Genomic DNA, 57,671 nt, shown 5'->3' on the forward strand with positions numbered 1-57,671 from the left:
TTCCTTTGAACGAGATGCCCACATGACTCCATCCCGACTCAAGCCCCTCACTGCCCTGGCGCTGACCGCCCTGTGCGGCGCGCTGTTGCCAGGCCTGGCCCAGGCCGCCACCGCGCAACCGGGCAAGGTATTCAAAGACTGCAAGGACTGCCCGGAAATGGTCGTGCTGCCGGCCGGCACCTTTACCATGGGTACCCCGGAAGACGAAGTCGGCCGCGAGCCCGACGAAGGCCCGATGCATGAGGTGACCTTCGCCAAACCCTTCGCCATGAGCCGTTTCCATATCACCGCCGGTGAATGGGACAGCTATATCCGCCAGACCGGCGTCAAGATCGCCGACGGCGACACCCGCCCTGGGCGCGAATGCATCGCCAGCAAGCCACGCTACCCACAAGGGCCGCGCCAGCCGGCGGTGTGCATGGACATGGACGACATCAAGAACTATGTGGCCTGGCTGTCGAAAAAGACCGGGCAGACGTACCAGATGGTCAGCGAAGCGCAGCGCGAATATGCGGCGCGTGCCGGCACCGCCGGACCGTTTCCGTTTCCTTTCGATGAGGGCAAGGGTTACAGCATCGCCGAACATGCCAACACCTACGGCCCGGCGGATGGCTACAGCTACTCTTCGCCGGTCGGCAGCTACCCGCCGAATGCGTTTGGCATGTACGACATGCATGGCAATGTCTATGAGCGGGTCGCCGACTGCGAGCACCCCAACTACATCGGCGCCCCCACCGACGGCAGCGCCTGGGTGGAACCTAACTGCGAGAGCTACCAGATTCGCGGCAACGACTGGGGCGAAGCGCCCGTGTTTTCGCGCTCGGGCAACCGCAACAACATCTACCCGCAAACCCGCGGCGACTGGATTGGCTTTCGGGTAGTGCGCGAGCTTTAGGCGCGGCACCGTTCAAATGTGGGAGCTGGCTTGCCTGCGATAGCGGTGTGTCAGTCACCCCTGTATCGACAGGGCCGCCACCTTCGCGGGCAAGCCCGCTCCCACATTTGACTTGCGTACATCAGGTAAAAATTCGCGGGAATGGCTGGGAGCGGATGGGCTTAGGGCCGTGCATGAATACCAAGACCGCCACCGCTCAAATGTGGGAGCTGGCTTGCCTGCGATAGCGGTGTGTCAGTCACCCCTGTATCAACAGGGCCACCGCCTTCGCGGGCAAGCCCGCTCCCACATTTTGACTTGCGTACATCAGGTGAAATTCGCGGGAATGGCTGGGAGCGGATGGGCTTAGGGCCGTGCATGAATACCAAGACTGCCACCGTTCAAATGTGGGAGCTGGCTTGCCTGCGATAGCGGTCTGTCAGTCACCCCTGTATCAACAGGGCCGCCGCCTTCGCGGGCAAGCCCGCTCACATTTTGATGCTGTATGTACCAATAGGGCTGTGTTCAGGCCTGTTTGGCCAACAACTCCAAGCCTTCGTGCAACGCCGGGAACAGGCTGTTGTTAAAGTTGTTCCAGCGCAGTTCGAGGATGGTGTCCTCGGGCGAGATCTCGGTTTTCAGCACGTCGTGAAACACTTCACCCGAATCGATGCCGTTATCCACGTAGTGGAAGGAAGCGCCGGTGAGGTACAGCGGCTCGGACGGCGTGGTGGCCTTGGTCGCCCAATCCACCACGGTTTGCCCACGCGCACCGTACAAGGCATTCCAGGTGGCGTATGCACCGCGGCGTTCGTAAGGCGATTCGATTCGGGTAATGCCTGGGTGAATGTTCATGATGCGCCGTGCAAACGGTGCACCTGGGCGCACCAGCTCATCCAGAATCACCAGCAGACCGTCCAGCACGACGATATCGGCCTTCAATTCCACCAGCGTGTCGTGCAGGCGACGCTCGAAATCCTGCTTGCCGGCAATGTGCTCGGCACTGCCGCGTGGCAGACGGCGGTAGGTGGACGGCACGCTCAATAACAAGTCGTTGACCAGCCGTCCCTGCACCTGCAGATCCGCCGGGTACAGCCACTGGCGACCTGGTTTATAGGCAAAGCCGTAATCGCTGACCAGTTGCTGGTCGCGCGGGTTCTGCTCGTCATCGTCATACACCACGCCAACCAGGTTATAAGCCTCGCCCAACGGCGTGTCGTTCAGCGAACCCACCAGAAACTCCAGCACCGACTTCATATAGCGCTCGTGATCCTTGTAGGCCACCGGCTGCCCGGCCTTGTCGGCGGCGGCATTTCGCAGGGACCACACATACACCAGGTTCTTTTTCGTCATTGTTTCGCTCTCGCTGAATGGACTGCGCGCGGCGTCGATGCACGTGCGCCTACAGCACAAGAACGAACCAGCTGCGCGGCAATTTATGCCGCGCCACCCGCAAAGGGCACGCCGAGCTAAATACTCGCGCCGGCGCTTCGTTTGTCATGGGTAAGGGTCTGTGTGCCCAGCCCCTCTTTTCACTCTCCGGGAAGTACTTATGACCGACCCCAAACGCAGCGCCTTCAAGGGTCTGCTCGCCTTGCTCAGGCCCTTTCGTACCATCGTGACGATCTCCGTCGCACTCGGCATGGTGGGCGGCCTGGCCATTACCTTGCTGCTGGCCACCATCAATAACGCGCTGCATTCGGTCAACGGCATGACCCAAGGCGTGGTCCTGACCTTTGCGGCGCTGTGCGTACTGGCGCTGATCAGCTCGATCATTTCCGACATCGGCACCAACTATGTCGGGCAACGCATCATCGCCGCCTTGCGCAAGGATCTGGGCGAGAAAGTGCTGTCGGCACCCATCGGCCAGATCGAGCGCTACCGCTCGCACCGGCTGATCCCGGTGCTGACCCACGACGTCGACACCATCAGCGATTTTTCTTTCGCCTTCACGCCACTGGCCATCGCCGCCACGGTGACCCTCGGTTGCCTGGGCTACCTAGCCTACCTGTCGGTGCCGATGTTCCTGATGATGGTGGTGGCGATCATCATCGGCAGCGCCGTGCAATTCATTGCCGGCGGCAAAGGCATCCAGGGCTTTGACCTGGCGCGCAGCCATGAAGATGAATTGCAGCGCTACTACAACGCGATCGCTTCCGGCGCCAAGGAACTGCGCATGCACCGCCCACGGCGCTATCGCATGAATACCCATCGCATCCAGGAAACCGCCGACCGCATCAGCGATATCCAAGTGCGTTCGGTCAACATTTATATCCTCGCCAAGACGTTCGGCTCGATGCTGTTCTTCGTGGTAATCGGCCTGGCCCTGGCGATGCAGGCCTACAATCCGAACCCTGACCCGACCGTGATCACCGGCTTCGTGCTGGTGCTGCTCTACATGAAGGGCCCGCTGGAACACCTGCTGGGCTACTTGCCGGTGGTGGGCAAGGCCAAGATCGCCTTTGGCCGGATCAGCGAGCTGTCGGAGCGCTTCTCCTCCCCCGAACCGCACCTGCTGATGGATGACAGCGAAGCGCCAAAACCGGTAGTCAACAGCCTGGAACTGCGCGGCGTGAGCTACAGCCCACCGGCGATTGAAGGCAGCGAACCGTTCCACCTGGGGCCGATCAACCTGAGCATCAAGCAAGGCGATATCGTGTTTATCGTCGGCGAGAACGGCAGCGGCAAGACCACCTTGATCAAACTGCTGCTGGGCTTGTATCCGCCCCAGGCGGGCGAGATTCGCCTGAACGGCGAGGCCGTCACCGACCCCGAGCGCGATGACTATCGCCAACTCTTCACGACGATCTTCTCCGACTACTACCTGTTCGACGACCTGGTGCAGGGCAGCGCCACCCAGTCACTGGACAGCGCCGCCAAATACCTGGAACGCCTGGAAATCGCGCACAAGGTCAGCGTGAAAGACGGCGTATTCAGCACCACCGACCTGTCCACCGGCCAGCGCAAGCGCCTGGCACTGGTCAACGCCTGGCTCGAAGAACGCCCGGTGCTGGTGTTCGACGAATGGGCCGCCGACCAGGACCCGGCTTTCCGCCGGATTTTCTACACCGAGCTGCTGCCGGACCTCAAGCGCCTGGGCAAAACCATCATTGTGATCAGCCACGACGACCGCTATTTCGACATCGCCGACCAATTGGTGCGACTGCGCGCCGGCCAGGTGCTGCACGAAATGGAACCGGCCTGAAATTTATTTTCCGGTTTTTCCAAGTAGGAACGTCTCACTAGTGGTAATGAGAATAATACTCAATAGATACCTATAACTTGCCCACTTAAACATAGAAGAGAAAGCATCCATGCCAGCAAGACTCGGTCTCAGCCCCCTGAGCAAAGCGCTATCCATGCGCCGGGCCCTGAACATCAATCTTCTTCCGAGCGCCTTGGCCCTGGCGATATCGCTGCCGGTTGCAGGTTATGCGCAGGCACAGGAGATCGAGCTGGATATTCCCGCACAGTCGCTGGGGAGCGCCTTGCAGGAATTTGGCCGCCAGACCAATGTGCAAGTGCTGTACAGCCCAAGCGATGTGCAGGGCAAAAGCAGCCGTGCGGTCAAGGGCAAGATGGAGCCGCAGCGGGCCATTGATACGTTGTTGGGCGGAACTCAGACCACTCACAGCTTCAACGGCAACTCGCTGACCGTGACCGCTGCCGGTACATCCGCAGCGCTGGAATTGAGCCCGACCGAGGTAACCGGCAATACCTTGGGCAACATCACCGAGGATTCCGGTTCCTATACGCCGGGCACCATTGCCACGGCAACCCGCTTGACCCTGACGCCACGGCAAACCCCGCAGTCAATCACGGTGATCACCCGCCAGCACATCGAAGACTTCGGCCTCAATAACGTCGACGACGTGATGCGTCACACGCCGGGCATCACCGTGTCAGCCTACGACAGCGACCGCACCAACTACTATTCCCGTGGTTTTTCGGTCAACAGCTTCCAGTACGACGGCATTCCGTCCACCGTGCGCAACGTTGGCTATTCGGCAGGTAACACCCTGAGCGACATGGCGATCTACGACCGCGTCGAAATTCTCAAGGGCGCCACCGGCCTGCTCAACGGTGCCGGTTCCCTGGGCGCGACCATCAACCTGATTCGCAAGAAGCCCACCTCGGAATTCAAAGGCCATGTGCAACTGGGCGCAGGTTCCTGGGACAACTACCGCAGCGAAGTGGACGTCAGCGGTCCGTTGACCGACAGCGGGAATGTCCGTGGTCGCGCAGTGGCGGCGTACCAGGACAAGAATTCCTTCATGGACCACTACTCACGCAAGACCGAAACCTACTACGGCATCACCGAATTCGACCTGTCCCCCGACACCATGCTGACCGTGGGCTTCGACTATCAGGACAGCATTCCACAAGGCACCAGTTGGTCGGGTTCCTTCCCGTTGGTGAAATACGACGGCAGCATCAACAAGATGCCGCGCTCCTACAACAACGGCACTACCTGGAGCTCATGGGAGCAAAACACCCGCACCGCCTTTGCCATGCTCGAGCATGACCTGGGCGACGGCTGGGTCACCAAGTTCCAACTCGATCATAAGATCAACAGCTACCATGCCGACCTCGGTTCGATCCAGTTCGTTGAACCACAAGCCGATGGCACAGCGTCGATCAACGGGCAGAAATACACCGGAGAAACCAAAAGCACCTCGGCCGATCTGTATGCCACCGGGCCATTCAGTCTGTTCGGTCGTGACCATGAACTGGTCGTAGGTGGCTCGATCGGCACCTCGCGCTGGCAGGGCAAAGGCTATTGGTCGCCGGACTGGCCAGGCGGCAACAAAGTGGATTTCTACAACTGGAATGGCAAGCTCGCCAAACCAATCTACGGCCCGGTCCAGCAGTACACCGACGACACCATTCGTCAAACCGGCTACTACGTGACCACACGCTTGAACGTGATGGATGACCTGAACGTGATCCTCGGTGGCCGCGTTGCCAACTACCACGTCACCGGCAACAACCCGTCCTACAAGGAAACCGGACGGTTCATCCCGTACGCGGGTGTGATCTATGACCTGAACGACAATTTCTCGGTGTACACCAGCTATACCGATATTTTCCAACCTCAGGAAAGCACCTATAAAGATCGCAACAAAACGCTGCTGGAGCCGGACGAAGGGCAAAACTACGAGGTGGGCTTGAAGGGCGAGTTCTTTGAAGGCCGTTTGAACACCAGCCTTGCGTATTTCGAGGTGCATGAGACCAATCGCGCTATTCCGGACGATGCCTACAACAACCAATCGCCTTCCCCGGAAAACTATGCGTTCAAGGGCTCCAAGGCCGTCACCAAAGGCTACGAAGCAGAGATCTCCGGTGAGTTGAGCCCAGGCTGGCAACTGCAGGGCGGTTACACCCACAAAATCGTACGCGACGAAGACGGCAAGAAAATCTCCACCTTCGAGCCAGAGCATCAGGTCAACCTGAACACCACCTACAAACTCAAGGGCGCTCTGGACAAGTTCACCGTCGGTGGCGGTGTACGCTGGCAAACCAAGGCCTGGAATGAGATCTGGAACCAGCCGCTCAATAAAAACCAGGACATCACCCAGTCGTCCTATACAGTGGTCGACCTGATGACCCGCTACCAGGTCACCAAGAACCTTTCGGCGACCGTCAACCTCAACAATATCTTCGACACCACCTACTACACTAACGTGGGCTTTTATAACTCGGCAGCCTATGGCGAGCCGCGTAACGTGATGTTCAGCACTCGCTGGGACTTCTGATTAAATGCACTGATCGCCCCAGGCGATCAACCCAACGCCCGATGAAAGCGCCGCTCTCATCGGGCTTTTTTATGCCTGTGTATTAAGGCCATGCTCGGTCAACTGTGGGAGCTGGCTTGCCTGCGATGGCATCGACTGGATGCCTGATACTCCGAGGTGCATGCATCGCAGGCAAGCCGCTCCCACAGAAAGGCATGCCTGCCCGACCTGAAATCCAGCACAAAAAAACCCGGATCAATGATCCGGGTTGATTCGTACGTTGCCCTCCTTACTCCATGGCGGCCACCAGGCTGTTGATGAACGCGGCGCTGTCGATAATGCCGTCATGATCGGTGTCGATCATCACCGAACGCTCGATGCGCCCCTGCCCAATCACCTTCGCCATGTTCTGTTCGATCAGGTTTTTGAACTGCCCCGCGCGGCTCAACGAGGCCCACCAGCAACTGACCGGCGCCTGGACCGGCTTGAAGTCCGCCGCTTCCAGGCGTTCGCTCAACGCACGGTCAACCTCCCAGGAAATCTGCGCCTCGTTGCCACGCAGCAACTCTTCCTTGATGCTGGTAAAACCTTCACCCAAATGTTGCTCTGCCCAAGCCACGAACGCATGCCATTGCCCGTCTTCATCCGCTGCCTGACGCAGGCACTCCTGCCACGCACCCTCAATCTGCTCGGCAAACGCCGGGAACATGACCCCAAGCAACGCCGCACGGCGTTCATTGGCGGATGCCTCGCGCCCCTCCTCGATGATCACCGCGTCCCAATACGGCTTGAGCCACTGCGGCGGCGCCGAATCGATCCAGCCGACAAACTCTACCTCACGCCCTGCTTGCTCCAGCGCGTAGGCGACTTCCATCGCCAGGTTGCCGCCCAGCGACCAACCGGCCAGGCGATAGGCACCCTGTGGCTGTGCTGCCAATAACTGCGCGGCGTAATCGTCAACCATCGCCTGCCACTCAGGCACCGACGCGCCCTCTTCCACCAGCGCACGGCAGATCACCCCGTACACCGGGCGTTGCTCGCGCAGCGCCAGGGCGATCGCGGTGTAGCAATGCACCGAACCAAAGCTTGGGTGGAACATGAACAGCGGCGTACCCTGGGTCTGGCTGTTGAGCTTGACGATCAACTCGCTGCGCGCATCGCCCTGCAGGCAATTAACCTGCCCGCGCACGGTTGGGTTGAGCATCAATTGGCTGACAGACAGGTTGACCCCGCTGACCTGCCGGATGCGTTCCTTGAGCAACAGCACGCGCAAGGAGTGGCCGCCCAACTCGAAGAAGTTGTCATTCAACCCCACCCGCTCAACACCCAGCACCTCGCTCCAGATCGCTGCTACCTGTTGCTCAATCTCGCTGTGCGGCGCCTGGTATTGCTCTGCGCCGTTGGCTTCAGGCTTGGGCAGCGCCTTGCGATCCAGTTTGCCATTCGGGCTCAGCGGCATCTGCTCAAGCACGACCCACTGCGCGGGTACCATGTAGTCCGGCAAGTGCGCAGACAAGTGCGTGCCGACCACGGTTTTCCAATCCTCACTCGGCGCCTGCAATACCACGTAACCCACCAAATGCGTGCCGTCCACGGCCAGCACCGCCGCTTCACGCACGCACTCATGCTCCAGCAGACGCGCCTCGATTTCACCCAACTCGATGCGCAGCCCACGCAGTTTGACCTGATGGTCGATGCGGCCCGCGTACTCGATCACACCGTCGTCGCGATAGCGCGCCAGGTCGCCAGTGCGGTACAGCCGCTCTCCACTGCCGAAGGGGTCAGTCACAAAACGTTCAGCGGTCAACGCCGGCCGACGGTGATAACCCCGCGCCAGGCCAATACCGCCCAGGTACAACTCGCCCAACACGCCCACCGGCGCCGGCTCCAGGTTGCCGTCCAGCACGTAGCAGCCCAGGTTGGCGATGGGCCGGCCAATCGGCACGGCATCACTGCCTTCCTCGACACAGGTCCAGTGGGTCACATCAATCGCGGCTTCCGTCGGCCCGTACAGGTTGTACAACCGGGCAGCGGGCAGCTTGGCAAAAACCTGTTGCTGCGCGTCGACCGGCAATGCTTCGCCGCTGCACACAATGCGTTGCAGGCTCTGGCAAGAGCCGACCGCCGTGTCCTGCAAGAAGGCTTGCAGCATGGACGGCACAAAGTGCAGCGTGGTGACCTGCTCGTCGTTGATCAAGCTGACCAACCGGGCCGGATCGCGATGATCCCCCGGCGCCGCCACCACCAGGCGCGCGCCGGTCATCAGTGGCCAGAAGAACTCCCACACCGACACGTCAAAACTGAACGGGGTTTTCTGCAGCACCGTATCGCCGCCATCCAGGCTGTATGCCTGCTGCATCCAGCAGAGTCGATTGGTCAGTGCCGAATGCCGATTGCCAGCGCCCTTGGGCTGCCCGGTCGAGCCCGAGGTGTAGATCACATACGCCAGGTTCTCGCCATCCACTGCGACATCAGGATTGTGCTCGCTGTAACCTTCAAGCCATGCTTCGCCGGTCTCCAGCACCAGGCTTTGCACGCCTGTCGGGAGCGGCAGTTGCGCCAACAAATGTGCCTGGGTCAGCAGCAGATTCACGCCGCTGTCTTGCAGCATGTAGCTGAGTCGGTCACGCGGGTATTCCGGGTCCAGCGGCACATAGGCGCCGCCGGCCTTGAGCACGGCCAACAGGCCGACGACCAGCTCGATGGAGCGCTCCACCGCCAGCCCCACCAGCACGTCCGGCCCGACACCCGCCGCCACTAAACGATGCGCCAGGCGGTTGGCACGACGGTTAAGTTCGGCGTAGCTCAACTGCTGCCCGGCAAAGGCCAGGGCCGGGGCGTGCGGCGTACGTAGCACCTGGGCCTCAATCAACTGATGCACGCCCTGATGCAGCGGGTAAGTCTGAGCCGTGGCGTTCCAGGCCAGCAACGTCTCACGCTCGGCCTGAGTCACGGACGGCAGTGCGGCCAGGCGTTGGTCGGCATCGACGATCAAGGCGTTCAATAACTGCTGAAAGTGCTCGGCCAAGCGCTGGATATGTGCGGCGCTGAAAGCTTGCCGATCATAGTTGAACTCAAGCCCGAGGCTGTCGCCCATGCCCAGCAGCACGGTCAACGGATAGTGCGTCTGCTCCAGGCTGTGCACCGCACCAAAGCGCAGGCCCGACGGCGCGCCTTGCTCCAACGCCTCGGAAACCGGGTAGTTCTCGAATACCAGGATGCTGTCGAACAGCGCCTCGCCACCCAACCCGGCCCAGCGCTGGATCTCGAACAGCGGCGTTTGTTCCTGCTCGCGCAAGCGCACGTTCTGCGCCTGGATCTGTTGCAGCCACTGGCTGACCGACAGCTGCGCTTCAGGCGTGGCCACCACAGGCAGCGTGTTGATGAACAAACCGACTTGCTGCTCGATACCGCGCAGCTCGGCCGGGCGACCCGCCACGGTAGCGCCGAAGGCCACGGTCGCCTGCCCGGTGTGATGTTGCAGCAGCAATAACCAGGCAGCTTGCACCAAGGTATTGAGGGTAACCTTGTTGCTTTGCGCGAACGCTTTGAGGCGTTCGGTGTGAGCGGCGTCAAAGCTCAGGCGATGTTCACCATTGGCCGCCACCGCAGCAGGCTCATCGCTCGACAGGCCAGGTGCCAGACGCGTAGGCGCCTGCAGATTAACCAGTTGAGCTTTCCAGAAGGCTTCGCTGACGGCCTTGTCCTGCGCCTGCAACCAGGCAATGTAGTCGCGGTAACGCCCGGTCGGTGCAGACAGCGGCTCGCCGGCATAGTGTTGCAACACCTCACCAAACAGCTGCGAACCACTCCAGCCATCCATCAGGATGTGGTGATTGGTGTAGATCAAGTGGTAACTCGACGCACCCGTGCGTACCACCGACAGGTTCAACAGCGGCGCCTGCTCCACTACAAATCCCTGGGCGCGTGCCGATTCGGCCAGGTTGTCGAGTGCCATAGGGCAATCGGCGCGGTCCTGCCAATCAAGCACCTCAAGCGGCATTCGTCGCTGCTTGTAGACCACCTGCAACGGTTGCTCCACATCGGTCTGCCAGAGGAAGCCGCTGCGCAGGATTTCATGCCGGTCAACCGCCGCCTGCCAGGCCTGGCGGAAGCGCGGTACATCCAAACCGTCCACATCGATGCGCATCTGGTTGATGTAATCGCCCGACCCTTCGCCATACAACGACTGGAACAACATACCTTGCTGCATCGGCGACAATGGGTACAGGTCTTCAACCTCAGATACGGCAAGCGGCAACGCATCCAGTTGAACTTGCGACAGGCGCGCCAGCGGGAAGTCCGACGGCGTCACGCCCTGATTGGCCGCAGCACAGCAGTGTTCGATCAAGGCTTTGAGTTCCAACGCGTACTCATCAGCCAGCTGTTGCACGGTTGCTTGGGCGAACATGGCCTGGCTGAAACTCCAGTTCAACTTCAGCTCGCCGCCGTACACCTGGCCATTGATTTCCAACCAGTTGCCCAGCGGCGCATCAAGGCTTTGTTCGGCGCCACTGGCGTCACCGGAAGGCGCGAACAAGCCCTCCTGTTCGCCGCTCTCGAAGCTGGCGTCGAACTGTCCCAGGTAATTGAACGTGATACGCGGGCGCGGCAAGCCCGCCAATGCCTGTTGCGCCTCGGCACTGCCCAGGTAACGCAAGGCGCCAAAGCCCAGGCCTTTGTCCGGTACCGCGCGCAGCTGTTCCTTGATCTGCTTGAGCGAACCCGCCAGGGAGTCGGTCGGTGCCAATTGCAATGGATAAAGGCTGGTAAACCACCCAACGGTGCGAGTCAGGTCGATGTCGTCGAACAGGTCCTCACGGCCGTGGCCTTCCAGGCGGATCAGCATCGACGCATCACCGGTCCAGCGCACAATAACGCGCGCCAAAGCGGTCAGCAGCACGTCATTGATCTGGGTCCGGTAGGCACTTGGAGCGTCTTGCAACAAGCGCCGGGTAAACCCTTGATCCAAGTGCGTCGTCACGCTCAGGGCATGCCGGTTACTGACACTGGTCTGCGGGTCAGCGCCCGGCAAACCAGTGCGGCTGCCCTGCAACTGCGACTGCCACCACGCCAACTCCTCGGCCAGTGCCGCAGTGCCGGCGTACGCTTGCAAACGCTCGGCCCAGGCGCGGGTGGAACTGGTCTTGGCCGGCAGCACCACGCTGACGCCTTCGATCAGTTGGCGGTAAGCGGTTTGCAGGTCTTCCAACAGGATGCGCCAGGACACACCATCCACCACCAAGTGATGGATCACCAACAATAAGCGTTGCGAGCCGTCGGCCATGTCCACCAACACCGCGCGCAGCAGCGGGCCTTGGCTCAGGTCGAGGCTGCGCTGGGCTTCTTCGCCCAGGGCCTCAAGCTCTTCGACGGTGTTCAGCGTGGTCTGCCACAGCACCTGTTCGGCCTGATGCTGCTGTGCAGTTCGATACACCGCATGCCAGCCGTCTGCACCTTGGACAAACCTGGTGCGCAGGGCGTCGTGATGCACGATCAACGCCTCAAGTGCTGCCAACAGCAAAGGCACCTCCAACCGTTGGTGCGGCTGCAGCACCACCGACTGGTTCCAGTGCTCGCGCTGCGGGATGTCATCGGCAAAAAACGCGTGCTGGATCGGCAGCAACAATAACTCGCCGGTCAGCGCCGACTGATCCAGCACCACTGCGCCCTCACCTTCCCGGGCGACGGCCGCCAGGCTCTGCACCGTCTGGTGCTGGAACAGGTCCTTGGGCGTGAAGCGCACACCCGCTTGGCGGGCGCGGCTGACCACCTGGATCGAAATGATCGAGTCGCCGCCCAGTTCGAAGAAGTTGTCATGCAAGCCAACGCGCGGCAGGCGCAGCACGTCGGACCAGATCGCAGCGATTTTCTGCTCCAGGTCACTCTGTGGCGCGACATACACTTGCTGCATCTGGCTCACGTCCGGCAACGGCAAGCCTTTGCGGTCCAGCTTGCCGTTGGGGGTCAGCGGCATGCGTGGCAGGAACATCAGGTGCGTGGGCACCATGTAATCCGGCAGGCGGGTTTTCAAGGCGCGGCGCAGCGCTTCGCGGCCGTTCGATTGCGCCACGGCGTCGTCGATCAGCGCCGGGTCCAACGGCACCACATAGGCGACCAATTGCTTGCCGGATGGGCCCTCCTGAGCCACCACCACGGTTTCACCGACACTGTCCTGCTCGCGCAGACGGGCTTCGATTTCACCCAATTCGATACGGAAACCACGGATCTTCACCTGATGGTCGACACGGCCCAGATAGTCCACCACGCCATCCGGGCGACCACGGGTCAAGTCGCCGCTGCGGTACACACGGCTGCCGGGTTTGCCGAACGGGTCCGGTACGAAACGCTCGGCGGTCAGTGCCGGGCGCTCCAGGTAACCTCGGGCGACGCCTTCGCCGCCGAGGTACAGCTCACCCGCGACGCCGATGGGTTGCAGGTTGAGCTGCGCGTCCAATACGTAACCGCTGCGGTTGCCCAACAACGTACCAATCGGTGCGTAGACGGCGCCGCAAGGGTCACCCCTGCGGGCCTTCCACAGCAGCGGCGTCACCACGGTTTCGGTCGGGCCGTAGCCATTGAACAAGTAGGTTGGTTTCAGCGCACGCCAGGCCAGGTCATAGCTGGCCTGCGCCACCGCGTCACCGCCAAAGCAATAGACGCGCACTGCGGGTGGGTTGCCGTCGCGCTCGGCGTGCTCGGCCAGTTGCTGCAGATAAACGGGCGGGAACACGGCCATCGTCACGTTGTGGCGATGCATTTGGGCGTAGGTGTATTCCGGCAGCCACAGGCTGTCGTCGCGAATCAGTACGCTGGCGCCGTTGATCAGCGGGTGCATCCAGCCTTCGTGGGAACCATCGAAGGCAAACGACATGAAGTGCAGTTCGCAATCCGCCGGGCTGGTTTCGTAGCGCTCGCCGGTCGCAATGATATGCGCCACCAACGGACCGTGGGACACCGCCACGCCCTTCGGCATGCCGGTGGAACCGGAGGTATAAATCACGTAGGCCAGGTTGTCGCCGTCCAGTACAACCTGTGGAGCGCTGTCGTCAGCGTCGGCCCAGGCTTCGGTCTGATCAACGGCAAGTGCTTCCAGGCCTTCGGGAATCGGCAATCGCTGCTGCACCGCCGAATGCGTCAGCAACAGTTTGGCGCGGCTGTCTTGCATCATGTACAACAGGCGATCGCGCGGGTATTCCACGTCCAACGGTACGTAGACGCCACCGGATTTCATCACCGCCAGAAACGCCACCATGATCTCGGCACTGCGCGGCATGGCGATGGCCACGCGCACTTCCGGCCCCACACCTCGGGCGATCAACGCATGCGCCAGGCGGTTGGCCTGGCCATCGAGTTCACCATACGTCAGGGTCTGCAAATCGAATTTCACGGCCACGGCATTCGGGTTTTCCCGCGCACGGTCGGCGACCAATTCGTGTACCAGGCGTTTGGCCGAGAAGCCCGAATCGGCGCAGTTCCACAGGTGCAGAATCTGTTGCTGCTCGGCACTGTCCAACAGCGGCAATTGGCTGAGGCTTTGCTGCGGGTTGGCGACCATGCCCTGCAACAGGTTCTGCCAATGGCGAGCCATACGTTGCACGGTGCCGGCCTCAAACAAATCCTGGGCATACCCCAGTGTGGCCCAGATACCCTCGTTGGATTCCTGAATATCCAGGTCCAGATCGAAGTGCGCGGTCTTGCTCTCCCAGTCGAGTCCTTCTACCCGCAACTGCGGCAGTTGGTGCTGGACCTGGGCCTGGCCGACATCGGTCTGGTGGTTGAACATCACCTGGAACAACGGGTTGTGGCTCAGGCTGCGCTCCGGTTGCAAGGCTTCGACCAGTTGCTCGAACGGCAGGTCCTGATGCGCCTGGGCATCCAGCGCGCGCTGGCGCGTGTGCTGCAATAACTGCTCGACGCTCATCTGGCCATGCAGGTCGGCCTTGAGCACTTGCGTGTTAACGAAGAAGCCAATCAGGCGCTCGGTCTCGCTGCGGTTGCGGTTGGCAATCGGCACGCCGACGCGGATTTCTTCCTGGCCACTGTAGCGGTGCAGCAAAGTCTGGAACGACGCCAGCAACAGCATGAACAGCGTCACACCTTGCTGCTGGGCCAATGCCTTGAGGTCATGGGCCAGTGTCGGCGCCAGCTCGATAGGCAGGCGTGCGCCACGATGGCTCTGCACGGCCGGGCGTGGGTGGTCGAAGGGCAACTCCAGCACACTCTGCTCACCGCCCAGTACCTCGCGCCAGTACGCCAGTTGGCGCGCTTTCTCGCCCGCGTCCATCCAGTTGCGTTGCCATACGGCGTAGTCAGCGTACTGAATCGGCAACGCCGGCAATTGCACGCCCTGCCCTTGGCTGTATGCGGCGTAAAGTTGTACCAGTTCCTCCACCACCCGCTGCATCGACCAACCATCGGACACGATGTGATGCTGAACCAGCACCAGCACATGTTCGTCAGCAGCCAGACGCAGCAGCGTCACGCGCAGCAACGGCCCCTGTTGCAGGTCGAACGGCTGGGCGATTTCAGCTTCTACGCGCGCCTTGAGTTGAGCTTCCTCGACGTCGCCGCACACGATCTGTACCGACGCCAGCGGGTCAATCACCTGCACTGCGCCGTCGTGGGTCTGGCGCACATGCGTGCGCAGGCTTTCATGCCGTGCCAGCAACGTGTCGAAACTGCGCTGCAGCGCCGCCGTGTCCAACTGCCCTTTCAGGCGCAAAGCGCTGGGCACGTGATACGCAGCGCTTTGCGGCTCCAGCTGCCAGAGGAACCACTGGCGCTCCTGGGCATACGATAAAGGCAGCGGCTGATCACGCCCCACCGGCACCAGCGCCGGCGCCTTTGGCGCGTTCGGGGAATGGGCTTCAATAGCGGCGACAAAACCGTCCAGGCGCGGCTGCTCGAACAGAGCCTTGAGCGGCACTTCCAGGTTCAGCGCCTGCCGAAGGCGCGAGACCACCTGCATCGCCAGTAACGAATGCCCGCCCAGCTCGAAGAAGTGCTGAGTCAGCCCGACCCGCTCGGTGCCCAGGATGTCTGCCCAGATCGCCGCAACCTGCTGTTGCAGGGCGGTAACCGGCGCTTGCCAATCGGCTTGCGCCGACGTGGCATCGGGTTTGGGCAAGGCCTGGCGGTCCAGCTTGCCATTGGGGTTCAACGGCATGCGCGCGAGGAAGATCAGGTGCGCCGGCACCATGTAATCCGGCAATTGCTCGCGCAGGCTGGCCTTGAGTTGCTCACCGGCAGCCAACTGTTCTTGCTCGGCCAGCGGTTGCGTCGGCACCACATAGGCCAGCAGTTGATTGTCAGCCGCCAGCAACAGCGTTTCGCGCACGCCGGCCTGGGCCAGCAGCAGCGCTTCGATTTCACCCAACTCGATACGGAAACCACGGATTTTTACTTGATGGTCAACCCGCCCCACGTACTCAATCACCCCATCGGCGCGACAGCGTGCCAGGTCACCGGTGCGGTACAGACGCTGGCCCGAGCGGCCGAATGGGTCGGCCACAAAACGTTCTGCGGTCAGCGCAGGTTGCTGCAGATAAGCACGCGCCAGGCCGCTTTCACTGGCGATATACAGCTCACCCACGGCACCGGCCGGCAGCAGGTTCAAATCGCGATCGAGCACATACAGACCACGCCCCGCCAGCGCGTGGCCGATAGGGCTGGCGCTGGCACCGATCACGGTGGTGGCGTCGCTGCAGTCCAACACACTGGACACTACGGTCGCCTCGGTAGGCCCGTAGGTATTGAGCAGGCGTACATGCCCAAGCCCCGCGTGACGCCACAGCGCCGGGCCATCCAACGGCATGGCTTCGCCGCCGATATGCACCTGGCGCAACGCGCCGTAAGCGCGCGAGCCGGCCACCAGGCAATCCTGCAAGAACAGTTTCCAGTAGGCCGTGGGCAAGTCGGCCAGGGTGATGCCCTGAGCGATAATCTGCCGGTACAGCTCGGCGCCGTCCCACAGCTGCGGGCCACGCAAAACCACGGTGGCTCCGAGGGTCAGCGCCGGGTACAACTGCTCGACGAAACCGTCGAAGTTCAGGGTCGCGAACTGCAATACCCGGTCATCCGGGGTCAGGCACGAGTAGTCGGCGGCCATGCGCGCGAACTCACTCAAGGCGCCATGGTCGATGGCCACGCCCTTGGGTTTACCGGTAGAGCCCGAGGTGTAAATAACGTACGCCAGGCTGCACGGCTCGAAGTCGAGCCCCGGGTTGTACTCGGCGCACTGCGCCAGTTGCGCATCAGCCAAATCGATGTCCAGGGCCAACAACTGCTCAGGCAACGGCAGGCGTTCACGCAGTGACGACTGGGTCAACACCAGGCGTACGCCGCTGTCTTCGAGCATGTGTGCCAGGCGCTCACGCGGGTATTGAGGGTCGAGAGGCACGTAGGCGCCGCCTGCCTTGAGCACCGCCAGCAGGCTCACCACCATGGCAAACGAGCGCTCCACAGCAACGCCCACCAGCACGTCCGGCCCGACGCCCTGGGCGATCAAGTAGTGGGCCAGGCGGTTGGCCTGACGGTTCAATTGGCCATAGCTGATGGCCTGCTCATCCAGCGCCAACGCCTGGCGCTCAGGGTTCTGCTGGGCCTGAGCCTCAAACAACTGATGCACCGCGTGCAGTTCGATACCGGTAGCCGGCGCGTTCCAATCCTCAAGGACCACCGCGTGTTCGGCCGCGCCGAGCATCACGACATCACTGAGGCGGCTGTGAGGTGCACTCACCACCGCGCTCAGCAAGTTCTGCCAGTGCTGAGCCAGACGCTCTATCGTTGCAGCGTTGAACAGGTCGGTGGCGTAGGTCAGTGCCGCCCAAATGCCTTCTGCGGATTCATGGGTGTCCAGGCTCAGGTCGAAGTGCGTGGTCTGGCTGTCCCAGTCCAATTCCGAGACGCGCAGGCCCGGCAATTGCTGCCCCTCGCGCCCGCCCTGGGCGTCGGTCTGGTGGTTGAACATCACCTGGAACAATGGGTTGTGGCTCAGGCTGCGCTCGGGCTGCAAAGCCACCACCAGTTGTTCAAAGGGCAGGTCCTGATGCGCCTGGGCTTCCAGCGAGCGACGCTTGGTCTGCTGCAGCAATTCGACGAAACTCATCTGCCCGTCAAGGTCAGCTTTGAGCACCTGGGTGTTGACGAAAAAGCCGATCAACCGCTCCGTCTCGACACGATTGCGGTTGGCAATCGGCACGCCGACGCGGATATCCGACTGCCCGCTGTAGCGGTAGAGCAAGGTCTGGAACGCAGCCAGCAACAACATGAACGGGGTCGCGCCCTCATGCTGCGCAAGGCGCTTGATACCGCTGACCAATGCCGGTGGCAAATCTACCTGCAAGCTGGCGCCGCGATGGCTTTGTTGCGCCGGTCGCGGGTGGTCGAGGGGCAATTCCAGCACGGGTTGCTCGCCGCCCAGCAGTGCCTGCCAGTAAGCCAATTGACGGGCTTTCTCCCCCGCTTCCATCCAGCCGCGCTGCCACAGGGCGTAGTCAGCATACTGGATCGGCAGGTCCGGCAATTTCAGGGTTAGGCCCTGGCTGCAGGCGGCATAGAGTTGCACGAGCTCATCGACCATGACCTGCATCGACCAGCCATCGGAAATGATGTGGTGCTGCACCATCACCAGCACATGCTCATCGTCGGCCAGTTGCAGCAGCGTCACGCGCAACAACGGTGCCTGGAGCAGATCGAAAGGCCGCGCGACCTCGGCTTCCACCTGCGCCATCACGTGCTGTTCGTCTGTACGCACCTGCACGATTTCGATGCGAGCCTCAGGCATCACGGCCTGCAACAACTGCTCACCGTCCTGCACCAAGCGGGTACGCAGGCTTTCGTGGCGCGCCACCAAACGGTCGAAACTGTGTTGCAGCGCCACCAGGTCCAACTGGCCTTGCAGGCGCAGCGCGCCAGGGATGTGATAGGTGGCGCTGTCAGGGTCCAACTGCCAGAGGAACCACTGGCGTTCCTGAGCGTAAGACAAGGGCAGTGCCTGGACCTCGTGGCGGGTCGGGGCAATCGGCAGTTGCGCGAAGCTCATGCCACGCGCTTGCAGGCGCTGATAAAACTGCTGACGTTGTTCAAGCGGCAGGCGAAGAAAGCGCGAGACCAGATCGATATTAGGGTTGGAAAGCATGGTTCAAATCGCCTCTAGTTCGCTCAAAAAGTCACGAAGATCATCAAAATCTTCCGCGCTGCCGGCGCGGAAGGTGGCGGCGGCCTGCACATAGGCGCGCAGCGTTTCGGTCTGGAACACTTCAACCAGGGGCACTTCCAGGCCCAGCTCGGACTGGACCCGCGATGTGATCTGGATCGCCAGCAAAGAATGGCCGCCGACTTCGAAGAAGTTGTCGTCCAGGCCCACTTGCGGCAGGCGCAACACCTCGGCCCAGATCGCCGCAATCTGCTGTTCCAGTTCGGTTTGCGGGGCCACGTAGCGTTGCTGCATCAGGCTCACATCCGGCGCGGGCAAGCCTTTGCGATCGAGCTTGCCATTGGGGGTCAGCGGCATCTGCGCCAGGCACATGAAATGCGTGGGCACCATGTAATCCGGCAGGCGGGTCTTGAGCGCACGGCGCAAGGCATCGCGGAACTCGGCCTGGTCGATCAGGGCCGGATCGGCGGGTACGACATACGCCACCAGTTGCTTGCCGGTCGGGCCTTGCTGTGCCACCACCACGGTTTCACCGACGCTGTCCTGCTCGCGCAGACGGGCTTCGATTTCACCCAATTCGATGCGGAAACCCCGGATTTTCACCTGATGGTCGACACGGCCCAGGTAATCCACCACGCCGTCCGGGCGACCACGGGTCAAGTCGCCGCTGCGGTACACACGGCTGCCGGGTTTGCCGAACGGGTCGGGCACGAAACGCTCGGCGGTCAGGGCCGGGCGCTCCAGGTAACCACGCGCCACACCCTCGCCGCCCAGGTACAACTCACCCGCGACGCCGATGGGTTGCAGGTTCAACTGCGCGTCCAATACGTAACCGCTGCGGTTGCCCAGCAACGTGCCGATGGGCGCATACACCGCGCCGCACGGGTCGCCCTTACGGGCTTTCCACAGCAGCGGCGTCACCACGGTTTCGGTCGGGCCGTAACCATTGAACAAGTAGGTGGGTTTCAGTGCGCGCCATGCCAGGTCGTAACTCGCCTGGGCTACCGCGTCACCGCCAAAGCAGTAGACGCGCACTGCTGGTGGGTTGCCATCGCGTTCGGCGTGCTCGGCCAGTTGTTGGAGGTAAACCGGTGGGAACACCGCCATCGTCACATTGTGGCGGTGCATTTGGGCATAGGTGTACTCCGGCAGCCACAGGCTGTCGTCGCGGATCAGCACGCTGGCGCCGTTGATCAGCGGGTGCATCCAGCCTTCGTGGGAGCCGTCGAAAGCGAACGACATGAAGTGCAGCTCGCAGTCGGCCGGGCCGGTTTCATAGCGCTCGCCGGTGGCGATGATGTGCGCCACCAACGGGCCGTGGGACACCGCCACGCCCTTGGGCATGCCGGTGGAGCCGGAGGTGTAGATCACATAGGCGAGGTTGTCGCCATCCAGTGCGACCTGCGGTGCGGAGTCGCTATAGTGGGCCCAGTCTTCGGTGCGATCGATTGCCAGCGTGTTCACCCCCTGCGGGACCGGCAATTGCTGCAAGACGCTGGTGTGCGTCAACAGCAACTGTGCGCGGCTGTCGTCCATCATGTAGAGCAGGCGATCACGCGGGTACTCAATGTCCAGCGGCACATACACACCACCGGCTTTGAGCACGGCGAGGAACGCCACCATGATTTCGGCGCTGCGCGGCATGGCGATCGCCACACGCACTTCCGGCCCCACACCACGAGCGCTCAGCGCATGCGCCAGGCGGTTGGCCTGTGCATCAAGCTCGCCGTAAGTCAGGGTCTGCAAATCGAATTTCACCGCCACGGCATCCGGGGTTTCCCGCGCGCGGTCGGCGATCAGTTCGTGCACCAAGCGTGCGGCTGAGAAGCCCGAGCCGGTGCAATCCCACAGGTGCAGAATGTGCTGGTGCTCATCCGGGTTCAGCAGGTTCAACTGCCCGATGGCCTGCTGCTGATCATCGACCATGGCCTGCAACAGGTTCTGCCAATGCCCGGCCATGCGTTCGATGGTCGCGGGGGCAAACAGATCAGTGGCGTAACTCAGGGATGCATGCAGTGCTTCGCGCGACTCTTCCACATCCAACGCCAGGTCGAACTGTGCCACGCCCTCATCCCAACTCAACACCTCGACCTGCAGGCTCGGCAAACGCTGCAAATGGCTGCCCGCCGAGGTCACGCGGTGGTTGAACAGCACTTGGAACAACGGGCTCAGGCTCATGCTGCGCTCGGGCTGCAGCGCCTCCACCAGTTGCTCGAAAGGCAGGTCCTGATGGGCCTGGGCTTCGAGAGAGCGTTGGCGCACCTGATGCAACAGTTGCGCCACGCTCATCTGGCCGTTGACGTCAGCCTTAAGCACTTGGGTGTTGACGAAGAAGCCGATCAGACCCTCCGTTTCAAGGCGGTTGCGGTTGGCGATCGGCACGCCAACGCGCACATCTTCCTGACCGCTGTAGCGGTGCAGCAAGGCCTGATAGGCCGCCAGCAGCACCATCGGCAACGTGACCCCGGCCTGTTTCGCCACACGCCGCAAGCCAGCCAACAGCTGCGGTGCCAATTCAATGCCCAGGCGCGCACCGCGATGGGTCGGCAACGCCGGGCGCTGGTAGTCAAACGGCAACTCCAGTACCGGCTGCTCACCGCCCAACTGTTCACGCCAGTACGTCAACTGGCGCGCTTTCTCGCCGGCCTCCATCCAGTTGCGCTGCCACAGGGCGTAGTCGGCGTATTGAATCGGCAACGCCGGCAGATTCGGCGTGTGGCCGTCGCTGAAGGCGGCGTAGAGTTTCACCAGCTCCTCGACCATTAGCTGCATCGACCAGCCATCGGAGACGATATGGTGCTGCACCAGCACCACCACATGATCGTCCGCGGCCAGGCGCAACAATTTCACGCGCAGCAACGGCCCGCGCAGCAGGTCAAACGGCTGCGCGACCGCCTCGGCCACCTGCTTCTTGAGCCCGGCTTCATCGGTATCGCAACGTTCGATTTCAATCAGGCCCAGGTCTTCAATCACTTGCACCGCGCCGCTCGCATCTTGGCGCAGATGCGTGCGCAGGCTTTCATGGCGCGCCAGCAAGGTGTCGAAACTGCGTTGCAGCGCGGCCACGTCCAACGCGCCTTTCAAGCGCAAGGCGCTGGGGATGTGGTACGCCGAGCTGTTGGGGTCGAGCTGCCAAAGGAACCACTGGCGCTCCTGGGCGTAAGACAGTGGCAACGGCTGCGCGCGGTCGGCCTTATGCAGTGCAGGCGCGGTGACGCCCTCCTCACCCAATGCACGCACAAAGTCACCGAGCACAGGCTGTTCGAACAGGGTCTTGAGCGCGACTTCCAACGCCAATACCTGACGTACTCGCGACACCACGCGCGTGGCCAGCAGCGAATGCCCGCCCAGTTCGAAAAAGTGGTCATCGAGGCCCACCTGCGGCACCTCCAGCACGTCGGCCCAGATCGCCGCGACTTGCTGTTCGCGCGGGCTGACGGGCGCCACATGGGCTTTGAGCAACAGCTCGGCATCCGCCTTGGGCAGCGCCTTGCGGTCGAGCTTGCCGTTGGGAGTCAGCGGCAGGGTTTCAAGGAATATCAGGTGCGCAGGCACCATGTAATCCGGCAAACGCGCGCGCAGATCAGCCTTGTACTGCTCACGCAGGCTCGCCTGTTGCTCGGGAGCACAGGTCACCAGGTAGGCGATCAAACGGTCGTTGTCGGCCAGTACCACGGCTTCACGCACCGCCGCGTTCTCACGCAGGCAGGCTTCGATCTCACCCAGCTCGATACGGAAACCGCGCACCTTGACTTGATGGTCCACGCGACCGATGTACTCCACTACGCCCTCCGGGCGATAGCGCGCCAAATCGCCGGTGCGGTACAGGCGTTCACCGGGTGCGCCATATGGGTTGGGCACGAACCGTTCGGCGGTCAGCGCCGGGCGCGCGTGATAACCGCGCGCCAGACCAGCGCCGCCGATCAGCAATTCACCGGCCGCCCCTTGTGGGCATGGCGTCAGCCCGGCGTTGAGAATGAACAGCGACGTGTTGGCAATCGGGCGACCAACAAAAGGCTGCGCCTGCTCCAAGCGGTGAGCAGCCGACCAGATGGTGGTTTCTGTCGGGCCATAAAGGTTCCACACCGGGCCCTGCAGGTCGAGCAGCCGTTGGGCCAGGTCGACCGGCAGCGCTTCGCCGCCACACAGGCATTTGATGCCCTGCAGCAGCGACGCGCGCGGGCTTTCCAGGAGCATGCGCCAGGTCGAAGGCGTGGCTTGCAGCACATTGGCGCTCTGGTTGTGCACCAGATCGAGAATCGCCTCCGGGTCGAGCGCCAGTTCCTGGCCGCTCAGCAGCACCGTGGCGCCCACGGTCAGTGGCACGTATAGCTCGAGGGCGAAGATGTCGAATGAGAAAGTGGTCAGCGACAAAACCCGCGCATCACTGCCGATCTGCAGGGTGTCGGCCATGCCCCAGGTAAAGCTGCACAGTGCCTGATGCCGCACCATCACGCCCTTGGGCTTGCCGGTGGAACCAGAGGTGTAAATCACGTAGGCCAGGTGCTCCGGCGTGACACGGACCTGCGGGTTGTGTTCGTCCACGCCCGCGTCATCGACCAGCAACACGTGCAGGCCCTGCGGCTGCGCCAGGCGACCATTGAGGTGTGGCTGGGTCAGCAACACCTGCGCTTGGCTGTCTTGGAGCATGAACGCCAGCCGATCCGCCGGGAACTGCGGGTCGAGCGGCACATAGGCGCCGCCGGCCTTGAGGGTCGCCAATAGGCCGACGACCATGTCCAGCGAGCGCTCGACATGCACCGCCACCAGCACGTCAGGGCCGACGCCCGCCGCAATCAGGCGATGGGCCAAGCGGTTGGCGCGGCGGTTGAGTTCGCAGTAACTCAGGGTTTCGCCATTGAATTGCAGTGCGCTTGCGTCCGGTGTTGCCAGTGCTTGCGCTTCGAACAACTGATGCACGCACCGCGTGTGCGGGTACTCGGCGTGGCTGTCGTTCCAGCTGTGCACCGTCTGTTGCCATTGCTGCTCGCTGAGCATCGGCAGTTCATCCAGCACCTGCGACGCGTCATTCACCACAGCGCGCAGCAGGTTTTGCCAATGTTGCGCCAGGCGCGCAAGCGTCTCGGGTTCGAACAGGTCGGTGGCGTAGGTCAGCGAGGCCCACAGGCCGTCGGCAGACTCTTCGGTTTCCAGGCTCAAATCGAATTGCGTGGTGTGGCCGTCCCAATCCAGCGGCTCTAACGCCAGGCCCGGCAGTTGCACCGGGGCGGAGCGCAGGTTGTCCTGGTGATTGAACAGCACCTGGAACAGTGGGTTGTGGCTCAGGCTGCGCGCTGGCTGCAGCGCTTCTACCAACTGTTCGAACGGCAGGTCCTGATGGGCCTGGGCCTCCAGGGCGCGCTGCTTGACCTGACCGAGCAATTGCTCGAAGGCCATCTGCCCGTCAAGGTCGACCTGGATGACTTGGGTGTTGACGAAGAAACCGATCAGCCGCTCGGTTTCGAGGCGGTTGCGGTTGGCGATCGGCACCCCGACACGCAGCCTGTTTTGCCCGCAGTAGCGATGCAGCAAGGTCTGGAACGAGGCCAGCAAGAGCATGAACAGGGTCACGTCTTGGCGCTGGGCCAAGGTTTTCAGGTCGGCCAACAGCGCAGGCTCGAGCTGAACCCGTTGACGCGCGCCACGCAAGCTCTGCACCGCAGGGCGCGGGTGGTCCAGAGGCAGCTCCAGTACTGGATGTTCATCGCCCAGGCACCTTTGCCAGTAATCGAGCTGGCGCTGTTTTTCACCGGCCGCCATCCAGCTGCGCTGCCACGCGGCGTAGTCGGCATATTGGATCGGCAACGCCGACAGCTGAGCTTGGCCCTGATACAGCGCCACCAACTCATCCACCATCACGTGCATCGACCAGCCGTCAGAGATGATGTGGTGTTGGGTGATCACCAGCACATGGTGCTCGGGCGCAATCACCAGCAGCTTGACGCGCATCAACGGGCCGTTGCGCAGGTCGAACGGGCGTTGGATTTCCTGCTCCACACACTGCTGGATTTGCGCAGCCTGCGCCCTCGCCTGCTGTACCGGCATCGCCAGGGTGGGATGGATCACCTGCCAGGTCTGCTCAGCGTCTTCAACAAACGTAGTGCGCAATGGTTCATGGCGCAGCACCAGTGCCTGGAAAGCACGCTCCAGTGCGCCGATGTCGAGTTCACCGCGCAGATGCAGCGCCGTGGGAACGTGGTACGCGGCGCTGGCGGGGTCCAGTTGCCACAAAAACCACTGGCGTTCCTGGGCGAAAGACAGCGCCATCGGCTGCCCACGGCCCAGGGCCAGCAACGGTGGCGCGCTGTGCTCACGCAACCCCAGGCAGGCCGTGGCAAATGCTTGCAACGTCGGCTGCTCAAACAGTGCGCGCAGCGGCACTTCCAGTTTCAAGTCATGGCGCACGCGGGAAATCACTTGGGTGGCCAACAATGAATGCCCGCCCAGCTCGAAAAAGTGATCCGTGAGGCCGACCTGTTCAACCTGCAACACCGCTTGCCAGATCGCCGCCAGCTGTACTTGCAGCGTGCTTTGTGGCGCCACATACGCTTGTTGACGCAGGTTCAGGTCAGGCGCCGGCAGCGCACGGCGGTCAAGCTTGCCGTTGTTGTTCAGTGGCAAAGCGTCAAGTACCAGCCAATGCCCCGGCACCATGTAATCCGGCAGAGACGCGCGCAAGGTGGCCGCCAGGGCTTGCCCGTCCAGGGTTTGACCATGGGCAGGCACCACATAGGCGACCAGTTGCATGCCGACCGCGCTCGGCTGGGCGATCACCGCGGCTTCACGCACCTGCGGCAAGGCTTGCAGGCAGGCCTCGATTTCGCCCATTTCAATGCGGTAGCCGCGAATTTTCACCTGATGGTCGATACGCCCGACGTACTCCAACGCGCCGGCTTCGTTGTAACGCGCCAGGTCGCCACTGCGGTAGAGGCGTGCACCGGGCACCGCGGAAAACGGGTCAGGCAGGAAGCGTTCGGCGGTCAAGGCCGGGCGGTCGAAATAACGCTGGGCCAGGCCTGCTTCGGCGCCAATGCACAGCTCGCCGACGCCGTCAGTGGCCAGCAGTTCGAAACCACTGTCGAGCACATACAGCGACCGGCCGGCAATGGCCCGCCCGATCGGCACGCCAAACGCATCACTGGCATCCGCCAGTTGGCAATCGTGCACGCTGGATACCACCGTCGCCTCAGTCGGCCCGTAGGTGTTGACCAGGCGTACGCCGCCCAGTCCTGCGGCGTGCCAGGCGCGTACGCCTTCTACCGACATGGCCTCGCCGCCCACGTGCACTTGGCGCAGGTTGCCCAAGGTGCGTTGGTCGACGGCACACTCCTTGGCCAGCAAATACCAGTAAGCGGCCGGCAAGTCGGCCAGGGTCACGCCCTGCTCGACGATCTCGCGGGCCAGTTGGCCGGCGTCCCACAGCTCATCGCCGCGCATGATCAATGCCGCGCCCACGCACAGCGGTGGGTAGCACTGCTCGACAAAACCGTCGAAGCTGAAGGTCGCAAATTGCAGTACACGGTCTCGCGCACTCAGCCGGCTGTAGGCCTGCGCGCTGTCGCAGAACTGGCCGAGGGCGGCATGATCGATCGCCACGCCTTTGGGCAAGCCGGTGGAACCGGAGGTGTAGATCACATAGGCCAGGTCGGCCGCCGCCGCTTGGTTGGGTGGATTGGTCGCCGCGAAGGTGTGCAGTTCTTCACCGGATGCGCTGAAGTCCACACGAGTCAAGCCTTGCGGCAACGGCACATCGGCAAGCAACCCGGTTTCGCTGAGCAGCAGGTCCAAACGGCTGTCGGCCAGCATATAGGCCAAGCGTTCGGCCGGGTATTTCGGGTCCAGGGGGACATAGGCAGCGCCGCTTTTGAGCACCGCCAGCAGGCTGACGATCAGCTGCGGGCCACGCCGACTGGCCAGGCCTACACGCTGGCCCGGCCCCACGCCGAGCGCCAACAGGCGATGCGCCAAGCGGTTGGCCCGCGCGTTGAGCTGGGCGTAGCTCAGGCGCTCATCGCCCGCCTGAACTGCCGGCGCATTAGGAGTGGCGTGGGCCTGGGCAGCGATGCGCTCATGTACGCGCTGAGGACGCTGGGCGGCACCGGCAGATTGGCTGAGGGTGAGTACGTCGCGCTGTGCCGTGGCGTCCAGCAACTGCAGGTTACCCAGCGGCACACCGGCGTCCGCCACCAGTTGCGCCAGCAGGTGACGCAAGTTGGCGCCCAGCTGCTTGACCTGTTGCTCGCTGAAATGCGCGCGGTCGTAGCTGAAGTCCAGGCGCAGGCCGGCACCGAGTTCGACGCCCAGGGTCAGCGGGTAGTTGGTGCGCTCGTGGTTATGCATCCGGCCGAAGGTCAGGCCTGCCGGTGCGCCTTGCTTCAATGCTTCAGCCACCGGAAAGTTTTCGAACACCAGCAGGGTGTCGAACAACGCCGCACCTTGCTGGCCGGCCCACGCCTGGATGTCGTAAAGCGGCACGTATTCATGGTCGCGCAAGCTGAGGTTCAAGGCTTGCAGCTCATTGAGCCAGGCGCGGGCCGATTGGGCGGGCGACGCGACACTGATCAACGGCAAGGTGTTGATGAACAAGCCCAACTGCTGCTCAATCCCCGGCAGCGGCGCTGAACGCCCGGCGACGGTCGCGCCGAACACCACGCAAGCCTGGCCGCTGTAGCGTTGCAGCAACAGGCTCCAGGCGCCTTGCAGCACAGTATTGAGCGTGACTTTTTGTTGGCGGGCAAATTCGCTGAGGGCCTGGGTAAAGTCGTCGTCCAGCAGCACTTGGTGGTCAGCCATGCCCACGCCACCAACCGGCGCACGCAGTGCCTGTGCCAGCAAGGTTGGCGCGTGCAAAGGCGCCAGGGCATTTTTCCAGAACGTCTCGCCCGACGGCTGCTGTTGCAGCCAGCCCAGGTAATCGCGGAACTGCCCCAGCGGCGCCGACACCGCCTGGCCTGCGTAATGGGCAAGCACTTCGCCGAGCAACTGCGCGTTACTCCAGCCGTCCATCAAGATGTGGTGACTGGTGAAGATGAAGTGCCAGGCCGACCCTGTGCTGCGCACCAGCATCAGGCGAAACAGCGGAGCGGCATTGAGTTCAAAGCCGCTTGAGCGCTCGGCATCGGCCAGCGCATCGAGGTCGGCATTCATGTCCTCGATCACCTGCAACTGCACGTCGACCTGGCGCCTGATTACCTGATGGGCGCTGTCCAAGCCCAGCCAGTGGAAGCTGCTGCGCAAGATGTCGTGCCGGTCCAGTGCCGCTTGCCAGGCGCGGCCGAAAGTCAGCAGGTCAAGGCCTTCAATGTCCAGGCGCAGTTGGTTGATATAGGCCTGGCCCTCGGGCGCGTACAGGGTGTGGAACAGCATGCCCTGCTGCATCGGCGACAGCGGGTAAAGTTCGGCGATGTCCGGCCCGGCCACGGGCAGCGCATCCAGCTGCTGCTGCGTAATACGCGCCAGCGGGAAGTCCGACGGTGTGACCTGCCCGGCAGGCGTCGCACAGCAATGCTCGATCAACGCCTTGAGTTCCGTGGCGTAGTCATCCGCCAGGCGCTGAATGGTCGCAGCGTTGAACATCTCGCGACTGAAACCCCATTGCAGCGACAGCTCACCGCCATACACCTGCCCTTCCACCGTCAGCCAGTTGGCCAACGGTGCTTCGGGGTCCTGCGCCTGGCCACTGCCTTCGCTGGCCGGGACAAAAAGCGCTGACTCATTGAACTGGCGGTCGAACTGCCCCAAGTAGTTGAAGGTGATACGCGGCGCAGCCAAATCGGCCAGGGCTTCACGCGATTGCGGTTTGCCCAGATAGCGCAGCAGGCCGTAGCCCACGCCCTTTTGCGGAACCGCGCGCAGTTGCTCCTTGATCGACTTGATTGCATCCGACAGTGTGCCTGCGGCCTGCAAACGCACCGGAAACAAGCTGGTGAACCAGCCGACCGTGCGGCTCAGATCGAGGCTGTCGAACAGGTCTTCGCGACCATGGCCCTCCAGCTGGATCAGCGCGGCGGCCTGGCCGCTCCAGCGGCTGATCACGCGCGCCAGCGCCGTCAGCAGCAGGTCGTTGACCTGGGTGCGATAAGCCGCTGGCGCGTCTTGCAGCAGTTGCCGGGTGTGTTCGGCGTCAAGGCGGGTTTCAAGCGTGGCGCCCAGGCGATTGTGCAGGCCGCCCTGCGGGTTATCGCATGGCAGCTCGGCATCGCCGGACTGCGCCAGCCAGAAAGGCAGTTGCTCATCCAGCGTGTGCGCGTGCGCCTGCAGCTGCTGCGCCCACTGTTGATAGCTGCTGGTTTTGGCGGGCAATGCGGCCTGGCGGTAAGCCTTTTGCAGATCCTCCAGCAGGACGCGCCACGACACACCATCGACCACCAGGTGATGGACCACCAACAGCAGTCGCTGGGCGCCATCAGCCAGGGTGACCAACGCCGCGCGCAGCATCGGGCCTTGTTCCAGGTTCAGGCTGCGCTGAGCCTCATCGCACAACGCGGCCAATTCAGCCTTGGTGTCGACGCTCGATTGCCACAGCACAGATTCAGCGGCCGGTGCGGCGTGGGCTTGCTGCCAGCCTTCGGCCTGCCGGGTGAATCTCAGGCGCAGGGCGTCATGGTGGTTGATCAACTGTGTGAGCGCGGCGTCCAGCAACGCCGGTTCCAGCGTTTCGCGCGGGGTCAGCAACAGTGACTGGTTCCAGTGGTGGCGCGCAGCAATTGCCTGGCTGAAAAAGGCCTGCTGCACCGGGGTCAGAATCACCTCACCGGCGACCGGCCCCTGATCGACAACCACTGCGTGCTCGAAGCTCGCCACCAGCGCCAGGCTGCGCACGCTCTGGTACTGGAACACGTCGCGCGGGCTCAGGCGAATGCCTGCCTGACGGGCACGGCTGACCACCTGGATGGAGATGATCGAATCGCCGCCCAGCTCGAAAAAGTTGTCGTCCACACCCACGTGTGGAACGCCGAGTACATCACTCCAGATCGCCGCGAGGGCTTTTTGCAGGTCGCTCGAAGGCGCGATGAATGCCTGTTGCGACGCAGCCTCCGGCAGTGGCAAGGCTTTGCGATCGAGCTTGCCGTTGGCGGTGACCGGTAACTGGGTCAGCACGATGAAATGGGTCGGCACCATGTATTCCGGCAAACTGCTGAGCAGCCAGGCCTTGAGGTCCGCTGGCTCCTCGCTGTCGAGCACCAGGTAGGCAACCAACTGCTTGCCACCCTGCACCAGCACCACTGCCTCACGTACCGAAGGGTGTTGGAGCAGGCGCGTTTCGATTTCGCCCAGCTCAATGCGCAAGCCGCGCAACTTTACCTGATGGTCAAGACGGCCGAGGTATTCGATCACGCCGTCAGTGCGCTGGCGCACGCGGTCGCCGGTGCGATAAAGGCGCTCGCCGTTGACGAACGGGCTCGGCACAAAACGCTCGGCAGTCAGCGCCGGGCGCCGGTGATAACTGCGCGCCAGGCCGGTACCGCCCAGGTACAGCTCGCCGGACACACCGGCCGGCACCGGGTTGAGCTGAGCGTCGAGCACGTAGGTGGCGAGGTTAGCGATGGGCCGGCCGATGGGCACGCTGTCGCCGCCTTCATCGATGCAGGTCCAGTGGGTCACGTCGATGGCCGCTTCAGTCGGGCCGTAGAGGTTGAACAACCCGGCTGCTGGCAGCTTGGCAAAGACCTGCCGTTGCGCATCCAGCGGCAAGGCTTCACCGCTGCAGACGATGCGCTTGAGGCTGGCACAGCCTTGCACGCCGGGCTCATGGATAAACGCCTGCAACATCGACGGCACGAAGTGCAAAGTGGTGATGGCGTGGCGGTCAATGGTTTCGATCAGCCGGGCCGGCTCGCGGTGTTCGCCAGGGGCTGCGACCACCAGGCGCGCGCCGGTCATCAGCGGCCAGAAAAATTCCCACACCGACACGTCAAAACTGAACGGGGTTTTCTGCAGCACCGCATCACTGGCCGTCAATTCGTAGGCTTGCTGCATCCAGCACAAGCGGTTGACCAAGGCGCGATGGCTGTTGCCTGCGCCCTTGGGCTTGCCGGTCGAACCGGAGGTGTAAATCACGTAGGCCAGGTTGAGTGCGTGGACGCCACTGTCGGGCGATGCACTGCTGTAGCGTTCCAGCCAACTGGCCGGCTGGTCGAGGGCAATCACCTGAATACGCTCGACCGGCAAGGCGGCGAGCAGGCTTTGCTGGCTGAGCAGCAGCGTGATGCCACTGTCTTCGATCATGTAGCTCAGACGTTCCTGCGGGTATTCCGGGTCCAGCGGCACGTAAGCGCCACCGGCCTTGAGGATGGCCAGCAGGCCCACCACCATTTCGACGGAGCGCTCGACGCACAGCCCCACCAGCACGTCCGGGCCCACGCCCTGCTCGCGCAAAGCATGGGCCAGTTGGTTGGCGCGGGCATTGAGTTGGGCGTAGGTCAAGGTGGTTGCGCCAAACACTAAGGCTGGCGCGTCCGGTGTGCGCTGCACCTGGTCTTCGATCAGTGGGTGGATGCCGCGCTCGGTCGGGTACGCCTCGCCGGTCTGGTTCCACGCATGGACCAGTACGTGCTGCTCATCGTCAGCCAGCATCGGCAATTCACCCACGCGCTGCTCGCCGTCGGCCACCATCGCCTGTAGCAGGCTGATCCAGTGTTGGGCCATGCGCGCAATGGAAGGCGCCTCGAACAGGTCATTGGCGTAGGTCAGCGCAGCATGCAGGGTGCCGGACTTCTCATAGGTATCGAGGGTCAGGTCGAATTGGGTGGTGCGCCCTTGCCATTCCACCAGCGAAAGCTCAAGGCCTGAAGCGGTGTTGACGCTGGCAATGTCGGCCACTACCGGCTGGTGGTTGTACATCACCTGAAACAGCGGCGTATGGCTCAGGCTGCGCTCGACCTTGAGGGCCTCCACCAGGCGCTCAAAGGGCAATTCCTGATGAGCCTGGGCGCCCAGCGCGTGCTCCTTGATGCCTTGCAGCAGTTCGCCAACGCGGGTTTGCCCGGTCAGTTCGGTGCGCAGGACTTGAGTGTTGACGAAAAAGCCGATCAGCCCTTCGACTTCGGTACGGTTGCGATTGGCGATCGGCACGCCGACGCGAATGTCTGCCTGCCCGGTGTAACGGTGCAGCAGCACATTGAAAGCACCCAGCAACAGCATGAACAGCGTGACGTTGTGTTTTTGCGCGCAGGCGCGCAGTTGCGCAGCCAGGCCTGGGTCGATCGCGAAATTATGGCGAGTGCCCTGGTAACTCGGCATCGCCGGACGCGGGTGGTCGGTTGGCAGTTCCAGCACTGGATGCTCGTCGCCCAGACGCGCCTGCCAATACTCGAGCTGACGTGCCTGCTCCCCCGCTTCCAACCAGCGGCGCTGCCACAGGGCGTAGTCGCTGTACTGGATCGGCAATGCCGGCAATTGCGGCGCCTCATTGCGCTCGTGGGCGTCGTAGCAGCGGATGAACTCGTCGATCAGCACGTTCATCGACCAGCCGTCGGAGACGATGTGGTGCAGGGTCAGCAGCAACACATGCTCCTGCGTATCGAGCTTGAGCAATTGCACGCGCAGCAACGGGCCGTGTTCCAGATCGAACGGCAGCAGCGATTGACGCGTCGCCGCGTCGTTGACGGCCTGCTCCTGCTCAACGGCGGCCATGGCGCTGAAGTCCAGGTGCTCGACGACAAGCGAGGGCTCTATCGAAACCTGGGTCAGACGTTCATCGGCCTGGCGTTGGAAGACCGTGCGCAAGGTTTCATGCCGCGCCACCAGGCTGGCGAAGGCTTGCTCCAGCGCACGCAGGCTGAGCGCACCCTTGAGTCGCACGGCGCCGGGCAGATTGTAGGCGCCACTGGCCGGGTCCAATTGCCACAGAAACCACATACGCTGCTGCGCGTACGAGAGCGCCTGGCGATCCTCTGCCTCCACGCTTGCCGGAATCGGAAACCGGGAAAAATCCACGCCCTCTTTCTGCAACGCCTGCAGGAATACTTGGCGTTTTTCCAGGGGTAACCCGATAAACCGGCGAGCAAGTTTCAAGGAGTCTTCAGCATTCATTTCTTGGAGTCCGGAGCAATAGGCAGGAAGCACAAAGGCACGTCGTCCCTATAAAACGAACCGGGCGGGGAAAAATTAGCGGGGGGATGAGAGGCTTGGAGCGAGGTGTCATCAAGGGTTACATCAATCTCAGCCAAGACACACGAAGCCGGGCTAGCATTGACGAACACCACTTTTTGCAACTACATTTAGTTACACGCAGGGAACGCCGTGTCCAAAAATGAAAAGCTGCTCGCCAAACTGCTCAACGAGCGCATGGCCTTTACCTGGCCAGAGCTCGAAACGCTACTCAAGCGTCTTGGCTACACACAGATTGAAGGGGCTGGAAGCCGCGTCAAATTCCACATCGGCGACCCCAGTGCAATGATCACCTTGCACAGGCCTCACCCCGGCAACGAACTGAAACACTACATTCGGCGCCAGATCATCGAACAATTGAAATCAGGAGACCTGATTCAGTGAACAACCAACTGAAACACAACGGCTACATCGGCTCTATCGAAGCCAGCCTCGAAGACAATTGCCTGTTTGGCAAAGTGCTGTTTATCAAGGCGCTGGTCAGCTATGAGGGCAAAACCGTCGCGGAGCTGGACAGCGCTTTTCGGGAAGCCGTGGATGACTATCTCGCTACGTGCCTGCGCCTGGGGCAAACGCCGGAAAAGCCGTGCAAGGGTTCATTCAACGTGCGGGTCGGCCATGACCTGCATTTAGCGGCAGCCCTGGCGGCGACCCGTAAGAAGGTGACGCTCAACGACCTGACTCGCCAAGCATTGAATGAGTTTTTGCAACATCACTGTTCAGAACCTTTACCGGCAATCGGCTGATCAGCCCAACCGCCGATAACCCAGCACAGCCGACCCCAACACCACTGCGCCCGCCGCCAACGCCACCCAAAAGCCGCTGGTAGCGCCGAAATGGTCAATCATCCAACCGGAGCTGGCGGCGCCGATGGCCACGCCGATGCTCAGGCCAGTGATCAACCAGGTCATGCCTTCGGTCAGGCGGCTGGGCGGGACGATTTGCTCCACCAACGCCATGGACACAATCAGCGTCGGAGCAAAAAACAGGCCGGAGATAAAGACCGCGACGGCCAATCCGGGAATGTGGGTTACCAGCAGCAACGGCAAGGTGGTCAACGCCGTCGCCACACCGCAGAACAGGAACTGGCGCGGCAACGGCGCCTTGAGCTTGAGCGTGCCAAAGGCCAACCCCGCCAGGCAGGAGCCGATGGCATACACCGAGAGCACAATGCTCGCAGCCGCCGGTTGGCCCTGATGCTGGGCGAATGCGACGCTGACTACATCCACCACGCCGACGATCACGCCCATGGCCAGCAACAGGATCATCAGGATCAGTACCGACGGTGAGGCGATCAGCCAACCGCCGTGATGGTTCTCGTGTTCATGTACCGGTGGCTCAGTTGCGCGTTGCAGCACGAAGGTGGTCACCCCCACCGCCAGCAGCAGCGCTGCCACCAAGGGCCCTGCTTGCGGAAACAGCACCACACTCAGGCCAACCGAGATCGGCGGGCCGATGATGAAACACACCTCGTCGAGCACCGACTCAAGGGCAAATGCGGTCTGCAACTTGGGCTGGCCGCGGTACAACTCGGTCCAGCGCGCCCGCACCATGGCCGACATATTGGGCATGCAACCGGCCAGGGCGGCGAACACAAACAACGTCCAGCTTGGCGCCTGCAACCCAGTGCACAGCAGCAACAGCAACAACGCCCCACCGCCAATCAGCGCCGCGATCGGCAGCACCCTGCCCTGGCTGTAGCGGTCCACTAACCGCGAAACCTGCGGTGCACAAAACGCCGTGGCCAGGGCGAACACCGCCGCCACCGCGCCCGCCAGACCAAAGCCGCCGTGCACTTGCGACAGCATGGTGATCAGGCCGATACCGGTCATCGATATCGGCATGCGCGCAAGCATGCCGGCCAGCACAAATGCCTTGCTGCCAGGAGCGTGGAACAACTCGGCGTAGGGATTTGCCATCCTGCTTGTCCTCATCCTCAAGACCTTGAAGCTTGCTATCGGCAGTCATCAAGGCAAAATACATACGGTGCGTATGTGGCAAATCATGCGTAACATACGCAGCGTATGTCAATCTCTCAAACACCTTCGCGAGCCCTACCCATGAGCCGAGCCCGTGCCGAAATGATCGAAGAAACCCGCGCCCGCCTGATCGCCAGCGCCCGCCAAGCCTTCGCCACACAGGGCTATGCCAACACGTCGATGGACGACTTCACTGCACGCGCCGGCCTGACCCGTGGTGCGTTGTACCATCACTTTGGTGACAAGAAAGGCCTATTGGCCGCCGTGGTCGCCCAACTCGACAGCGAAATGGACGCGCGACTGCAGCACATCACCGATCAGGCCCAGGACCCGTGGGAAGGGTTTCGCGAACGCTGCCGAACGTATTTGCGCATGGCCCAGGACGACGAAATCCAACGCATCGTATTGCAGGATGCGCCGGCCGTGCTTGGCGATACCGGGTCGCAGCATCACTGCGTCGCGTCGCTGGGCCAGTTGCTTGAGGACTTGATGCAGGCCGGAGCCATCGAACAAGGCCCCAGCGTCGCACTGGCGCAGTTGATCAATGGCAGCCTGGTCAACACCGCGCTGTGGATCGCCCGCGATGAACACCCGGGCGATCGCTTGGAGCAAGGTTTGCAAGGTCTGGAATTACTGCTGCGCGGGTTGAAGCAACAAGCCCGCGCTACACCAGCCGCTTGATCTGCTTGTGCCGCCACACCAGCCGGTAATACGCAGTCTGCAGCGCCAGCATCGCCAGGTAGGTCACCGGAAACGCCATCCACACCCCTTCCAGGCCGAAGTGCGCATTGAGCAAATACGCCATCGGCAGCTCAACGCACAGTACGCAGAAAATCGAGATGGCGACCGGCATCAGCACCACGCCGCTGGCGCGCATGATCCCGCCCACTACCGCCTGGAAGCCGAAGACCAAAACGCTCCAGAGCATAATGTGCAGCAAGTGCTCGGCATTGAGCCGCGCCGCGTCGTCGGTGATGAACAGCCCCAACAGCCAGTGCGACAACAGGTAACCGAGCACAATCAATCCACCCGTCAGGCAGGTGTTGATCAGCAGGCCGGTGCGCAGGATCGGCCCGATTCGCTCCAGGCGCCCGGCACCGATCGCCTGGGCCCCGAGGATCGAGGCGGTGATTGCAATCGACAGCGCCGGGAACTGCACGTAATTGACGATCTGCGTCACCGCGCCGTACGCCGCTGTGGCCTGGGAGCCGTGGCTGTTGACCAGCGCCAGGATGACCAATTCGGACAGCGACAGCACCACCATCTGCAAGCCCGTCGGCAAGCCGATGCGCAGCACTTTGCCGAGGATCGCCCGGTCCAGGCGCAACGCAGCCAGCAACTCACGGTCCGGCGCCATCACATGGTTTTTGTGGCGCAGGCGCAAGATCAAGAACAGCATCGCCAAGGCGTTACCGACCAGGCCCGCGTACACCGCGCTCTGGATGCCCATGGGCGGCAGGCCGATCCAGCCGCGAATCAGCGCCGGCGTCAGCAACAGGCCGACCAGGGTCGAGACCATCAGCGCCAGCAGCGGCGAGACCGTGTCACTCACGCCGCGCAGCAACTGGGTGTAGAGGATGAAGACCAACAGTAACGGCATGATCAGCATCATCGCCTGGGCATAACCCACGGCATCGTCGAGCACATCCACCGGGGTGCCCAACCCCTGCAACGCCGGGCGCGCGAACAGGCTGCCGAGCACCGCCGCGATCAGGCCGACCAGCGCGCCAAGGGTCAGCGTCGCACCGGTGATCACCTTCACCATCCCGGTTTCCTGCGCGCCCCAGGCCTGGCCGATCAGCACCGAAGCGCCCGCCCCCAGGCCGATCACCAGGGCAATAAAGAAAAACACGATGGGAAACATCCCCGACACCGCCGCCAGTGCCTGGGTGCCGAGCATTTGCCCGACATAGATGCCATTGAGGGTGCCGGAAAAGCTTTGCAGAAAATTGGACAGCACCATCGGTGCCAAAAAAATCAGGTAGATCTGCCACAACGGCCGTTGCTGAGTGACTTCCATGGTCGTTCGAGTCCCGGAATTATTGTTAGACGGGGAAAGCATTGCGCGACAGCCAGGCCAGGTACGTCTGCACATCCTTTGGCCAGTGCCCGATCTTGCTGGCGAAGGCCGCCGCATCTTCAGCGAACAATGCCCGCGAAGCGTCTTCAAACCCAGGCAGGTCGCCGCCGATGGCGCTCATGAAACGATAGCTGGCTTCCTTGGCCTGGCGCGCCTGATCACGGCCAGCGCTGGCATTTCGCGCTTCATCCACCAACCGGCGCAAGGCCGCCGAGGCGCCGCCGGGTTGTTGGCCCAGCCATTCCCAATGGCGCGGCAGCAGCGTGACTTCCCGCGCGACCACACCCAGCTTCGGGCGGCCCACCGTAGGGGCTGCCCGAAGCTCTTCGTCGAGTGACGTGTCTGCGGGTTGCTCGGGCGCATAACCGCCTGGCCATGGGTAATCGACTTGGGCGCCGGTGGCGTCATCAAAGACCAGAAAGGTGCCGGCGGTCAGGTCCAGCCCCGCCAGGGTTTCGGCCACCGCCGAATAGGCGCCGGCCGCCACCCGTTGGTGACGCAAGAAGGCAGTGCACAGAGGCGTGTGTTGCGTTGGCATGGCTTATTACCCGGATGTTATTTGTTTTACCCGGATTATATTAGCCGTAATGGGTCGACATGCAAGGCTATTGTCTCGAAACATCCAATTGTTCACCCCGCACCGTTACCCGCATCCCTTGCACAGCAGGATCGCGCAGCAAGCACTCCGCAATCGCCGGTTCCAGCTCCACCCGCACGCGGCGGCCCAGCGCACGCGCGCCAAACCGAGCGTCGTGCTGACGACACAACCATGCCCGCGCCGACGCATCCACGCTTAATGAGCGCTGGTGCGCCGCCAGACGCTGATTGAGCTTCTCCAGCTCCACGTCCAGTAGCGCATCAAGCCAGTGCCTGTCGAGAGGTTCGAACATCAGGATACGATCGATGCGGTTGAGAAACTCCGGCTCGAAATGCCCATGCAACGCCTCCTCCAACACCGCCGCTTCGCTTCTTACAAACACCCGTAGCAGCCGCCGCCAGCCCTGAGTGAAGCGTTGGCGATGACGACGCGCCTGGTGCGCGCCGATGTTGCTGGTCATGAAAATCAGGCTGTTACGAAAATCCAAGGTGCGCGTGCCACCCGCCAGGGTCAGTTGGCCGTTTTCAAGAATGCCCAGCAGGCTGCGCACCACCTCCTGGCTGGCTTTTTCCAGCTCATCGAACAACACGATGCCAGGGCGGCTGTAGCTGCCCTGGATCAATTCGCTGTTGAACAGGCTGATGCCTTCCTTGCTGCCCACGTACCCCGGCGGCGCGCCGGTCAGTGCGGCGGCGTAATGCTCCTGGGCCAGGGTGTGCATGTCGATGCGGCAAAACCCGTCGGCCCGGCCATGCAGCGCCTGGGCCAGCAGGCGCACGATTTCGGTTTTGCCCACGCCCGTCGGGCCCATGAACAGGTTGACGCTCAATGGCCGATCGCGCTCGCCGATATCGGCCTTGACCACCTTGAGCAGCCGCTCCACCTGCGCCAACGCCGCGTCCTGGCCAACGATGCGGCTGCGCAACAGCGCCATCACCTGCGCCGGGTCAAAGGTAAACCGCATGCCCTACTCCGCTGTTTTTTCTTTACCGCCATGGGGCAGTTGCCCCACCGGGCACTCGGCGACACCCACGGTGCTGCGGGTGATTTTCTCGACATTTTCCTGAGCCTTTTGCGCGTCCAGCACCCAGGTGCGGTAGAACTCGAACGGGCAGTCCGCCACGCCCTTGTCGCCATCGCCCGAGGCATGCATGCCGGTGTAGCCACGGTGCAGCAACTTGAACAGGTGGTTCTGCGACTGGTCGTTGGCCCGCGCATCGCGAATCTGCGACACCGACAGTTGCGCGTACTGAATACCCATCTCTTCCTCGCCGCACTCGCCCAAGGTGCGCCCGTCAAAGCCGATGATCGCCGAGTGACCGAAGTACGAATACACCCCGTCGAACCCCGCCGCATTCGCCACCGCCACATAGCAGTTATTCGCCCAAGCCATGCTCTTGGACATCTGCACCTGCTGCTCCTTGGCCGGGTACATATAGCCCTGGCAACGCACGATCAACTCGGCGCCCTTCATGGCGCAGTCGCGCCAGATTTCCGGATAGTTACCGTCATCGCAGATGATCAGGCTGATCTGCATGCCCTTGGGCCCGTCGCACACATAGGTGCGATCGCCCGGATACCAGCCTTCGATCGGGCACCAGGGAATGCACTTGCGGTAGCGCTGCACGATTTCGCCAAGGTTATTGATCAACACCAGCGTGTTGTAGGGCGCCTTGTGCGGGTGCTCCTCGTGGCGCTCGCCGGTCAGGGAAAATACGCCCCAGGTGTTGGCTTGACGGCACGCGGCCGAGAAGATCGCCGTCTCTTCGCCGGGAATGCTCGCGGCCGTGGCCATCATCTCGTCGTGGTCGTACATGATGCCCATGGTGCTGTATTCGGGGAACACCACCAGGTCCATGCCGGGCAGGCCCTGCTTCATGCCGAGAATAATCTCGGCAATCTTCTTCGCGTTGTCGATGACTTCGGCCTTGGAATGCAGGCGCGGCATCTTGTAGTTCACCACCGCGACACCGACGGTGTCCGGGCTGCTGGAAATGTCGCCATGACGCATAACAACGCTCCTGGTCTAGTGACTGATCATCCACGGCCGAGGCCCGGTCCTGGTCTTGAGGCCCAAGGGGTTGGCCTTGCTCGGTTCGACTTTCTTGCTGGTGCCGCAGCAACTGCAACCGGCCGGATGTTTGCGGCCTTCCTGGTATTCGCCGACGGTTTGCGGCGCATGGGCGCTGCGCTCGTTGCCGGCGATCGCCTTGCGCTGGTTGGCCGACAGCGTTTGCAAGGCCGGGGCCGAGACCCTGAGCTGCCCGCCCGGCCCTTCGCAGTACGGGCATTGGCTGGGTTCGTTGCGCTGGGCGATGGGCCGCAGCATCGTGAACGTGCCGCAGGTGGCACAGGCATATTCGTAGGTCGGCATGGCTACAGGTCCGGGGCAATGGGCAGGTCGATGCTGCCGTCGAGGAACTTGGTGGGGCCGTTGGCGTTGGGGTTGATGTCGAACTCGAAGATTTCCGTCGGCAGCCACAAGGTCGCGCAGGCATTCGGAATGTCCACCACGCCGCTGATATGCCCCTGCACCGGCGCCGAGCCGAGCAAGGCATAACCCTGGGCCGGCGAGTAGCCGAATTTGGTCAGGTAGTTGATCGCATTCAGGCAGGCCTGGCGGTAGGCGACGTTGACGTCCAGGTAGTGCTGCTGGCCCTGTTCGTCCACCGAAATGCCTTCGAAGATCAGGTAGTTCTTGTAGTTGGGCGTGATCGGGCTGGGCTTGAACACCGGGTTCTTGATCCCGTACTTGGCCATGCCGCCCTTGATCAGCTCGACTTTCATGTGCACCCAGCCGGCCATTTCGATGGCGCCGCAAAAGGTGATTTCGCCGTCGCCCTGGCTGAAGTGCAGGTCGCCCACCGACAGCCCGGCGCCGTTGACATAGACCGGGAAGAAAATCTTCGAACCGCGCGACAGGTCCTTGATATCGCAGTTGCCGCCATGCTCACGCGGCGGCACCGTGCGTGCGCCGGTCGCAGCCGCGTCGTCACGGGCCTGGCCCTTGAGCTTGCCCATGTGTGCAGTGGCGGCCAATGGCGCATTGGCCAGCGGCGGCACGCGGGTCGGGTTGGTGTCGATCAGTTCCTGCTCGCGGCGGTTCCAGTCGGCGAGCATCACCGGGTCGGGCAGGCAGCCGATCAGGCCGGGGTGGATCAGGCCGGCAAAGTTAACCCCCGGAATGTGCCGCGAACGGGTGAACATGCCTTTGAAATCCCAGATGGCTTTCTGGGCGCTGGGGAAATGATCGGTGAGAAAACCGCCGCCGTTCTGCCGCGAAAAGAAGCCGTTGAAGCCCCACTGCGAGTCAGCCTTGGCGCCGATATCGAGCAAGTCCACCACCAGCAAATCACCCGGTTCGGCGCCGTGCACACCCACCGGGCCTGACAGGTAATGCACGGTGGACAGGTCCACGTCGCGCACATCACTGGCATCGTCATTGTTCTTGATCGCGCCGGCAGTCCAGTCGTAGGTTTCCAGAATGAAGTCATCGCCGGGCTTCACCCAGCACGCCATCGGGATATCCGGGTGCCAGCGGTTATGGATATTTTCGTTTTCAGTGACGGGCTGGTTGAGGTCGACTTTGATCAGCGTTTCGGTCATGGACTGGCTCCTGGGCGGATGGTCTGGTGCGTGGAATCCAGTCTCGGGGAGCCAGGGAAAACGGGAAATACGTTGGATGACGTATGAGATTTTCAGAGCAGACACAAAACAACGGTGGGAGCGGGCTTGCTCGCGAAAGCGGTGTGTCAGTTAACAGATAAGTCGACTGGTACACCGCATTCGCGAGCAAGCCCGCTCCCACATTAGAACTGTGTTGTCTTAGACGGACAGGTAGCGGCTTATGGTCGCCTCATCCACCCGATCCCGAGTCTCTTCAATCACAAACCGGCCCTTCTCGATCACTAGAAAGCGGTCGGCAATCTCCAGGGTGAACGACAGCACTTGCTCGGACACCACGATGGTCAAATCGCGCAGGTTGCGAATCTCTTTGAGCGTGCGCGCAATGTCCTTGATGATCGACGGCTGGATGCCCTCCGTCGGCTCGTCGAGCAACAACACCTTGGGGTTGGTCGCCAGCGCCCGCGCAATCGCCAGTTGCTGTTGCTGCCCACCGGACAGGTTGCCGCCCTTGCGCGACTGCATGTCATGCAGCACCGGAAACAGCGCATACAAGTCCTCCGGCACCTTGCCGCGGGCCGACGCCGGCAACCCGGTCTGGATATTTTCCAGCACCGTCATGCTCGGAAAAATCATGCGGCCCTGGGGCACATACGCAATCCCGCGCGCCACCCGCTCATGGGTCTCCAGCGCCGACACATCGTGCCCGTCCACACTGACCAAGCCTTGCCACTGCGGCAAAATGCCCATCAGGCTCTTGAACAGCGTGGTCTTGCCCATGCCATTGCGACCCATCACCGCGACGATCTCGCGCTTGGCCACATTCAGGTGCAGATCGTGGAGGATCTGGCTCTGCCCGTAACCACAGGACAACTGGTCGATCTTGAACATGCCGGTTTCCTCAGTGGCCCAAATACACTTCGATAACTTTAGGGTTGCTTTGCACCGACTCCATGCTGCCCTCGGCCAGCACCTTGCCCTGGTGCAGCACCGTGACCTTGTGAGCGATGCTTTTGACGAACTCCATGTCGTGCTCAATCACCAGCACCGAGCGGCCCTGGCTGATGCGGTTGAGCAACTCGGCAGTTTGCGTGCGCTCGTTGACGCTCATGCCCGCCACCGGTTCATCCAGCATCAGCAACTCCGGGTCCTGCATCAGCAGCATGCCGATTTCCAGCCACTGCTTTTGCCCGTGGGACAGCAGGTCGGCCTGTTGCTGCAGCAAATCACCGAGGAAGATTTCCCGCGCCACTTCTTCCACCCGCGCAATCACCTGAGCGCTGCGCTTGAAAAACAGCGCGCCCCACACCTTGCGCCCGGCGGGGTAAGACATCTCGAGGTTTTCAAACACCGTGAGGTTTTCGTAGATCGACGGGTTCTGGAATTTGCGGCCCACGCCGGCGCGCACGATGTTGTACTCGCGCATCCTGGTCAGTTCCTGACCGTCGAACTGGATGCTGCCGCTGGTAGCGCGGGTCTTGCCGCAGATCAGGTCGAGCACCGTGGTCTTGCCGGCGCCATTGGGGCCGATCACCACGCGCACTTCATTGCGGTCGATGTACAGGTTGAGGTTGTCGACCGCCTTGAAGCCGTCGAACGACACGGTGAGGCCTTCGATGGCCAGCACCGGTTTTTTCATTTCAAAGCCGACGGCGGTCATGGCTGGGTCTCCAGGATGTTGCTTTTGGCGTTGGGTTTAATTGCCGGACTCACCGGGGGCGCCGCCACGGGTTTGCGCCGCAGCAGCTTGGCCAATGCCTGGCGACCGTGGCTGTCCCACAACCCGGCCAGGCCATTGGGGAAGTACATGACCACGGCGATGAACAGCCCGCCCATCAGGTACAGCCATAACTCAGGAAAGGACTCTGAAAAATACGTCTTGCCGTAGTTCACCAGCAGCGCGCCATACACCGCGCCAAGCAGCGACATGCGCCCGCCCACCGCGGCGAAAATCACCATTTCGATCGACGGCACGATGCCCACGAACGACGGCGACATAAAGCCCACCTGCAAGGCGAACATCGCCCCGCCAATCGCCGAAAACGCGGCGGCCACGCAGAACACGAAGATCTTGAAACTGGCCACGTCATAGCCGGAAAACCGCACGCGCTCTTCTTTGTCGCGCATCGCCATCAGCAGCCGGCCCAGCTTGGACGCGAGGATAAAACGGCCGATAAAGATGCAGCCGAACAGCAGGCCGGCGTTGATGAAATACAGGATCATTTTCGCGCTGTCGGTGCGCAGGTCCCAGCCCAGCAGGGTCTTGAGGTCGGTGATGCCGTTGACGCCACCGGTCAACCCTTGCTGGCCGACGATCAGCACGGTAAGGATCAGCGCAATCGCCTGCGTGACGATGGAGAAATACACATCGCCCACGCGCCGTTTGAACAGCGCTATGCCGATGATAAATGCCAGCAGCACCGGCACCGCGATCACCGCCACCAGCGTGAAGCTGAAACTGTGAAACGGCTGCCACAGCCAGGGCAGTTCGGTGATCTGGTTCCAGTCCATGAAGTCCGGAATGCCCGGTGTGGATTGGATCTTGGTGCTCTCGGGGTCGGAGGCTTCCAGCTTGAGGAACATCGCCATGCAGTAACCGCCGACGCCGAAGAACACACCCTGCCCCAGGCTGAGAATGCCGCCATAGCCCCAGCACAGCACCAGGCCCACGGCGACGAACGCGTAGGTCAGGTATTTGCCGACCATGTTCAGGCGGAACGCGTCCAACGTCAGGGGAAACACCACCAGCACCAGCAACGCCAACAACACGATACCGATCAGGTTTTGCTGGCCGCCCAGCAGCTTGTCTAAGGCCTTCATCTGCTCGCCTCTACTTGCGCACTTTGATGGAGAACAACCCTTGCGGGCGCAGCATCAGGATCAGAATTACCGAGGACAACGTGAGTACCTTGGCCATCGAGCCACTGAGGAAAAACTCCGACAGCGATTGGGTCTGGGCGATCACGAACGCCGAGGCGATGGTGCCGAACAGGCTCTGCGCACCGCCAAACACCACCACCAGGAAGGTGTCGACGATGTACTGCGAACCCGCCGTCGGCCCGGTGGAGCCGATGGTGGTAAATGCTGCGCCCGCGACACCGGCGACGCCGCAGCCGAGGGCGAAGGTCATGCGGTCGACCTTGCGCGTATTGATCCCCACCGCGCGACTCATGAGACGGTTCTGCACGGTGGCGCGCACCTGCAGGCCCCACCGCGAGCGGTACAGCATCAGGAAGATCGCGGCGGTCAGCAGCAGGGTCAGGCCCATCATGAACAGGCCGTTGCGCGGGATTTCGATGGCATCGGTGAAATTCACCGAGCCCATCAGCCAGGCCGGCGGTTCGGCGCTGACTTCACGGGCGCCGAACACCGAACGAAAGGTTTGCTGCATCACCAGGGACAACCCCCAGGTGGCAAGCAAGGTGTCCAGCGGGCGCTTGTACAACCGGCTGATCATCGCCCACTCCACCAGCCAGCCGACGGCACCGGCGACGAGGAATGACAGGGCAATGGCAACGAAGAAGTAATAGGGTTGAAAACTTGGCGCAAAGTGCGCGGTGAGGCTGGAGCACACGTAGGTGGTGTAGGCGCCAATGGTCAGGAACTCCCCGTGCGCCATGTTGATCACGCCCATCTGGCCAAAGATGATCGCCAGCCCCAATGCCATCAGCAACAGCACGCAGAATACGGACAAACCGTTGAACCCCTGCATCGCCGCGATGGCTCCAAATTCCGATAGCCATTCCATGATGATGGTCTCCTGAGCGGGAGGTTGAAATGCAATCTGCTGTTGATTTATGTGAGAGCTGGCTTGCCTGCGATGCTGGCGACTCGGTCTTTCAGTTACACCGAGGTGATGCCATCGCAGGCAAGCCAGCTCCCACACAAAGCCAGTTCCCACAGTTGGATCTATGTGTGCCTAAAACTTACTGATAGCCCTTGGGGAAAGGATTCGGCTCGATCAGATCCGACTCGTAGATCACCTTGAACTGGCCGTCAGGCTGCACTTCGCCGATACGCGACTTGCTCCACAGGTGATGGTTCTCGTGGATCTTCACGTAGCCTTCCGGCGCGTTTTTCAGCTCGATGCCAGGGCTTGCCGCCACGACTTTATCCACGTCGAAACTGCCGGCCTTTTCCACCGCTGCTTTCCACAACCAAGGGCCGAGGTACGCCGCCTGGGTCACATCGCCGATCACCGCGTCCTTGCCGTACTTGGCCTTGAAGGCTTCGACGAAGGCTTTGTTGTTCGGGTTGTCCAGGCTCTGGAAATACTTCATCGAGGCGTAGAAACCGGCCATGTTTTCGCCGCCGATGCCGAGCAACTCGTCTTCGGTGACCGACAGGGTCAGCAGGGTTTGTTTGGACGAATTCACCCCCGCCGCATTGAGTTGTTTGTAGAACGCCACGTTGGAGCCGCCGACCACGGCCGCAAACACCACGTCCGGCTTCTTCAGTTTGACCTTGTTGATCAACGAGCCGAACTGAGTGTTGCCCAGCGGGTAGTAGTCTTCGCCAACCACCGTGCCGTGCAGCACGTTTTCAATGTGCTTGCGCGCGATCTTCATCGAGGTGCGTGGCCAGATGTAGTCCGAGCCGACCAGGTAGAAGGTCTTGGCGCCCTTGGTCTTGGCAATCCAGTCGAGGCTGGCGAGGATCTGCTGGGTGGCTTCCTGGCCGGTGTAGATCACGTTTTTCGACTGTTCCAGGCCTTCATAGAAGGTCGGGTAATAGAGCAAGCCGTTTTCTTTCTCGAAGATCGGCAGCACGGCTTTGCGTGAAGCCGACGTCCAGCAGCCGAACACGGCGGCGACCTTGTCGTTGACCAGCAGCTTCTTGGCTTTTTCGGCAAAGGTCGGCCAGTCGGAGGCACCGTCTTCCTGGATTACTTTGATCTGGCGTCCCAGGATCCCGCCCGAAGCGTTGATCTGTTCGATGGCCAGGCGCTCGGCCTGGATCGAGCCGGTTTCGGAAATCGCCATGGTACCGGTGGCCGAGTGCAACTGGCCGACGGTGACTTCGGTCGGGGTCACGGCCAGGCCTTCGTTATCGGCCAGCACGCCCTGGCTGAACAGAGCGGCCGCCAGTAAAGACAAGGCCAACAGCGGTGTGGAGCGGATCAATCGTGGTGCCATGGGGCGACTCCTCTGCAATGAGGGGGTCAGCATGGCGGCAGCCGGCCATCGCGGGTATACGCAGCCTGACGTAACCCTGTACGTCATTTGACGTATGCCGTTGCGCACCATTTCGGCGCAGGATCACGCCCGCCCTGACACTGGAGATCAACTCTGAGAGGGGCTTGCCCCCGATAGCGGCCTGGCAGTCAGTGCATTTGCCATTGGCCCACCGCGATCGGGGGCAAGCCCCCTCCCACATTTGCATTTCAGCGCACTTGAGGGCATGGAACTTGCTCGCCAACCTCGCCCTCCTCTGGAGTTAACCACCGTGCACCCTTCCTCCGGCACCCAGCGCATCGTCAAGATCCGCCGCGACTACAACACCTGGGTCGCCGACGAGACCATGGAAGACTATGCCCTGCGCTACACGCCCAAATCCTTTCGCAAGTGGTCGGAACTGCGCATCGCCAACACTGCCCTGGGCGCCGTGTCCTTTTTGGCGCTGGAAGCCATCGGCGGCGTGCTCGCCTTGAGCTATGGCTTCACCAACACCTTCTGGGCGATCCTGGCGATCAGCCTGGTGATCTTCCTCACCGGCCTGCCCATCAGCTATTACGCCGCCCGTTACGGCGTGGACATGGACCTGCTGACCCGCGGCGCCGGCTTTGGCTACATCGGCTCGACCATCACCTCGTTGATTTATGCCAGCTTCACGTTCCTGTTCTTCGCGCTGGAAGCGGCAATCATGGCCCTGGCCCTGGAGCTGTATTTCCACATTCCGCTGGCCATCGCCTATGTGATCTGCTCATTGATGGTGATTCCGCTGGTGGCCTACGGCGTAACCCTGATCAGCCGCCTGCAATTGTGGACGCAACCGCTCTGGCTGCTGTTGCTGGTGCTGCCATACGGCTTTGTCTGGTGGAAAAACCCTGACGCCTTCAGCGACTGGACCAGCTTTGTCGGACGCAGTGGCGATGGCGGCGGTTTTAATTTGCTGTCGTTCTGCGCCGCCTGCACCGTGGCGCTGTCGCTGGTCACGCAGATCGGCGAACAGGTCGACTACCTGCGCTTCCTGCCGGAAAAGACCGCCGCCAACCGCAAACGCTGGTGGGCCGCCCTGCTCTGCGCCGGGCCCGGCTGGATCATTCCCGGCGCGTTGAAAATGTTCGCCGGGGCGTTTCTGGCGTTTCTCGCCCTGCAACATGAAATCTCCATGGAACGCGCTGCCGAGCCGACTCAGATGTACCTCGTCGCGTTCCGCTACGTATTCAGCTCGCCGGAATGGGCGCTCGGCGCGATGGTGCTGTTCGTGTTCATCTCACAGATGAAAATCAACCTGACCAACGCCTACGCCGGCTCCCTGGCTTGGTCGAACTTTTTCGCCCGCGTGACCCACAGCCACCCCGGCCGCGTGGTGTGGCTGGTGTTCAACGTGGCCATCGCGCTGATGCTGATGGAGCTGGGCGTATTCGATGTGATCGACCAGGTGCTGGGGCTCTACGCCAACATCGCGATTGCCTGGATCGGCACGCTGGTGGCCGACCTGGTGATCAATAAGCCGCTGGGCCTGTCGCCCAAACACATCGAGTTCAAGCGCGCGCACCTTTACGACATCAACCCGGTGGGCGTCGGCTCGATGCTGATTGCCTCGCTGCTGTCGATCCTCGCCCACTTCGGCCTGTTCGGCGCCCTCGCCCAGGCCGCGCCGCCCTTCGTCGCGCTGGGCACGGCGCTGATCATGGCGCCGCTGTTGGCCTGGCTGACCCAAGGCAAGTACTACATCGCGCGTACCAGCGACGTGACCCTGATTCACCCGGTGGCCCCCGCCACCCACGCGGTGTGTGGGCTGTGCAGCAACCCGTTCGAAACCGCCGATATGGCGTTTTGTCCGGCCTACAGCACGCCCATCTGTTCGCTGTGCTGCTCGCTGGATGCGCGTTGCGGTGACCGGTGCAAACCTCATGCGCGCCTGGTCACGCAGTTCGAAGGCGTATTGCGCTGGCTGCTGCCCACCACCCTGATGCCGCGCCTGCATACGCGGCTGGCGCACTACCTGGGGTTGTTGCTGGTGCTGGTGCTGCTGCTCGCCGGCGCGCTGGCGCTGATCTACGTACAGGCCGCCCAAGGGTTGCCGCATTCGGAGACCTTGTATCAGGCGTTTTTCAAGGCGTTCCTCACCCTATCGGTATTGGCCGCCGTGCTCGCCTGGTGGGTAGTGCTGACCCGCGAAAGCCGGCGTGTCGCCCAGGAAGAATCCGACCGCCAGACCCTGCTTTTAATGCAGGAAATCGACGCCCACAGCCTCACCGACCAAGCCCTACAACACGCCAAAGAGGCCTCCGAAGCCGCGAACGCCGCCAAAAGCCGTTACGTCACCGGGCTGTCTCACGAGCTGCGCACGCCGCTGAACAGCATCCTTGGTTTCACCCAGATCCTGCAGCGCGACAACGCCATGCCCGAGCAGCATCAGGACGCGCTGGCGACTATCCTGCGCAGCGGCTCGCACCTGCTGTCGCTGATCGATGGCCTGCTCGACGTGGCCAAGATCGAGGCTGGCAAACTGCGCCTGGAACTCACGGAAATCCCCTTTCCCGAGTTGATCCACGACCTGGAACAGATGTTCACCCCACAAGCCCAGGACAAGGGCCTGCGCTTTCGCCTGGACTGCGTGGGCAAGATCCCGGCCGTGGTGCGTGGCGATGAAAAGCGCGTGCGCCAGATCCTGATCAACCTGCTCGGCAACGCGGTGAATTTCACCGACAGCGGCGAGGTCTGCCTGCGGGTCAGTTATCGGCGCGAGACCGCCAACTTTGAAATCATCGACACCGGGATCGGCATCGACCCTGGGCAGATCGAGCGGATTTTCCAGCCATTCGAGCGCGGCGATCTGATGCGCCAGGACAAGGGCGTGGGCCTGGGGCTGACCATCACGCGCATGCTCACCTCGCTGATGGGCGGCGAATTGCGCGTCACCAGTGAGCTGGACAAAGGCACGTGTTTCCAGGTGCGGCTGTTCCTCTCGCAAGTGCGCGCGCCGCAGGCGGTGGTGCACGTGGAGCACGACATCATCGGTTATCACGGTGTGCGCCGGCGCATCCTGGTGGTGGACGACCATGTGGACCATCGCAAGGTGCTCAGTGGCATGCTCACACCGCTGGGGTTTGAAGTGATCCAGGCCAGCAATGGCCAGGACGCGATCCGCCAGGTGGCGCTGCTGGCGCCGGACCTGATCCTGATGGACCTGTCGATGCCAACTCTGGATGGCTGGGAAACCAGCCGCTTGATCCGCCGCAATGCGCTGTCCAGCGCGCCGATCATCGTGATCTCGGCCAACGCCTTTACCGACGACCGCGAACGCAGCATCGCCGCCGCCTGCAACGATTACCTGGCCAAACCGGTGCGCACCCCGGAACTGCTCGGGTGCCTGCAACAGCACTTGGACCTGCAATGGTTGCGGCGTACCCGAACGTCCACGCCGCCTGCACCGCCCAGCGTATTGCCCAGCCCTGAAGACCTCGCCGCCCTCGCCGAACTCAGCGCCATCGGCTACGTGCGCGGCTTGCACGAAAAACTCGACACCATCCTGGAACATCGCCCGGACGCCGCGCCTTTCATCGCCAAAGTGCGCGGGCTGCTCAAGGGGTTCCGCCTGGATGAACTCAACCGAACCTTAAAGGAGGCCGAAGATGAATGCGCTCACCCGCAGCACTGAACCTGGCGTGGTGCTGATCGTCGATGACACCCCGGACAACCTCGCCATGCTCTCCGACGCCCTTGATGACGCCGGCTACATGGTGCTGGTGGCACTGGACGGCCTCAGCGCGTTGAACCGCGTGCAACGCCGGCGCCCGGACCTGATCCTGCTGGACGCGATGATGCCCGGGCTGGACGGTTTCGAAACCTGCCGTCGGCTCAAGGCCCAACCGGCCAGCGCAGACATCCCGGTGGTGTTCATGACCGGGCTGACCGACAGCAAGCACGTGGTGCAGGGGTTTGAGGTGGGTGGCAGCGATTACGTGACCAAGCCGATCCAGACGGATGAGGTATTGGCGCGGGTAGCAGCGCATTTGCGTACATCACGGATCCTGCTCTCGGCGCGTGCCGCGACGCAGCCGAGCATGCTGACCCTGGAGGACGCCCCGGCGCAACGACTGTTATCCGCCCGATTTCAACTGACCGAGCGTGAGGTGGAAGTGCTGCGTTGGGTAGCGTGTGGCAAAACCAATCGGGATATCGGCGACATCCTGGGGTTGAGCCCCAGGACGGTGAACAAGCATTTGGAGCATGTGTATGTGAAGCTCGGCGTGGAGACTCGAACAGCCGCCACCTCAGTAGCGTTGGCCGCCATCTGAATGGGTGTGGGGCTTGTGTGGACCTCAGTACATCACGTAGAGACTGTGCTGATCTCTCAGCTGTACTCGGTCAATGTGGGAGCTGGCTTGCCTGCGAAGGCATCGACTGGTTATGCCTGATACACCGAGGTGTCTGCATCGCAGGCAAGCCAGCTCCCACAGAAAAGCAAAAGCACTGCGGTGGTGGAGGCTGCACTCGGTCAACTTGTGGGAGCGGGCTTGCTCGCGAAGGCATCGACTGGGTCTTACTGATACACCGAGTTGTCTGCATCGCAGGCAAGCCAGCTCCCACAGAACAGCAAAAGCACTGCGGTGGTGGAGGCTGCACTCGGTCAAATTGTGGGAGCGGGCTTGCTCGCGAAGGCGTTGGGTCAGTGACACATGAGCTGACTGACACACCGCCTTCGCGAGCAAGCCCGCTCCCACATTTGGAGCTCTGTGCATCAGATAGAAGCGCGTTGCTGTGCTGTTGCTGTGCTTTTGCTTTTACCACTCAGGTCGGCTACCAGGCCGCCGTGCTCTGCTTTTGATCTGCTTTTGACTTTGATCTGACAGGCCCCGTCAACCACGCTGGCCGAACGCAGGCTTGAATCCGTGGGCCGCCGCGTTGGGCCATGGATGGCCCGTCGCGGCTGCCCACGGATTCAAGCCGGAGTGAGGGCATGCCGAGCCTGAGCGAGGCACCGAGTGGTGGGGCAAAGACCTTTTGGTTACTTTTGGGGCGTTTGCCAAAAGTGACCCGCTGTAAGAGCGGAACCCTAAGTAGCCGTTACCGCAGCAACGGATACGCACTCATATCTACCAAAACCACCCACGGCCTCCCGTCGGCAACCACCCAAGCTACCCACCAAAAGTCTGCGAAGGCCGGCGCAACGTCGGATCAAACGGATTGATCCTCGGCCCGATCGCCGCCGCCTCACGCTTGAGCAACTCCACCACCATCGGCAACCGGCTAGGCCCCAGACGATCACTGATGGTCGCCACACTCAACGCCGCCACCGCATACCCCTCGCGATTCAAAATCGGCACCGCCAACCCCGCCATGCCTTCCAGCACGCCGGTGTTGCGCGCGGCATACCCCAGGCTGCGCACATTCTCCACTTCCGAACGCAACAGCACCTCGTCATACAGGTGAAAATCCTTGAGCCGAGGCAAGTTGTAGCGAATCACCGTCTCACGCTCCTCCTGCGGCAAGAACGCCAGAATCGCCAAACTGCCCTGCCCTACGCCCAACGCCACACGCCCGCCAATATCCCCGGTAAAAGTGCGGATCGGGTACGGCCCTTCGCTGCGGTCCAGGCAGACCGCATCAAAACCACTGCGTGCCAGCAAAAACAGCGAATCACCCAACGACGCACTCAAGCGCAACATGCTCGGCCGCACCAGGTCGCGCAGGTTGCCGGTCTTGCCTGCGTTCGCCGCCAGCGCGAAGAACTCCAGGCTCAGGCGATAACGCTTGCTGCGCGCGTCCTGCTCGACCATCCCCTCGTCCATCAGGCTGCGCAACAGGCGATGGGTGGTGGGCTGCGACAGGCCCACCTGCTGCGCCAGTTGAGTCACGCGTTCGCCGCCTTCAGGCACGTCGCCCAATGCACGCAACAGCGCGAACACCCGCGACACACTGCCCGAACCCACTTCTTTGCCGCTGTCATTCCGCTCAGTGGAATCCATATCACATAATCTCGGCGTAAATTCTGCTGAATGAATAAATTGGAAAATAATAGTCCGTTGAGTGAAATTCCATCTTCCGCCCATCCTAGTCTTCGTCCTAATCTGCGTCCACAGGGGCGAAATGAACAACAAACGGCAGCCGACTCGAGATCGAGCGCCACCGCACCCGCAACACTCTTTTCGCATCTGCCCAAAACAAAAAAGCGCGTTTCGACGCGACTCAAAAAGGTGGAACGCAGACATGGCTTTTCTCCAACTCAACGCCTTGAGCAAACGCTACGGCGCCGTCGACGCGGTGGTCGCCACTGACCTTGCGGTAGAAAAAGGCGAGTTCGTTTCCCTGCTCGGTCCCTCGGGCTGCGGCAAAACCACCACCCTGCAAATGATCGCCGGCTTCGTCGACGTGAGCGGCGGGCAGATCCTGCTCGACGGCCGCGACATCACCCACGCCAAACCCGCCAGCCGTGGCCTGGGCGTGGTGTTCCAGAGCTACGCGCTGTTCCCGCACATGACCGTGCGCGACAACGTCGCCTTCGGCCTGAAGATGCGCAAAGTGCCGGCCGCCGAAATCGCCAGCAAGGTCAAGACCGTGCTGGAACTGGTGCGCCTGGCGCCGCACGCCGAGCGCTACCCGCGTGAGCTCTCCGGCGGCCAGCGCCAGCGTGTAGCGCTGGCCCGCGCGCTGGTGATCGAGCCGCCGGTGCTGCTGCTCGATGAACCGTTGTCCAACCTCGACGCCAACCTGCGCGAGGAAATGCAGTTTGAAATCCGCCGCATCCAGTGCGCCGTGGGCATCACCACCTTGATGGTCACCCACGACCAGGCCGAAGCGCTGTCGATCAGCGACCGCGTGGTGGTGATGCAGGCCGGACGCGTCACGCAGATCGACGCACCCTACAAGCTCTACGAACACCCACGCACGCGCTTCATCTCGGACTTCGTCGGCAAGGCCAACCTGCTGCCGGGCGACTACGACGAACTCGGCACCCCACAAGTGCGCCACGCCAGCGGCGACGGCGAGCTGACCCTGAGCCTGCGCCCGGAGAAAATCACCTTGGTGGCCGCAGGCAACGGGCGCGTGCAAGGCAAGGTCCTCGACAGCTACTTTTTCGGCAGCCAATGGCTGTACCGCGTCCACACCTCGCTTGGCGAAATCACCGTGGTGCGCAGCAACGACGGCAGCGCGCCGCTCGGCTGCGGCGCGGCAGTCGGCCTGGACTGGCACGCCGACCTGCTGCGCGTGCTGGCGGCGGATGAGGTGCGCGCATGAGTCGGGGTTATCTGCTGTCGTTGCCGGCCCTGGCGCTGTTCACCGGGCTGTTGATTTTGCCGCTGGTGATGACGCTGGTGCTGTCGTTCAACGTGTTCGACTACCAGGTGGGCGTGAAGGCGGATGAATGGACCTTGGCGCATTACCTGTCGCTGTTCAGTGATGCGTACTTCTATGAAATCTTCTGGCGCACCTTCTGGATCAGCGCGCTGGTGACCTTGCTGTGCGTCGTGATCGGCGTGCCCGAGGCTTACATTCTGAGCCGCATGGGCACGCCGTGGCGCTCGATCTTCCTGATCCTGATCCTCACGCCGCTGCTGATTTCGGTGGTGGTGCGCGCCTTTGGCTGGAGCCTGTTGCTCGGCGCCGACGGGCTGGTCAACCAAGTGATCCAGGCCCTCGGCGGGCGCCCGGTGAAACTGCTGTACACACCGTTTGCGGTGATCATCGCGCTGGTGCACGTGATGCTGCCGTTCATGATCATTCCGGTGTGGACCTCGCTGCAAAAACTCGACCCGTCGGCAGAACAGGCGGCGCTGTCACTCGGCGCCAGCCAGGCCACGGTGATGCGCAAGATCGTGTTGCCGCAGGTGATGCCCGGCGTGCTGTCCGGCACGTTGATCGTGTTCGGCCTGGCGGCCAGCTCGTTTGCGATCCCCGGCCTGCTCGGCGGGCGCCGCCTGAAAATGGTCGCCACGGTGGTGTACGACCAGTACCTCTCGGAACTCAACTGGCCCATGGGCGCGACCATCGCGGTGGTGCTGCTGTTGGTCAACCTGCTGATCATGCTGAGCTGGAACCGCATGGTCGAAAGCCGCTACAAAAAGTCCCTGGGGGTTTAAGCGCATGTCCAGAAACGGTCCTTTGGCCCTCGGTTTTCATGGTGTGGTGGTGCTGTTCATGATGGCGCCGCTGGTGGTGGTGTGCCTGGTGGCGTTCACCCCGGAAAACACCTTAAGCCTGCCGACGTCGGGCTTCTCGCTGCGCTGGTTTCGCGCGGTGTTCGAGCGTGCCGACTTTATCCAGGCGTTCTATAACAGCCTGATCCTGGCGTTTACCGCCGCCACGTTGGCCACGCTGATTGCTGTGCCGGCGGCCTTGGCGATCAGCCGTTATCAGTTTCCGGGGCGCAACTTTTTCAGTGCGTTGTTCCTGTCGCCAATCATCATCCCGCACCTGGTGCTGGGCGTAGCGATGCTGCGTTTGTTTGCGCTGATGGGCGTAAATGGCAGCTTCACCTGGCTGATGCTCGCCCACGTGGTGATCATCACCCCGTACGTGCTGCGCCTGGTGCTGGCGGCGGCAATCGGCATTGACCGCAGCGCCGAACAGGCGGCGCAGTCGCTGGGGGCCAGCCGCTTTACGCTGTTTCGCCAGATCACCCTGCCGATGATTCTGCCCGGTGTGGCCGGCGGCTGGTTGTTGGCGTTCATCAACAGTTTCGATGAGGTGACACTGTCGATCTTCGTCAGCTCGCCGGCCACGCAAACCCTGCCGGTGCGCATGTACGTGTACGCCACCGAGTCCATCGACCCGATGATGGCGGCGGTGTCGGCGCTGGTGATTGCGCTGACCGCAGCAACCATGATTCTGCTCGACCGGGTCTACGGCCTGGACCGCGTGCTGGTGGGGAAACATTGATGGCGCTGTTCAAACGATTGGCCGAAACCCAGCGCCCGGCTGTGGCCTTCACCCTGGATGGGCAACCCGCTACGGGCTTGCTCGGCGACACGTTGCTGACCGCCGTGCTGACCTGTGCCGAGCACCTGCGCGGCAGCGATTTCAGCGCCGAACGCCGGGCCGGGTTCTGCCTGATGGGCGCCTGCCAGGACTGCTGGGTGCGGCTACAGGACGGGCGCCGCGTGCGCGCCTGTGCGACGTTATTGGAAGAAGGCCAGGCGATCAGCCGCGATCCGGGGCGCCAAGCATGAAGCCGATTGTGATTGTGGGCGCAGGCCCGGCCGGCATCAGCGCGGCGCGCACCCTGCTCGACCACGGCGTCACGCCGTGCCTGGTGGATGAAAGCCTGCGCGGCGGCGGGCAGATTTACCGGCGCCAACCGGCCAACTTCCAGCGCTCGGCCAAGCAGCTTTACGGGTTTGACGCCAGCAAGGCCGAGGCCGTGCACCGCACCATGGATGAGCTGGCACCTTTGATCGACTACCGGCCGCAAACCCTGGTGTGGAACGCCGAGGACGGGCGCCTGGATATGCTCAACAACGGCCGTGCCGAGAGCGTCGAGTACGCGCAACTCATCGTCGCCACGGGCGCCACCGACCGCATCCTGCCGGTGCCCGGCTGGACCTTGCCCGGCGTCTACAGCCTGGGCGCGGCGCAAATCGCCTTGAAGTATCAAGGCTGCGCCATCGGTGAGCGCGTGGCGTTTTGCGGCAGCGGACCGTTGCTGTACCTGGTGGCGTATCAATACGCCAAGGCTGGGGCCAAGGTGGTCGCGGTGCTCGACAGCGCACCCTTCAGCGCGCAATGCCGCGCCTTGCCTGCATTGCTCGGGCAACCGGCGACGCTGGCCAAGGGTGTGTATTACCGCGCTTGGCTCACGGCCCATGGCATTCCCGTGCACCAGGGCGCGACGCTCACGCAGATCGACGGCGAACAACGGGTCAACGGTATTCATTGGGGCGAGCACACGGTGGAATGCGATGCCGTGGCCTTCGCCCATGCTTTGCGCAGCGAAACACAGCTGGCGGATTTGCTCGGCTGTGAGTTTGCCTGGAACAGCTTGAACCGCGCCTGGCTGCCACAACGCGACAGCGCCGGGCGCAGCAGTGTCCACGGCGTGTACCTGGCAGGCGATGGCGCCGGAATCATGGGCGCCGACGCGGCGCAGATGGCCGGTGAGCGCGCTGCGTTGGCGGTATTGGAAGACGCTGGTATGGCCACTGATCATCGCCGCATCGCCTTCCTGGAACAGCAACTGGCGAGCATCCAGCGCTTTCGCCACGGCCTGGAAACCGCATTCCCCTTCCCCGAACACTGGGCCGCGCAGGCGCCGGATGAATTGATGCTGTGCCGCTGCGAAGAAGTCAGCGTCGGCGAGGTGCGCGCAGTGGTGGATGAAGGCCACTGGGAAATCAATCGGGTCAAAGCCCATTGCCGCGTCGGCATGGGCCGCTGCCAGGGCCGCATGTGCGGGCTGGCAGCGGCGGAGATTGTCGCCGAGCGCAGTGGCCGCGGGATTGAACACGTCGGGCGCCTGCGCGGCCAGGCGCCGATCAAGCCGCTGCCGTTTGGCGTAGAGGTGCAGCCATGATCGACGTGATCGTGTTGGGCGGCGGCATCGTCGGCGCTTCGGCGGCCTTGATGCTGGCGCAAAAAGGTCAGCGCGTAGCTTTGGTAGAGCGCGACTTTTGCGGCTCGCATTCCAGCGGCGTCAACTACGGCGGCGTACGCCGTCAGGGTCGGCCATTGCATCAATTGCCGCTGTCGCAGCGCGCCCATCAGTTGTGGGCCGACTTGCCGGGGCTGATCGGCATCGACGGCGAGTACGTGCGCTCCGGGCATTTGAAGTTGGCGCGCAGCCATGCCGATTTTGCCGCGCTGCACACCTATGCCGAGCAAACCCGAGGCTTTGGGCTGGGCTTGCAGTTGTTGGATCACGCGCAGCTGCGCGCGCGATTCCCTTGGGTCGGCGATATCGCGGTCGGCGCTTCATTGTGCCCTGAAGACGGGCACGCCAACCCGCGCCTGGTGTCGCCCGCCTTTGCCCGCGCCGCGCAGCGCCAGGGTGCTGAGGTATACGAGCAGGCCGAAGTGATGCGCATCGAACATGACGGCCAGCGGTTCCAGGTGCACTGCGCCAACGGCCTGCACCTGCAAGCGCCGTGGCTGCTCAACTGCGCCGGCGCCTGGGCCGGGACCGTCGCCGCGCAATTTGGCGAACCGGTGCCGATCACCTCGGCGCACCCGGCGATGCTGGTGACCGAGCCGTTGCCGGTGGTGATGGACGTGAGTACCGGCGTCGAAGGCGGCGGCATTTATGCGCGCCAGGTCGCCCGTGGCAATTGCATTCTTGGCGGCGGCCGGGGCTTTGCCCTTGGCCCGCTGACGGCGCGTCCGGGGCAGGCGGCGGTGCTGGAGA

30 protein-coding genes (1 of these 30 only partly in view) are annotated in these 57,671 nt (G+C 62.4%); 14 read left to right on the top strand and 16 right to left on the bottom strand.

Annotated features, from left to right (window positions below):
• Positions 1 to 22: 22 nt before the first annotated feature.
• Positions 23 to 895 carry a dihydropyoverdine dehydrogenase gene (gene pvdO / locus AC19YS_RS21960; protein ID WP_500602656.1) on the top strand — a complete coding sequence of 291 codons (873 nt, stop codon included), beginning with the start codon at positions 23 to 25 and terminating at the stop codon, positions 893 to 895.
• A gap of 504 nt (positions 896 to 1,399) precedes the next feature.
• Here the strand turns inward: pvdO and AC19YS_RS21965 are convergent.
• A complete protein-coding gene (locus AC19YS_RS21965) occupies positions 1,400 to 2,227 on the bottom strand; it encodes a formyl transferase (RefSeq protein ID WP_094950653.1) in 828 nt (275 codons plus the stop codon).
• A gap of 199 nt (positions 2,228 to 2,426) precedes the next feature.
• On the opposite strand from AC19YS_RS21965, the gene AC19YS_RS21970 reads away from it, so the two are divergent.
• Positions 2,427 to 4,079: a cyclic peptide export ABC transporter gene (locus AC19YS_RS21970; protein ID WP_106579725.1), complete on the top strand. Its 1,653-nt coding sequence runs from the start codon at positions 2,427 to 2,429 to the stop codon at positions 4,077 to 4,079.
• Between the two features lie 109 nt (positions 4,080 to 4,188).
• The gene (locus AC19YS_RS21975; protein WP_200623730.1) at positions 4,189 to 6,630 is read left to right on the top strand and encodes a TonB-dependent siderophore receptor; all 2,442 of its coding nucleotides are present in this window, start codon (positions 4,189 to 4,191) and stop codon (positions 6,628 to 6,630) included.
• 268 nt (positions 6,631 to 6,898) lie between these two features.
• Here AC19YS_RS21975 and AC19YS_RS21980 read toward each other — a convergent pair whose 3' ends face one another.
• A complete protein-coding gene (locus tag AC19YS_RS21980) occupies positions 6,899 to 18,751 on the bottom strand; it encodes a non-ribosomal peptide synthase/polyketide synthase (protein ID WP_500602658.1) in 11,853 nt (3,950 codons plus the stop codon).
• Between the two features lie 3 nt (positions 18,752 to 18,754).
• Positions 18,755 to 32,803 carry a non-ribosomal peptide synthase/polyketide synthase gene (locus AC19YS_RS21985; RefSeq protein ID WP_500602659.1) on the bottom strand — a complete coding sequence of 4,683 codons (14,049 nt, stop codon included), beginning with the start codon at positions 32,801 to 32,803 and terminating at the stop codon, positions 18,755 to 18,757.
• A gap of 210 nt (positions 32,804 to 33,013) precedes the next feature.
• Between AC19YS_RS21985 and AC19YS_RS21990 the strand changes: the two genes are divergently transcribed.
• Positions 33,014 to 33,265, top strand: a complete 252-nt coding sequence (locus tag AC19YS_RS21990) for a type II toxin-antitoxin system HicA family toxin (RefSeq protein WP_500602661.1) — start codon at positions 33,014 to 33,016, stop codon at positions 33,263 to 33,265.
• The gene (locus AC19YS_RS21995) at positions 33,262 to 33,627 is read left to right on the top strand and encodes a type II toxin-antitoxin system HicB family antitoxin (RefSeq protein ID WP_500602662.1); all 366 of its coding nucleotides are present in this window, start codon (positions 33,262 to 33,264) and stop codon (positions 33,625 to 33,627) included. Before AC19YS_RS21990 ends, AC19YS_RS21995 begins: the two co-directional genes overlap by 4 nt.
• Here the strand turns inward: AC19YS_RS21995 and AC19YS_RS22000 are convergent, their stop codons facing one another.
• Complete coding sequence (locus AC19YS_RS22000) at positions 33,628 to 34,800, bottom strand: MFS transporter (RefSeq protein ID WP_200623727.1); 1,173 nt, start codon at positions 34,798 to 34,800, stop codon at positions 33,628 to 33,630. It abuts the gene before it with no gap.
• Between the two features lie 141 nt (positions 34,801 to 34,941).
• Here AC19YS_RS22000 and AC19YS_RS22005 point away from each other — a divergent pair, with 141 nt between their 5' ends.
• On the top strand, positions 34,942 to 35,541 hold the full coding sequence (locus AC19YS_RS22005; protein ID WP_200623726.1) for a TetR/AcrR family transcriptional regulator: 600 nt from the start codon (positions 34,942 to 34,944) through the stop codon (positions 35,539 to 35,541).
• Here AC19YS_RS22005 and AC19YS_RS22010 read toward each other — a convergent pair.
• From AC19YS_RS22010 to urtA, 11 genes are all read right to left on the bottom strand, one after another.
• Positions 35,525 to 36,880 (bottom strand): MATE family efflux transporter, encoded by a 1,356-nt coding sequence (locus AC19YS_RS22010; RefSeq protein ID WP_106579718.1) that lies wholly within the window; start codon positions 36,878 to 36,880, stop codon positions 35,525 to 35,527. The genes AC19YS_RS22005 and AC19YS_RS22010 overlap by 17 nt on opposite strands.
• A 25-nt stretch (positions 36,881 to 36,905) precedes the next feature.
• Positions 36,906 to 37,478 carry a DUF2239 family protein gene (locus AC19YS_RS22015; protein WP_200623725.1) on the bottom strand — a complete coding sequence of 191 codons (573 nt, stop codon included), beginning with the start codon at positions 37,476 to 37,478 and terminating at the stop codon, positions 36,906 to 36,908.
• 67 nt (positions 37,479 to 37,545) lie between these two features.
• Positions 37,546 to 38,502 carry an AAA family ATPase gene (locus AC19YS_RS22020; protein ID WP_200623724.1) on the bottom strand — a complete coding sequence of 319 codons (957 nt, stop codon included), beginning with the start codon at positions 38,500 to 38,502 and terminating at the stop codon, positions 37,546 to 37,548.
• Between the two features lie 3 nt (positions 38,503 to 38,505).
• A complete protein-coding gene (locus AC19YS_RS22025) occupies positions 38,506 to 39,549 on the bottom strand; it encodes an aliphatic amidase (protein ID WP_106579715.1) in 1,044 nt (347 codons plus the stop codon).
• A 15-nt stretch (positions 39,550 to 39,564) separates the two neighbouring features.
• Positions 39,565 to 39,912 (bottom strand): FmdB family zinc ribbon protein, encoded by a 348-nt coding sequence (locus tag AC19YS_RS22030; RefSeq protein WP_200623723.1) that lies wholly within the window; start codon positions 39,910 to 39,912, stop codon positions 39,565 to 39,567.
• A gap of 2 nt (positions 39,913 to 39,914) precedes the next feature.
• Entirely contained in the window at positions 39,915 to 41,144 is a 1,230-nt protein-coding gene (gene fmdA, locus AC19YS_RS22035; protein WP_106579713.1) for a formamidase, read from the bottom strand.
• Positions 41,145 to 41,363: 219 nt separating this feature from the next.
• Entirely contained in the window at positions 41,364 to 42,053 is a 690-nt protein-coding gene (gene urtE, locus AC19YS_RS22040; RefSeq protein ID WP_119735988.1) for an urea ABC transporter ATP-binding subunit UrtE, read from the bottom strand.
• Positions 42,054 to 42,063: 10 nt separating this feature from the next.
• Complete coding sequence (urtD, locus tag AC19YS_RS22045) at positions 42,064 to 42,822, bottom strand: urea ABC transporter ATP-binding protein UrtD (protein WP_106579710.1); 759 nt, start codon at positions 42,820 to 42,822, stop codon at positions 42,064 to 42,066.
• Positions 42,819 to 43,982: an urea ABC transporter permease subunit UrtC gene (urtC, locus tag AC19YS_RS22050; RefSeq protein ID WP_200623722.1), complete on the bottom strand. Its 1,164-nt coding sequence runs from the start codon at positions 43,980 to 43,982 to the stop codon at positions 42,819 to 42,821. Before urtC ends, urtD begins: the two co-directional genes overlap by 4 nt.
• Before the next feature lie 10 nt (positions 43,983 to 43,992).
• On the bottom strand, positions 43,993 to 44,910 hold the full coding sequence (gene urtB / locus AC19YS_RS22055) for an urea ABC transporter permease subunit UrtB (protein WP_500602663.1): 918 nt from the start codon (positions 44,908 to 44,910) through the stop codon (positions 43,993 to 43,995).
• Between the two features lie 178 nt (positions 44,911 to 45,088).
• Positions 45,089 to 46,297 (bottom strand): urea ABC transporter substrate-binding protein, encoded by a 1,209-nt coding sequence (urtA, locus tag AC19YS_RS22060; RefSeq protein WP_106579708.1) that lies wholly within the window; start codon positions 46,295 to 46,297, stop codon positions 45,089 to 45,091.
• 310 nt (positions 46,298 to 46,607) lie between these two features.
• Between urtA and AC19YS_RS22065 the strand changes: the two genes are divergently transcribed.
• Together AC19YS_RS22065 and AC19YS_RS22070 are read left to right on the top strand one after the other, a co-directional pair.
• Positions 46,608 to 49,991 carry an ATP-binding protein gene (locus AC19YS_RS22065; protein WP_500602664.1) on the top strand — a complete coding sequence of 1,128 codons (3,384 nt, stop codon included), beginning with the start codon at positions 46,608 to 46,610 and terminating at the stop codon, positions 49,989 to 49,991.
• Positions 49,966 to 50,631 (top strand): response regulator, encoded by a 666-nt coding sequence (locus tag AC19YS_RS22070; protein ID WP_119735995.1) that lies wholly within the window; start codon positions 49,966 to 49,968, stop codon positions 50,629 to 50,631. The genes AC19YS_RS22065 and AC19YS_RS22070 overlap by 26 nt, the downstream gene beginning before the upstream one ends.
• 840 nt (positions 50,632 to 51,471) lie before the next feature.
• On the opposite strand, the gene AC19YS_RS22075 is transcribed toward AC19YS_RS22070, so the two are convergent.
• Positions 51,472 to 52,302: an IclR family transcriptional regulator gene (locus tag AC19YS_RS22075; protein WP_124417748.1), complete on the bottom strand. Its 831-nt coding sequence runs from the start codon at positions 52,300 to 52,302 to the stop codon at positions 51,472 to 51,474.
• Positions 52,303 to 52,543: 241 nt separating this feature from the next.
• Between AC19YS_RS22075 and AC19YS_RS22080 the strand changes: the two genes are divergently transcribed.
• The 6 genes in view from AC19YS_RS22080 to AC19YS_RS22105 are tightly spaced (at most 4 nt apart) and all read left to right on the top strand, a layout consistent with a single transcriptional unit that may run on beyond the window.
• Complete coding sequence (locus AC19YS_RS22080) at positions 52,544 to 53,572, top strand: ABC transporter ATP-binding protein (protein ID WP_500602665.1); 1,029 nt, start codon at positions 52,544 to 52,546, stop codon at positions 53,570 to 53,572.
• Positions 53,569 to 54,414, top strand: coding sequence for an ABC transporter permease (locus AC19YS_RS22085; protein ID WP_214248528.1), 846 nt, complete (start codon positions 53,569 to 53,571; stop codon positions 54,412 to 54,414). Before AC19YS_RS22080 ends, AC19YS_RS22085 begins: the two co-directional genes overlap by 4 nt.
• Before the next feature lie 4 nt (positions 54,415 to 54,418).
• The gene (locus AC19YS_RS22090; protein ID WP_124417750.1) at positions 54,419 to 55,213 is read left to right on the top strand and encodes an ABC transporter permease; all 795 of its coding nucleotides are present in this window, start codon (positions 54,419 to 54,421) and stop codon (positions 55,211 to 55,213) included.
• Complete coding sequence (locus tag AC19YS_RS22095) at positions 55,213 to 55,503, top strand: (2Fe-2S)-binding protein (protein WP_106579699.1); 291 nt, start codon at positions 55,213 to 55,215, stop codon at positions 55,501 to 55,503. The genes AC19YS_RS22090 and AC19YS_RS22095 overlap by 1 nt, the downstream gene beginning before the upstream one ends.
• Complete coding sequence (locus tag AC19YS_RS22100) at positions 55,500 to 56,843, top strand: FAD/NAD(P)-dependent oxidoreductase (RefSeq protein ID WP_179608466.1); 1,344 nt, start codon at positions 55,500 to 55,502, stop codon at positions 56,841 to 56,843. Before AC19YS_RS22095 ends, AC19YS_RS22100 begins: the two co-directional genes overlap by 4 nt.
• A protein-coding gene (locus AC19YS_RS22105) for an NAD(P)/FAD-dependent oxidoreductase (protein ID WP_179608469.1) crosses the window boundary here: on the top strand, positions 56,840 to 57,671 show its 5' portion. The gene runs 266 nt beyond the window's last position; only the first 832 of its 1,098 coding nucleotides appear in the window; the start codon lies at positions 56,840 to 56,842; its stop codon lies off the right edge, out of view. The genes AC19YS_RS22100 and AC19YS_RS22105 overlap by 4 nt, the downstream gene beginning before the upstream one ends.

The organism is Pseudomonas sp. MF08831 (assembly GCF_059862645.1).

Excerpts from the sequence above, each read along its gene's own strand:
- pvdO (WP_500602656.1), top strand. The coding sequence starts at position 23 with ATGACTCCATCCCGACTCAAGCCCCTCACTGCCCTGGCGCTGACCGCC.
- AC19YS_RS21965 (WP_094950653.1), bottom strand. The coding sequence starts at position 2,227 with ATGACGAAAAAGAACCTGGTGTATGTGTGGTCCCTGCGAAATGCCGCC.
- AC19YS_RS21970 (WP_106579725.1), top strand. The coding sequence starts at position 2,427 with ATGACCGACCCCAAACGCAGCGCCTTCAAGGGTCTGCTCGCCTTGCTC.
- AC19YS_RS21975 (WP_200623730.1), top strand. The coding sequence starts at position 4,189 with ATGCCAGCAAGACTCGGTCTCAGCCCCCTGAGCAAAGCGCTATCCATG.
- AC19YS_RS21980 (WP_500602658.1), bottom strand. The coding sequence starts at position 18,751 with ATGCTTTCCAACCCTAATATCGATCTGGTCTCGCGCTTTCTTCGCCTG.
- AC19YS_RS21985 (WP_500602659.1), bottom strand. The coding sequence starts at position 32,803 with ATGAATGCTGAAGACTCCTTGAAACTTGCTCGCCGGTTTATCGGGTTA.
- AC19YS_RS22000 (WP_200623727.1), bottom strand. The coding sequence starts at position 34,800 with ATGGCAAATCCCTACGCCGAGTTGTTCCACGCTCCTGGCAGCAAGGCA.
- AC19YS_RS22005 (WP_200623726.1), top strand. The coding sequence starts at position 34,942 with ATGAGCCGAGCCCGTGCCGAAATGATCGAAGAAACCCGCGCCCGCCTG.
- AC19YS_RS22010 (WP_106579718.1), bottom strand. The coding sequence starts at position 36,880 with ATGGAAGTCACTCAGCAACGGCCGTTGTGGCAGATCTACCTGATTTTT.
- AC19YS_RS22015 (WP_200623725.1), bottom strand. The coding sequence starts at position 37,478 with ATGCCAACGCAACACACGCCTCTGTGCACTGCCTTCTTGCGTCACCAA.
- AC19YS_RS22020 (WP_200623724.1), bottom strand. The coding sequence starts at position 38,502 with ATGCGGTTTACCTTTGACCCGGCGCAGGTGATGGCGCTGTTGCGCAGC.
- AC19YS_RS22025 (WP_106579715.1), bottom strand. The coding sequence starts at position 39,549 with ATGCGTCATGGCGACATTTCCAGCAGCCCGGACACCGTCGGTGTCGCG.
- AC19YS_RS22030 (WP_200623723.1), bottom strand. The coding sequence starts at position 39,912 with ATGCCGACCTACGAATATGCCTGTGCCACCTGCGGCACGTTCACGATG.
- fmdA (WP_106579713.1), bottom strand. The coding sequence starts at position 41,144 with ATGACCGAAACGCTGATCAAAGTCGACCTCAACCAGCCCGTCACTGAA.
- urtE (WP_119735988.1), bottom strand. The coding sequence starts at position 42,053 with ATGTTCAAGATCGACCAGTTGTCCTGTGGTTACGGGCAGAGCCAGATC.
- urtD (WP_106579710.1), bottom strand. The coding sequence starts at position 42,822 with ATGACCGCCGTCGGCTTTGAAATGAAAAAACCGGTGCTGGCCATCGAA.
- urtC (WP_200623722.1), bottom strand. The coding sequence starts at position 43,982 with ATGAAGGCCTTAGACAAGCTGCTGGGCGGCCAGCAAAACCTGATCGGT.
- urtB (WP_500602663.1), bottom strand. The coding sequence starts at position 44,910 with ATGGAATGGCTATCGGAATTTGGAGCCATCGCGGCGATGCAGGGGTTC.
- urtA (WP_106579708.1), bottom strand. The coding sequence starts at position 46,297 with ATGGCACCACGATTGATCCGCTCCACACCGCTGTTGGCCTTGTCTTTA.
- AC19YS_RS22070 (WP_119735995.1), top strand. The coding sequence starts at position 49,966 with ATGAATGCGCTCACCCGCAGCACTGAACCTGGCGTGGTGCTGATCGTC.
- AC19YS_RS22075 (WP_124417748.1), bottom strand. The coding sequence starts at position 52,302 with ATGGATTCCACTGAGCGGAATGACAGCGGCAAAGAAGTGGGTTCGGGC.
- AC19YS_RS22080 (WP_500602665.1), top strand. The coding sequence starts at position 52,544 with ATGGCTTTTCTCCAACTCAACGCCTTGAGCAAACGCTACGGCGCCGTC.
- AC19YS_RS22085 (WP_214248528.1), top strand. The coding sequence starts at position 53,569 with ATGAGTCGGGGTTATCTGCTGTCGTTGCCGGCCCTGGCGCTGTTCACC.
- AC19YS_RS22090 (WP_124417750.1), top strand. The coding sequence starts at position 54,419 with ATGTCCAGAAACGGTCCTTTGGCCCTCGGTTTTCATGGTGTGGTGGTG.
- AC19YS_RS22095 (WP_106579699.1), top strand. The coding sequence starts at position 55,213 with ATGGCGCTGTTCAAACGATTGGCCGAAACCCAGCGCCCGGCTGTGGCC.
- AC19YS_RS22100 (WP_179608466.1), top strand. The coding sequence starts at position 55,500 with ATGAAGCCGATTGTGATTGTGGGCGCAGGCCCGGCCGGCATCAGCGCG.